The organism is Microbacterium shaanxiense, assembly GCF_054779995.1.
On sequence record NZ_BAAGXE010000003.1, the window covers coordinates 165,721 to 223,007 of the forward strand.

Genomic DNA, 57,287 nt, shown 5'->3' on the forward strand with positions numbered 1-57,287 from the left:
GCTCTCCGCGAGGTCGGGCAGCAACTGGTCGACGTCGTGGCCGGTGGCGACGACGACGAGACCGGCATCGATCGCGCCGCGCGTGGTCTGCACACGACCGGATGCCACGGTGGTCGTCGCGGTGCGGAAGCGGAACTCCACGCCCAGGGATGCGAGGTGACGGACGATCGCCCCGGCCGCTTCCCGCGGGTCGGTCTGCAGGTCGGTCGCCACGAAGGCGCCGCCGATCACGGCGTCACGGCGCAGCGGCGCTCGACGCAGCAGGTCATCGGTGTCCAGCATCCGGATGCCCGCGTCGTGTTCTCCGGCTGCTCGTTCCAACACAGCGAGCTCGTCCGCCTGACGTGCGGCGATCAGAGTGCCGGACTCCCGCAGCCAGAAGCCGGCGTCCGTCGCGAGGCGCAGCCAGATGTCGCGTGAGGCATCGGCGAACTCGCGGGCGAGCCCCGTCTGCGACCCGATGCAGATGTGCCCGAAGTTGCGGATCGTCGCGCCCACCGGAGCATCGGTGCGGTCGACGACGATGACGCGGAGCCCGCGGCGCGCGCCGGCGTACGCGGCGCCGAGCCCGACGATTCCGGACCCGACGACGACGAGGTCCGCCGTTTCGGAGGCCACAGGATGACTCGTCATGATGGCCTTTCCGAGTATGAGTATCGTCAACAACTGTGTCACCCGGCAGTGCTCGCACCCCGCCGTTCCCGGAAGTGTTTGCCTCGCGTTAACCGGCTCTTCGCCCGCATGAACGCGAGCGGAACGGGCCGGTGATCGGTCACGCGCGGCTCTGGCTATGATTCGGCTATGAGCATCGCGACCATCCAGCAGCAGCTGTCCACTCCGCCCGGTTTCGCCAAGGCCGTGAAGTCGACCAGCTCGACGCTGGTCGCCGGCCTGATCAGCCTCGCCGCCGCTGTCTTCTGCCTCGGCATGAACACCTTCCAGCTCGGCTCTGCCAGCGACTGGAACTGGCGGCTGATCGAGCGCTACTTCCTCACCGCCGATGTGATCGAGTTCACCGGCAGCCGCTCGGGCCGTGCAGAGATCTGGCGCTTCCTCTACGTGTACGCGCCGATCGTGCTCATCCCGCTCGGCATCATCCTGCTCATCGTGCACTTCAGCACACGCAGTCGGAACGGCCGGACACTGTTCGAAGATTTCCAGTCCCGTGGCTGGGTCGGACGCCAGCGCTACACCGGCATGAAGGCGCAGAACGGGCGCGCACAGGTAGAGGTCGTGTTCATCTCGCACCCGAGCATCCCCGACGAGACGTTCGACGCCACCGTGCAGCAGTACTCGGCCTGGGTGGCGTCGCTCGACAAGAAGTCCCTGAAGAAGACGATCGCCGCTGTCACGAAGGCCGGCGCGCTGACCGGCCTCAGCGCGGCGGTGCTCTCCCCTGAACTGCCCGCGGCGATCACGGTCGCCACGGTGCGGGGCTCGAGCGAGTTCGCTGCCGTCGTGCCCCCTGGCCCCGACGGCAAGGGCAAGTACCGCGTGCTCGAGATCAAGCACGAAGCCGCCTGATCCGGCACGGATTCGAGGGCACGCGGCCTCGCGTCTACGATCGAAGCATGCCCGTCACGTCGCACGCCCTCTCTCACGCCGAGGATCTCGCCGACTTCGTCGCCGCTTCCCCCTCGAGCTATCACGCCGCCGAGGAAGTGGCCGGGCGCCTCGAGTCGCTCGGGTTCGTCCGCCTGAGCGAGGAGGACGCGTGGCCCGCCCAGGCCGGGGGCCGCTTCGTCGTGGTGCGCGACGGCGCCGCGATCGCGTGGGCCGTGCCGGCGGATGCCGCACCCACGACGCCGGCACAGATCTTCGGGGCGCATACGGACTCCCCCGGATTCAAGCTCAAGCCGCAGCCGACCACCGGCTCGCGGGGATGGTTGCAGGCCGGCGTCGAGGTCTACGGCGGACCGCTGCTGAACTCCTGGCTCGACCGTGAGCTCCGCCTCGCCGGACGCCTCGCCCTCGCCGACGGCCGCGTCGTGCTCGCCGACACCGGACCGCTGCTGCGACTGCCGCAGCTCGCCGTGCATCTCGATCGCGGAGTCAACAACGGACTGGCCTTGGACAAGCAGAGCGAGACGCAGCCCGTCTGGGGCCTGGGCGATCCGAGCGAGGAAGACCTGCTGGGCGAACTGGCATCGTCGGCCGGAGTGAACGCCGCCGACGTCCGCGGTTTCGACGCCGTCGTGGCGGACTCCGCGCGCGGCGCGGTCTTCGGCAAGGACGACGCGTTCTTCGCGAGCGGACGCTTGGACGACCTGGCATCGGTGCACGCCGGCGTCGTCGCCCTCTCGGCACTCGCTGCTGATGGCGCATCCGGGCAACGCGGCATCGCCGTGCTCGCCGCGTTCGACCACGAAGAGCTCGGCTCAGAATCGCGCTCGGGCGCCGCCGGCCCCTTCCTGGAAGACGTCCTGGCGCGGGTGTACACCGGGCTCGGCGCCGACGACACCGATCAGCGCCGCGCGTTCGCGGCATCCTGGCACCTCTCCAGCGATGTCGGGCACTCGGTGCATCCGAACTACGCGCACAAGCACGATCCGGTGGTGCAGCCTCTGCTCGGGTCGGGGCCGATCCTGAAGATCAACGCCAACCAGCGCTACGCGACCGACGCCATCGGCACCGCCGCCTGGGCGCGCTGGTGCGAGAGCGCCGGCATCGCATCGCAGGAGTTCGTCTCCAACAACGCGGTGCCGTGCGGCTCGACGATCGGTCCGATCACGGCCACCCGCCTCGGCATCCGCACCGTCGACGTCGGCATCCCGATCCTCTCGATGCACTCCGCGCGCGAGCTCGCCGGCGTGTCGGATCTGCATGCGCTCGCGCAGGTCGCGAAGGCGTTCTTCGCCGCCTGACCCCGCACGTATCGGCGCAGTGCCAATATGGGGTCATGTCAGAGAAGATTGCAGCGGCGCCCGCGCTGATCGAGCGGGCCGGCATCGAGATCATCCCCGAGTCGGAGCGCACCGCGAAGCCGCGTGACCTGTTCTGGCCCTGGTTCGCCGCGAACGTGTCGGTGTTCGGCATGTCGTACGGATCGTTCGTGCTCGGCTTCGGCATCTCGTTCTGGCAGGCGACGATCGTCTCGATCATCGGCATCGTGGTGTCGTTCCTGCTCTGCGGCCTCATCGCGATCGCCGGAAAGCGCGGCTCCGCGCCGACCATGGTGCTCTCCCGTGCCGCGTTCGGCGTGCAGGGGCAGAAGGTGCCCGGAATCATCTCGTGGCTGACCTCGATCGGCTGGGAGACGTTCCTCGCGATCCTGGCCGTGCTCGCCACCGCGACCGTCATCACGCAGCTCGGCGGCGACGGCGAGAGCATCGCGCTGCGGATCATCGCGACCGTGATCGTCGCCGCGCTCATCGTCGTGGCATCCGTTCTCGGCTATCACACGATCATGAAGCTGCAGTCGGTTCTCACCTGGATCACCGGCATCGTGACGGTCCTCTACGTGATCCTCGCGTTCTCGCACATCGACTTCGGCGCCGTGCTGTCGCGCCCCGACGGCACCATCGGCCAGCTCATCGGTGCCCTCGTCATGGTGATGACCGGGTTCGGTCTCGGCTGGATCAACATCGCCGCGGACTGGTCGCGCTACCAGAAGCGCACCACCTCCGACGGTGCGATCGTGTTCTGGAACACCGTCGGCGGATCGGTCGCACCAGTGATCCTCGTGGTGTTCGGTCTGCTGCTCGGAGCGTCGGATGAGGACCTGCTGAACGCGATCGCCGCCGATCCGGTCGGAGCCCTCGCGACGATCCTGCCGATCTGGGTGCTCGTGCCCTTCCTGCTCACTGCGGTGCTCGCGCTCGTCTCGGGCGCCGTGCTCGGCATCTATTCGTCCGGGCTCACGCTGCTGAGCCTCGGCATCCGCATCCCCCGTCCTTCGGCGGCTGCGATCGACGGCATCATCCTCACGATCGGCACGATCTTCGTCGTGTTCTTCGCGACAGACTTCCTCGGTCCGTTCCAGAGCTTCCTCATCACCCTCGGCGTGCCGCTGGCGTCATGGGCAGGCATCCTCATCGCCGACATCCTTCGGCGGAAGAAGGACTACGACGACGAGGCGCTGTTCGATTCGAACGGCCGCTACGGCGCGTGGGACTGGACCTCGATCATCACCATGGTGGTCACCAGCGTGATCGGATGGGGTCTGGTGCTCAACAACTTCGCCGAAGCCGCACCGTGGAACAACTGGCAGGGCTACCTCCTGTTCCTCGTCGGCGGCGCTGACGGCGACTTCGCCTACGCCAACCTCGGCGTGTTCTTCGCCCTGGTGATCTCGTTCGTGGTCACCTACTTCGCGCGGGCGGGGAAGATCCGTCGGCAGGAGCAGGCGTGAGCCTCTCCGCAGACTCACCGAGCGGCACCTGGCTCGTCGTCATCGACCCGCAGAACATCTTCGCGTCGCCCGACTCCGCCTGGGGGTCGCCGTTCTTCGGCGAGACGATGCCGCGCATCCGTGCGCTGGCGGATGCTTTCGGCGAGCGCGTGCTCGTCACCAGATGGATGCCGACGGCCGACCGCTCGACGTCATGGGGCGAGTACTTCGCGGCGTGGCCGTTCGCCGACCAGCCGCCGACCGATCCGCTGTTCGACCTGGTTCCGGATGCAACCGGTCTCTCGAGCCGCCGCACCCTCGACCTGCCGACCTTCGGAAAATGGGGAGCGGACATCGAGCAGATCGTCGGGCGCGGTGCATCCGTCGTGATCGCCGGCGTCTCGACCGACTGCTGCGTGATCTCGACGGCGCTGGCCGCCGCTGACGCCGGCGCGCGCGTCACGGTCGTCGCCGATGCCTGCGCCGGTTCGACGGCCGAGAATCACGCCGCGGCGCTCGCGGTGATGGGCCTGTATCCGCCGCAGATCACGATGTCGACGACCGCCGAAGTGCTCGCCGCGCGCTGAGCCCTCCACTCGGCGGCTGCTCAGCGCGCGGACCGGACGGCCGCGACGATGTCGGCCGGCGAACCGTGCCAGGGCGCACCATGGCCGGGCAGCACCCAGGATGCCGTGACCTCGGCGAGCCGGTCGAGGGATGCGTCCGCCTGGGCGGGCTCGTCGGTGAACGGCGCGGGCTGCGGATGCTGCGCACCGGTGAGCACGTGCCGGGTGGTGAGCGCGTCGCCGACGAACACGGCATCCGCCATCGGGACGTGCACCGCGATGCTGCCGGGTGAGTGCCCCGGCAGCCCGATGATCACGGGCGCGCCAGGCAGGTCGAGCACGTCGGCGTCGGACACCTCCGACACCTCCTTCACGTAGATCGGCCGCAACGCGCTCTTGCGGATGCCGTAGGCGAAGAACCCCAGCATCGGTCCGAGTTTCGACGGACCCATCGGCGTCTTCGGCTTCTCCCCCGTCCGTGTGCGCTCGGCATCGGCCGCGTGCACGAAGACGGGAACGCCGTACTCGGCGCGCAACCGTTCGGCGAAGCCGATGTGGTCGCTGTCACCGTGCGTGAGGATGAGGCCTCTGATGTCGGAGAGCGGTCGGCCGAGACTCGCCATCTCATTCTGCAGATCACGCCAGTGACCAGGCATCCCCGCGTCGATCAGCGTGACGCCCTGCGGGGCGTCGATCAAGTACGAGGCAACGATGTCGTTGCCCAGGCGATGCAGGTGCGGTGCCAGCTTCATGATGTGTCCTACCGATCCGTGTGGATGATCTTGCGTTGGCTACACTACGTAGCTATCATGGCTAATGTCAATAGCCTCGGATGCACCACACAGTGACACACGACCGGAGAACCGCCATGCCGACGCCAGAACGCACTTCGACCGCGGCGATCATCGCTGCGGGACGCGAGATCCTCGAGTCCGCAGGCCTGTCCGGACTCACGATGCAGGCCATCGCGGAGCGCGTCGGCGTGCGGGCGCCCTCGCTGTACAAACGGGTGAGGGACAGGGAAGCACTGATCGCCGCCGTCACCGCATCCGTCATCGACGATCTTTCGATCGAACTCGAACGGGTCGAGCGCAGCGCACCCGGCGCGAACGGGACAAGGCCCGACGTGACACCCGAGCTGCTGACGGGGCTGGCCACGACCTACCGCGCCTTCGCACACGCGCATCCGGAGGGATTCCGGCTGATGTTCACCGCATCTGCTCCGCTGGTGTCGCTCGATCGCGCGGCCGGACCGGTGCTGCGCGCGAGCGCCGCGCTCGTCGGCGAAGACGACGCCCTCGATGCCGCCCGCCTCTTCACGGCATGGCTGACCGGATTCCTGCAGATGGAGCTCGCGGGCGCGTTCAGGCTCGGCGGCGACGTCGATCAGGCGTTCGACTACGGCCTGCGTCACCTGCTGGCAGGCGTCGACGGCTGAGCACCGCGGTTCGGCTCCGCTGTTCGGGTCGCAGTTTCTGCCACACTGAGCCGTGGAGGGGATCCCCATGACCACGACCGCGCCTGCGAACGACGCGCACGAAGACCGCACCCACGACGGCGACGACCGCCCGAAGAAGGCGCATCGCCGCTGGTTCAAGACCCGAGTCACCCTCGCCATCATCATTGCCGTCGCACTGGTGGTCGCGATCATCGGGGCGATCACCCCGTGGCCGTCCGCCATGGTGATCCGCGCCGTCTTCACGCAGGGCGGAGACGCCACCGCCGCCGAGATGGACAAGCACGTCCCCGACACGAAGCTCACCGAGACACTCGATGTCGCGTATGCCGATGAGGGCGTCGACACGACGATGGACGTCTTCACTCCGGCATCCGCCACCGGCCCGCTGCCCACGATCGTGTGGATCCACGGCGGAGCATGGATCTCGGGATCGAAGGAGAACGTCGACCCGTACATGCGCATCCTCGCCGCAGAGGGGTACACGACCATCGCCGTGAACTACACGCTCGGGCCGGAGGGCTTCTACCCGAAGGCCGTGCATCAGATCAACGACGCTCTCGGATACATCGACGAGCACGCCGCGGACCTGGGCGTCGACCCCACCCAGATCGTGCTCGCGGGCGACTCCGCCGGCGGCCAGCTGGCCAGCCAGATGGCGACGCTCATCACGAACCCCGAGTACGCCACGATCATGGACATCACCCCGAAGATGTCGGCCGACCAGGTCGTCGCCACCGTGCTGAACTGCGGCGTCTACGACCTCGCCGCCCTCGCCCAGCTCGACGGCATCGTCGGCTGGGGCTTCAAGTCGTCGATGTGGGCCTATGCCGGGACCAAGACCTGGGCCGAGGACTCTTCTGGCGCGACGATGTCGACCGTGAACTGGGTCACCGAAGACTTCCCCACCACCTACATCTCCGGCGGCAACGGCGATGGGCTCACCTGGCTGCAGTCGATTCCGATGGCCGACCGGCTGAACGAGCTCGGCGTCGACGTGACGACGCTGTTCTGGCCTGCGCCGCACGAGCCGCAGCTTCCGCACGAGTATCAGTTCCACCTCGACATGCCCGATGCGCAGACCGCCCTGCAGAAGACGATCGACTTCCTGGACGCGCACACCACGCAGCCGTGAGTCCGACCATGCCGATGCGCACCCGGCACTGACGCCTGACCGATCGTTCGGGATATCCTCGGGGATCATGGGCACAGACTCGATCGACTCCGCAGGCAACACCGATCCCCGCGGGAACGAGAGGCCCCTGGAGGACACGATCGTCACCGATCTGACGGGACGAATGACGTACGGGTCGTACCTCGGACTGGACGAGCTGCTGAACGCGCAGCATCCGGTCAGCACTCCGGAGCATCACGACGAACTGCTGTTCATCATCCAGCACCAGACCACCGAACTCTGGCTGAAGCAGCTGCTGCACGAGCTGAGCTCGGCGCGAACCCTGCTCGCGAGCGACGACCTGCGCGAGGCGCTGAAACGGGTCGCGCGGGTCAAGCGCATCCAGGACGTGATGACCCAGCAGTGGTCGGTGCTGGCGACGCTCACGCCGACCGAATACGCGCAGTTCCGCGGGGCACTGGGCAACTCGTCCGGCTTCCAGTCCGTGCAGTACCGGGCGGTGGAGTTCGCGCTGGGCAACAAGAACGAGCGGATGCTGCAGGTCTTCCGCGATCACCCGGCGAACCTCGCGATGCTGACGACCGAGTTCGAGCGACCGACGCTGTACGACGAGTTCCTGCGCTTCGCCGCCCGCCGGGGGCTGCCGATCCCGACCGAGATCCTCGAGCGCGACGTGCGCGAGCCGTACCGCCCGCACCCATCGCTCGTGCCGGCGATCCGCGAGATCTACGAGAACCCGCAGACCTACTGGGACCTCTACGAGGCGTGCGAAGACCTGGTCGACCTCGAGGACAACTTCCAGTTCTGGCGCTTCCGGCATCTGAAGACCGTCACGCGCACGATCGGGATGAAGCCCGGCACCGGCGGCTCGAGCGGCGTGGGGTTCCTGCAGCGCGCACTGGAGCTGACCTTCTTCCCCGAGCTCTACACGGTGCGCACCGAGATCGGGGCGTGATGCGGCGCGTCGACGGAGGATTCGTCGTCGGTGGTTTCACGGACCACCACGTGCACCTGCAGCTCGTCGACACATCTCAACTGGCGTCGTCCGTGCTGGGGCGCGTCGTCGATCTCGGCGGCAACCCGGCAGTGCTCGCACGCGTTCACAACTCCTCGATGTCAACGCGAACACCTGCCACCGAGGGCGATCCTGGCCATGACTCTGCATTCTTTGAGGAGTTGCGAACCGATCTCGGTGTCGAGGTCGCGTTCGCCGGAGCGTTCCTCACGCCGCCGGGCGGCTACCCGTCCACCCGCCCCTGGGCGCCGGAAGGCTCGGTGCGCGAGATCGCAGATGCGGATGCCGCGGCAGCCGCCATCACCGAGATGAAGGACGCCGGCGCCGTCTGCATCAAGATCGCCAGCAACAGCTTCGCCGGGTCGGTGTTCTCCGACCAGATGTTCGCACGCATCGTCGAACTCGCCTCCGACGCGGGCCTCCCGGTCATCGCGCACGCCGAAGGCCCCGGCGAGGCGCAACGCGCCGCCGCCCTCGGGGCGACCCTGCTCGCGCATGCGCCGTTCTCGGAGCGCCTGTCCGACGACGATATCGAGGCGCAGGCGGCATCCGTGCAATGGATCTCGACGCTGGCCATCCACTCGGGTCCGACCTACGCGACTGCGGTCGATAACGTACGCCGTTTTCACGCTGCGGGCGGCACGGTGCTCTACGGGACGGACCTCGGCAACGGCCCGGCCGCCGTCGGCCTGCACCCGCGGGAGATCCGCGCGCTCCGCGAGGCGGGTATCGACGGCGACGATCTGATCCGAGCACTCAGCCCGGTCGAGTCTCGGCAGCTGTTCGTTCCCGGCGGCGTGCTCGATCCTCTCCTCGCGCGCCCGCTCACCCCCGCCGATCTGGAGGCCTGACATGACCGATCTGCTCGCCGAAGCCCGAAGCCTCGACGCTCGCGACCCGCTCGCCACGCATCTGGATGCCTTCGTCGAGGCACGGGGCGTCAGCGCCTACCTCGACGGCAACTCTCTCGGCCGGCCGCTGCGATCGCTGCCCGAGCAACTGGCCGCATTCGTGCGCGAGGACTGGGGCACGCGCCTCATCCGCTCGTGGGACGAGCAGTGGATGGACCTGCCGACCGAGCTCGGCGACCGCATCGGCCGGATCACGATCGGTGCCGCGCCCGGCCAGACGGTCGTCGCCGACTCGACGACCGTGCTGCTCTACAAGCTCATGCGGGCCGCCGTGGCGGCTCTTCCACACCGTTCGGAGATCCTCATCGAGGAGGGGAACTTCCCCACCGACCGGTTCGTGGCGGAGGGCATCGCCGCCGAGCGCGGGATGACGGTGCGCTGGCTCACCGCAGACCCTGTCCACGGCGTGCAGGCCGAGGACGTCGCAGCAGCGGTGTCGGAGCAGACCGCGCTCGTCGTGCTCAGCCACGTCGACTACCGCTCGGGCGCACTGGCCGACATGAGGGCGATCACGGATGCCGCGCATGAGGCGGGCGCGCTGATGCTGTGGGACCTATGCCACTCGGCCGGAGTGATCCCTATCGAGCTCGATGCCTGCGACGTCGACCTCGCGGTCGGCTGCACGTACAAGTACCTCAACGGCGGGCCGGGCTCCCCCGCCTTCGCGTATGTGAACGCGCGACATCACGGCACGGTGCGCCAGCCCATCCAGGGCTGGATGGGCGCGGGCGACGTGTTCGCGATGGCGTCCGCCTATGCACCGTCGGACGGCATCCGGCAGTTCATCAGCGGTACGCCGCCGGTGCTCGGGATGCTGGCGATGCAGGGCATGCTCGACCTGATCGAAGCCGCGACGATCGACGCCGTTCGTGAGAAGTCGAAGACCCTCACCGACTTCGCCGTGCGGGCGTTCGATGAGCTTCTCGTGCCGCTCGGGGTGCGCCTGCTGAGCCCGCGCGACGCCGATGGGCGCGGCGGCCACGTGACGATCGGGCATCCGGACTTCGCCAGGGTGACCGCGACGCTGTGGGCCGACGGCGTGATCCCCGACTTCCGTTTTCCCGACGGCATCCGCCTCGGCCTGTCGCCGCTGAGCACCTCGCATGCGGAGGTGCTCAGCGGCGTGCGGGCCGTACGCGACGCGCTGGAACCCTGAACGCGCGAGCGGTCAGTCCGCGACGCCCCGCAGGAACGCCGTCACGTTCTCCTGCATCCGCAGGATGCGCAGGTCGCGCGCCGTCTCGCGGTCGTACCCCTCGTAGGCGAGCGGCGGAAGGCGTCGCACGTTGTGCGAGCAGCCGAACTCCGCGCAGACCAGAGTGCCGATCGTGTCGCCCTTGCGCCCGGCGGCCCCGGCCTTGCGGGCCGAGTACAGCTGCACGTCATTGCGCAGGGTGACGTCTTCGCACCACGAGCACTGCGCTCGCGAGAGCACGCGCTGCTCGGCGCGCTGCAGCAGCACACCGGTGAGGGTGTCGTCGACCTCGGCGATGACGTAGGCACGCCGCGGGAACTTCGGGTCGGACCAGCCGAGGTAGTCGATCTTGTCGAAGTCGACCTCGGCGAAGCCCTGAGGCAGCGACACGGAGGAGACCTCTTTGCGGGAGGCGTTGATGAAAGAGGCGCGGATGGCGCGCTCGTCGATGGGACGCATGGGAAGAACTGCTTTCTGATGTGAGGTGAGAAGGTCACAGCATCCGTCAGATGGATGCCGGGTATGACGAGTCACCGGCGACGGGGGTTCCGCCTCCGGCTCGCACTCAGCCTCTGCCGCCGGCGCTCGACGCGCCTGCAACCGCCTTCCGCGCCCTCAGGGCGCACATCGAGAACAGCACCCGGCGAGTTTACACCCGCTCGACGATCGAGGCGAGGGAGGCCGCGACCCGGATGACCGGCTCGAGGGATTCCTCCTCGCCGACCGTGATGCGGATGCCGTCCGCACCGTACGCACGGACGATCAGCCCCGCATCCGCGAATGCCGCCAGCGCCGCGGCAGTGCCGGCGCCGGTGGGCAGCCACACGAAGTTCGCCTGCGATCGCGGGATCGACCATCCGTCTTCACAGAGCATCCGCGCGAGCCGGTCGCGCCGCTCGGTGATCACGCGCACCCGCTCGAGCAGGGAGGGCTCGGCGTCGAGGCTGGCCAGGGCCGCCTCCTCGCCCTGGGCGGTCACCGAGAGCGGGATGCCGGCGATGCGTGCGGCCTCGAGCACTGCGGGATGCCCGACGGCGTAGCCCACCCGCAGGCCCGCCAGTCCGTACGCCTTGGAGAACGTGCGCAGCACGACCACGTTCTCGTGGCCCGCGGCGATGACGCGTCGTCCGTCGACGACGCCGTCATCCGTCACGAACTCGGCGTAGGCCTCGTCGAGCAGAACGAGCACACCGGTCGGCACCCGCGCGAGGAACGCGTCGAACGCCGCCTGGGTCACCGCTGTTCCCGAGGGGTTGTTGGGGCTGCACACGACGACGATCCGCGTGCGGTCGGTGATGGCGTCCGCCATGGCGTCGAGGTCGTGACCCTCGTCCGCATCCAGCGCCACCGTGACCGGGACGGCACCGGAGACGTCGGCCATCCACGGGTAGCCGTCGAAGGAGCGCCAGGCGAAGAGCAGCTCATCGCCCGGCTCGCACAGCGCCACGGCGAACTGCTGCAGCAGCGACGTGGAACCCGCAGCGACGTGCACAGCATCCCCCCCGACGCCGAAGCGCTCGGCGATCCGTGCGCGCAGCCGGGGCGCCGACGCATCAGGGTAGCGATTGAACGAGACGGCTCGGTGCGCGGCTTCCACGACTCCCGGCAACGGTCCGAACGGATTCTCGTTGCTGGAGAGCTTGAAGGCGTCCGGTCCTGCCTGGGCGCCCTGCTGATAGGCCGAGCGCGCGGAGATCCGTGCGCGCGCCGCCACTGGTGGCGCGGTCGACCACGAGCGCATCATGCGCGTTCCAGACGCCGCCATGCGAGTTCGGCCAGCACGGATGCCTGCAGACCGAGAACCGAGTCGTCGAACACCGCGCGCTCGGAGTGCAGCGGCCCGGAGTCCTCGTCCGGTGCGGCACCGAGGAAGACGAGGGTGCCAGGCACCTCTTCGAGCACGTACGCGAAGTCCTCCGAAGCCATCGACGGCGCCTCGAGGCGGGTGACGCGTTCTGCACCGACCAGGTCGTCGAGGGCGTCGATCACGAAGGCGGTCTCGGCGGGATCGTTGTAGGTCACCGGGTACGAGAAGATGAACTCGCTCTCCAGGGTGCAGCCGTTCGCGGCGGCGATGCCCTCGAGCATGCGCGGCAGCTGCTCACGCACCGTCTCCAGCGTCGCCTTCGAGAGAGTCCTGATGTTCGCCTCCAGTCGCACCTCGACCGCCAGCACGTTGCTCGCTGCCGAGTCGCTGCTCAGTCGGGTGATCGAGATCACCGCCTGGTCGGTGGCCGGCAGGCGGCGTGCGGCGAACGTCTGCACCGCGAGGATGAGCTGCGCGGCGACGGGGACGGGGTCGATGCCGTTCTGCGGGAAGGCGGCGTGCCCGCCGGTGCCGCGCAGCGTCATGCGCAGCGCGCTCGCACTGGCCATCATCGATCCCTGCCTGGTGACGAGCCGGCCGCGCTCGAGCGTGCATTCGACGTGGATCGCGTAGGCCGCGACAGGGCGTTCGCCCGCGGCATCCAGCACGCCCTCCTCGAGCATGATCCGCCCGCCGGCCTGCCCCTCTTCGCCCGGTTGGAACATGAAGACCACGGTGCCGGGGAGTTCGTCGCGGCGCGCGACGAGCAGGCGCACCGCTCCCAGAAGACCCGCCATGTGCAGGTCGTGCCCGCACGCGTGCATGCGGCCGGACGTCGAGGCGAAGTCCAGGCCGGTGGCCTCGTGCACCGGCAGACCGTCCATGTCGGCCCGCAGCAGCACGACGGGCCCAGGACGGCCGCCGCGGAGGACCGCGGTCACCGACGTGAGCGCGGTGCCGGTCGTGATCTCCAGCCCGAGGTCGGAGAGCTCGCGCAGGACGACCTCCTGCGTGCGCGGCAGGTCGAGCCCGAGCTCGACGACTCGATGAAGCTCCCGCCTGACCTCGATCAGGCTGTCCTGCAGCGCTCTCGCATCCGCCTCGAATCGCGTCATCGCAGTTGCATCCTCTCGCCGGCCACCGGAACCGCGTCCCGGTGGTCCGAGCGTATTCAGGGCGACGACGCCGCAGAATGTGCACCGATCATACGGACGACCGACATCGCTGGACGATTCGTCCAGCGCCCACGACTCACGCCGGGCTCACACGTCCTCGAGCTCCATCCGCTGACCGAGGATCGGCACCGCGGTCAGCAGCTCCTGGGTGTACGCCTCGGAAGGCGCGCTCAGCAGCGACTCGGTCTCGCCGCGCTCGACGATCCGACCGTCGCGCATCACGGCGATCTCGTCGCTGACGTAGCGCACGACCGCGAGGTTGTGCGAGATGAAGAGCATGGTCAGGCCCAACCGCTGCTGAAGCTCGCGCAGCAGATTCAGAACCGTCGACTGCACGGAGACATCCAGAGCGCTGGTGACCTCGTCGGCGATGAGGATCTCTGGATCGCCGGCGAGCGCCCTGGCGATCGTGATCCGCTGACGCTGTCCGCCAGAGAACGACTTCGGCAGCTCTCCCGCCCTGTCGGGGTCGAGATCGACCTGCCGCAGCAGCTCGGCGACGCGATCGCGGCGGGCCGGCCGGCTGAGCTCCCGGCCCGTCGCTCTCAGCCCTTCTGCGATGGACTCGCCGATCGGCATCCTCGGATCGAGAGCGGAGAACGGGTCCTGGAAGACCATCTGGATGCGGCGGCGAGCGGTCCTCGCCTCGCGCCGACGCCCGACCGAGCTCACGCCGTGCACGCGGATGTCGCCGGAGTGTATCGGCGCCAGCCCGACCGCGGCGTTGGCGATCGTTGACTTGCCAGACCCCGACTCCCCCACCAGCCCGAGGGTGCGGCCGGCCGGCACCTCGAGGGACACCCCCGACACGACCTCCCGCCGACCGTAGCGGACCTGCAGATCCTGGATCTCCAGTGCGTTCACGCCGTCACCTCCGCGTACTCGTTCGACTGGTCGCCGATGACGGGCAGCGGCCGCGTGCGATCCGAGTTCATGTCAGGCAGGCACGCGATCAACCCTCGCGTGTACGGATGGGTGGCCTGCTCCTTGATGCGCGCGGCATCCAGCTCCTCCACGATCTCGCCGTCCTTCATGACGACGACCCGATCGCAGAATCCCGACACGAGCGCGATGTCGTGCGAGATGAACACGATGCCGGCACCCGTCGCGCGCTGCGCACGGCGGAGCACACTGAGCACCTGACGCTGCACCGTGACATCCAGGGCGGTCGTCGGCTCGTCGGCGATGATCAGACGCGGGTGCCCCGTCAGAGCCATGCCGATCATCGCCCGCTGCCGCATGCCTCCGGAGAACTGGTGCGGGTAGTCGCCGAGTCGCTCGGACGGTTTCGGGATGCCGACCGCCTCGAGCCCGTCGACGGCACGAGCCCGCGCCTGCGCCCTGCTCATGCCCAGGTGCTGCTGAGGGACCTCGGTCAGCTGCCTTCCGATCGTGAGGGCGGGGTTGAGCGAGGTGAGCGGGTCCTGGAAGATGACGCCGAGCTCCACGCCGAGCCGCTTCCGGTCGGCTGCCGTGAGCTTCGCGGAGAGGTCGACGCCGTCGAACCGGCGCACCTCGGCCTCCACGATCGCGGGGGCGTCGAGGAGTCCTGCCAGAGCCATCGCGGTCAGCGACTTGCCTGAGCCCGACTCGCCGACGATCCCGACCACCTCGCCCGAGCGCACGTTGAGATCCACGCCGCGGACGCGCTCTACGGGACGGCCATCGCGATCGGGATAGGACACGTGCAGGTCCTTGACCTCGGCAAGAGGCGCGTCCTCGTCAGCCGGCGATCCCGGCACTGCGGCCGCGGATCGAGAGGCGACCCGTGCCATGGCGGCCACGCGGCTCGCCTTGGCGACGGCCCGCAGTCCCCCGCCCGGCTGCTCGGCGATGGCCTCGGCGACCATCGTGAACACGAGTCCGGAGAAGACGATCGCTATCCCGGGGCCGATCGCGGCCATCGGGTTGGTGTACAGGTGCCCGAGTCCTTCGTTGAGCAGTCGCCCCCAGTCGTACTCCGGCGCCTGCACACCGAGGCCCAGGAACGAGAGGCCCGCGAAGGCGAGCAGAGTGACGCTGGCGGATGCCGCGGACTGCACGAGCAGCGGGTTCGCGATGTTCGGTAGCACGTGCTTGAACAGGATGCCCACCGGCCCGACGCCGACGACCCGTGCCGCGCGCACGTAGTCCTGATCGGCGACGGAGGAGGCCATGTTGTACACCAGGCGCGTGATGCTCGGGATGCCGGCCAGCCCGATCGCCAGCATCGCTCCCGTCGCCGAGGCGTCCCAGATCACCGTGAAGAACAGCACCAGCAGCAGCCAGGGGAACGCCAGCAGCATGTCCATCACCCAGATCAGCGCCCGCCTGGCGTGCTTGGGCAGGATAGCGGCGGTGAGCCCGATGATGAGGCCGCCTCCGATGAGCATCGCCGTGGCGCCGAGCGTCAGCAGCAGGGACAGACGTGCCGCGACCATGACTCTGGCGAAGATGTCGCGTCCGATGTCATCGGTGCCGAACGGATGCTGCGCGCTCGCACCCGACCAGCGCTCGGCGATGTTGCGTTCGGTTGCCGCGGTCATCCACGCGTCGGGTCCGATGACCGCGATCACGAGCAGCACCGCGATGCCGATCATCGCGGCGATGCCCGGCGCACTGAGCCAGCGCGACCTGCGCCGCGTTCTCGTCGAGGCCGAACCGGTGGAACCGGCAGCCGGATTCCGGGGAATGATCGTCGCCATCTCCGCACTCACCCTTCTGCGATCGTGGTGCGCGGATCGATCGTGATGAGGATCAGATCGACGACGAGGTTCACGGCGAGGACCATGGCCGCGTAGACGAGCACCATGCCCTGCACCATCGGATAGTCCTTCGTCCCGACGGCGGAGACCAGTGTGCTGCCCGTTCCCGGGATCGCGAACACGGTCTCGATGATCACGGTGCCGGCGACGAGCCCGGACAGCAGGAGTCCTCCCACCGTCAGGGTCGCCGTGATGATGTTCGGCAGCGCATGGCGCAGCAGGATCAGTCGCTGCGGCAGGCGCTTGGCCCTGGCCGTGGCGATGTACGTCGAGTCGAGGACCTTGATCATCTCCACCTGCACGATCCGTGCGAGATACGCCATCGGACCGAGCGCGAGGCCGAGCACGGGGAGCACGGCGTTCTGCGCTGCACCCCATCCGGCGGGAGGGAACAGGCCCAGCCACATGCTGAACAGGGCGATCAGGCCGACCGAGAGCAGGAAGTCGGGCACCGCGATGAGGATGCCCAGCAGTCCGGAGACCCCGCTGTTGAGGGAACGACCGCGACCGGTGCGAGCCAGCAGCGCCGCCCCCATGCCGATCGGCAGCGCACCGATCACGGCGACGATGAATCCCAGGGCGGCGAGGCTCAGGGTCGTCGGGAAGCGCGATGCGATCGTGCCGGTGACCGAGAGACCCGACTGTATGGAGGTGCCGAGGTCGCCCTGCAGCAGCGCCGCGAGGTAGTCCATCAGCTGCTGCGGGATCGGCTTGTCCAGACCCAGCTCGGCCCTGGTGCTCTCGACCAGGCCGGCGGGGGCCGTGGGCCCCAGCGCCGCCCTGACCGGGTCGCCAGGCACGAAGTGGATGAGGAAGAAGGCGGCGAGGACCACGACCAGCAGACTGACGATCAACCGGCCGATCCGCCGGATGGCGAAGTCGGCGCGCGGCGAGCGCCGCTGCTGCATCTCTCGCAGTTGCAGCAGCCGGCCGGTGGCGGGTGCGCCCTGTCGGGGCTGTGTCGTGGTCATCGCCTGCCGCTCACTCGGTCATGCGGATCGTGACCGGCTGAAGGTAGTCGGTGATCTCGAACTCCGCACCGGACATGTAGGTCGGGCGGATCGTGCCGGTCAGCAGCAGCGTGTGGAACTTCTCCACCACCACCTTCTCCGCCTGCTCCCAGTATCCGCACGCCTCTTCGGCGTCGGATGCTGCGCGGGCCTGATCGGCGATCGCGTTGTACTCCTCGTCGTCGACGCCCATGAAGTTCAGGCCGCCCTCCTCGGGGAACGCGCCGCCGTAGAAGAGGTCCTGCGTGACGGGGCTTCCGACACCGATCTGGATCCAGCCCGTGTCGTAGTCGAAGGTCTCGTAGAGGTACTCCGACCAGCCTGCACCGTCCATCGCGATCAGTTCGGTCGTGATGCCCAGCTCTTCCCAGTCCTCGGCGACCAGCTCGGCAGCCGATGCGTGAGCGGTGGACGTGGCGTCGTAGATGAAGTTGATGGTCAGCGGTTCGCCGTCCTTGCTGCGCAGACCGTCCGAGCCCTCGGCCCATCCCGCCTCATCGAGGAGCTCGGCCGCGCGTTCCGGGTCGGACGCCGGGCGATCCCAGACCGGCTCCTCGTTGAAGCAGGTGAACGGGGAATCGGTGATCCATGAGGTGAGATCGACGGGACGCCCGCCGCTGACGACCTCGGCCGTGTCCTCGTGGTTGAAACCGAGGACCAGGGCCTCGCGGACCAGCGGGTCGTGCGTGGGACGATCAGGGCGTTCGTTGAAGAGCATCTGGCCGATGGGGTTGATGATCCCGGCGAATTCGTGACCGGCGCCTTCGATGCGGTCCTGATCCGGCCCCTCGACGGCAGCCGCGTTGAGCTCGCCGGAGAGCAGCAGGTTCGCACGGGTGGACGTGTCGGTCACGACGCTGACCTCGAGAGTGTCCGGCAGCCCCTCGGTCTCGGAGGTGACGTCGTCCGGCCCCCACGTGTAGTCGTCCCTGGCCTCGAAGACGTAGCGGTCCGCCTTCACGTCGGTGAGCTCGTAGAGGCCGGTGCCGTTCGAGCCCTCCTCGAGACTCGCCGGGTTCTCGAGCCCGGCTTCCGCGACCATCTTGATGCTGCCGATGATGCTCGCCATGAACGGGTCGGACGCTGTCGCCGCGACCTCGAGCGTCGAGCCGCTGCCGGTGGCCCGAAGGCCTTCGGGCAGGACGTCGGCGAGCACCGTGGTGTTCGCCGGGTCGGCGTGGAAGTTGATGTTCGCAGCGGCGACCTCAGCGGTGAACTCGGTGCCGTCGTGGAACGTGACGCCGTCCTTGAGCTCGAACGTCACGGACTTGCCGTCGTCGCCGAGCTCCCAGGACTCGGCGAGCCAGGGCGTCTCCTCGCCCTCCGCATCCGTGTAGATCAGGGTCTCGTACGCGTACGTGATGACCTGGATCTCCTGCGGCTGGGTGGCGCTCATCGGGATGATGCTGCCGACCTCGGGGAAGACCGCGTGCGTGAAGGTCCCGCCGGAGACGTAGTCTCCCTCCGGCGACCCTTGGCCGCCTGCGGAACCCGAGCATGACGCCAGTGTCATGGCGAGGACGACGAGTCCGGCTCCGGCCGGTACTGCGATACTGCGTTTCATTGCAATCTCCTCTTTCGGGTGATGTTCATCGGGTAGTGCTGGTGCAGGGCTGAGGTGTCAGCCGGAGACGGCTCCGGCTGTGAGTCGGGCGAGCGGGCCTGCGGCCTTCACGGACACGTTGACGGTCGGTTGCGCCGTGTAGGGCACGTGGGTCTCGAGGATCTCGACGATCGACACATCGAGCGGATCGGCTCCGGCCTGGATGGCCTTGGCGATCGCGGCCTCGGACGCCTGCTCGATCGCCGATTCGCGGTCCCCCATCGGCGCCATCTGATCCGCCCGCCCTCCGGCGAGCGAGATGGCCGCGCCCACGGCGTTCGCGACGCCGCCGTGATCAGGGCGCAGGATCTCACCGGCGCTGGGGAGCCGATCGGGAACGAGGAATCCGCCGCCGCCGACCACGACGAGAGGGATGTCGGCCCGCCCGAGCGAGAGCCGCTCGACGGCGGCATCCAGCCGGTCGGTGACCACCGCGAGCGCGTCTCTGAGGGCCGAGGCCGTCGCGGAGGGCAACGCCGGAAGCCGGCGTCCGGCCACGGGGCTGCCGGCGATCGCCGCGGCATCCGTCAGCGTCGGCGTCGAACCGCCGAACAGCAGACCCTCACGGTCGATCCGGTAGCCCACCGACTCCGGTCCGACCCGCCCGCTGACCACGTCGACCACCGTGCCGCCGCCGATGCCGACCGACAGCACGTCCGGCATCCGGAAGTTCGTGCGCACGCCGCCGATCTCACGGGGCAGCGTCGATTCGCGGGGGAATCCGCCGACGACGACGCCGAGATCGCTGGTCGTGCCGCCCACGTCGACGACGATCGCGTTGTCGTGCCCGGAGAGGTACGCCGCACCGCGGATGGAGTTCGCGGGCCCCGAGCCGATCGTCAGCACCGGGTACTGGGCGGCGTAGTCGAGCGACATGAGCGTGCCGTCGTTCTGGGCGAAGAACGTCTGCGCGTCCAGCCCCTCCTCGGCCACGACGGTGACGAGGGCGTCGGTGACGGCGAGCGCGACACTGTACAGCGCGGCGTTGAGAACCGTGGCGTTCTCCCGTTCGAGAAGTCCCGTCGGCCCGATGTCCTGGCTCAGGAACACACGGGTGTCCTGGCCGAGGTGGCCGCGCAGCAGCTCAGCGACCTCGAGCTCCTGCTCGGGAGAGGAGGGGCTGAAGATCCCCGCAACAGCGATCGCGTCGAAGGCGTCCAGGCCGTCGACGAATCGGCGGATGCCGTCGCGATCCAGCGGCGAGATCGGCGTGCCGTCGACCATGTGGCCGCCGCCGAGCATCGCGGAGCCGGCGAGCACGATCCCCGCGAGGTCCTGCGGCCAGCCGGTGAGCGGCGGGAACTCCGTCGCGGCCGGCGCGCCGAGCCGGATCATCGCGACCCTGTCCAGCCCTCGTCGTTGGACGATCGCGTTCGTGGCGTGCGTGGTCCCGAGCATCACGCGGGAGACACGGCTGCGGTCGGGACCGATCGAGGCCAGCACGTCGGCGATGCCCGCACGGATGCCGCCGGTGACGTCATCCGTCGTCGGCCGCTTCGTGTGGGCGATGACGGTGCCGAGGCCGTCGAGGATGACGGCGTCTGTGTTGGTTCCGCCGACATCGACGCCGAGTGCGAGGTCACGGGCGGTCATCGGGCTGCTCCTTCGAAAGGGATGTAGGGGAGGTCGTAGCCGAATGCTGCGGGACCGGCGAGTTCGAGGCCGCGCGGTGTGCGCCACACCGGATCGCACGGCCACGCGAGCACCGAGACCCGCTGACCGAAGCGGAGCATCTCGGTCGTGATCGCGTGCCCGGTCTCCGTGTCGATGATGGTGATGAGATCCGGCACGCTGACGAGCACCTCGCCGTCCTCCAGGACCAGCAGGTTCTCGTTCTGCAGCTCCAGTCGCTGCAGTCGGCCGCGGTCCTCTCCGATGCCGGAGATCGTGACCGATCCGCGGACGAAGCCGCCGACGGTGCGACGATCGAGATCCGTGATCTTCCCGCTCATCAGCACCCTGGCATCGAGCTCGGCGGCGATGGCCGACACGGGGTCGGACGCGTTCAGGAGCGCATGCCCCACCCTGATCGCGGCACTCACAGTGCCTTCGATCACAGCACCGCGCACGGTCTCCGCCGTCATCGGGTAGTGGGCTCCGATGCAGATCGATCCGCTCGCCACCGTGAGCGCCCTCGCGTGGCGCTCGAGCCAGTGCAGGTCGACGGTCTTCATGACCGTGATGTTGCCGACGACGTCGCTCTGCACCGCCCAGTCGCAGTGCACGCCCGCGGCGTTCATCGCCACCATCGCCGCATCGGGGAACGCGCGGCCCATGCCGTCGGCATCCAGCACCTGCAGCCCCAGCTGGGCCGCCCAGCCGATCGGACGGACGCCGTTGCTGCCGCCGATCTCGGCTGCCATGAGCGTTGTGACCGGACGACCGAGAAGGCGCTCCGCCTCCTCGAGGAGGGCGTGGATCTGCCCCTTGGACGACAGCATCTCGATGCCGACGGTCGGCGCCCCGATGCCGGACATGAGCATCACGACGTCGTCGGGTCCGAGCTCGTCCACGCTCACCAGACGGACGGGTCCGTGCGTGGTGAGCTCGCGTTCGACCATGGTCTGCGCGCCGTACACCTCGCCGCCTCCGCCGGTGCCGAAGATCGCGGTGCCGATGCCGAGGGCGGCGATGTCGTCCGCGGTGACCTCGGTGATGCGTTCCGCGACGTGCGAAGCGGGGGATGTCTGAGCCATGTCCCCACCGTACGGAGGGCGTTGCGGGTCGACAATGTCTTGAGCATCCAGTGATTCCTGTCAGACTGTGGCGATGGCACAGTACTCGATCGAAGACCTTCGAACGGACGCCGAGCGCCTGGGGCTCAGCCATCGAGCCGGCCCCGCCGACGACCGCGCGATCGAACGCGTGGACCTCATCGCCGTGGATGCGCTGGGGACCGTCGCGGCCGGGACGCTCGTCATCATCACCGGCGAGGAGCAGCCCCCTCCGTTCCGCATCGACGTCGCGCTGCGCCAGGCGAGCGCCAGGCGTCTCGCCGGTGTCGTCTTCGCCTCCGATCTCGTCCTGCCCGAGACGGCCGCCGTCCTCGCCGGCCGGGCGGGCGTCCCGGTCTTCGCGGCTCCGGGTATGAAGCCCGCCGACCTCGCCAAGGCGATCGACAGGGCGATCGCGGGCGGCGCATCCGAGGCGATGATGCGCGGAGCGCTGGCCGTGGAGCGGGCCACGGCGGTCGCGGCATCCGGCGACGCCACGATCGAGACGATCCTCGAGGCGGCATCGGCGGCCCTCGGCATCCGCGTCGAACTCGTCGAGGACGCTTCCGCCTCGTGGTCCGAGAGCGATGCCGTGTGCATCGGCGAGGTGCCGATCGGTCGGGTCGTCGCGTCGTCTCCGGATGCCGCGACAGGGGTCGCTGTGCCCGTGATCGCTGCGCTGCTGTCGCGCGCGGTGCAGCGCAGCACCCGTGACCGCTACGCCTCCACCCAGTCCCGCGCCGACCTGCTGATCGAACTGGTCCTGGCGGAATCGTCCCGTGTCGAGGGGTTCGTCGGGCAGGCGGCACGGCTGGGGCTGCCGCTGCAGCAGTCGCACGTCGCCGCCTGGCTGGCGCCGACCAGCGCAGCGGATCCGCACGCCCGCGCGCCGCGGACCGTGCAGCCGGCGCTCGAGCTCTTCGCACTGCAGCTCGTCGAATCGCGCGAGGAGATGTGGCACCTCGCCTTCCTGCAGGACGACCTCATGCTCGTGTGCACCGAGGAGCACGGCGCCCCCGATCATCAGCGGCGCGTACGCGAGGTGGCCATGCGCATCCAGGAGCAGGCGCATCTGCTCAGCGGGCCGGGGTGGGCGTACACGCTGGGCCTCGGCACGCCGCAACTCGGCGCGATCGGGGTGCGACAGTCGGCCGCGGAGGCCCGGATCGCCGCGGAATCGGCGATCGCGGCCGGACGCCTGGGCGGGGTGGAGCTCACGGACGTCACCGGACTGCGACGCGTGCTGCTGGACGTGTACGCGTCTCCGATCAGCAGGGATCTGCTGCACGACATCCTCCGCCCGCTCGACGCGCTCGGCCAGGAGCGCGCACTCACGGCCGTGCGCACGCTGCTGTCGTATCTCGCGCATGACAGCTCGCTCGTGCATGCAGGCCAGGAGCTCATGCTGCATCCGAACGGCGTCGGCTACCGGATGCGGCAGATCCGGGAGCGGCTCGACGTCGACCTGGACGATCCTGATGTGCGCTTCGCCGTCGAGCTGGCGTGCCGCGTGCGGCTGCTCGCCGCGGTGCCCCGGTGAACGGAGCGGGAACGCGTCACGGCACGCGCATGGGTCCGCCGACCAGTGCCAGCATCAGGACATGTGCCGTTCGCCCATGATCCGGCCCCATCGGAGTCGGTAGCGTGACCGGCATGGCAGAAGATGCGACCGCTTCGGCGACGTTCCAGCCGCTGCGCGGCATCCGCGTCATCGACTTCACCCGGCTGCTCGCCGGCCCCTACGCGACCATGACGCTCGCGGAGCTCGGCGCCGACGTGATCAAGATCGAGAAGCCGGATGCCGGGGACGACACCCGCGCATGGGGTCCGCCCTTCGTGGGCGAGGACAGCGCCTACTTCCACGCGATCAACCGCGGCAAGCGCAGCGTCGCGCTCGATCTCACCGTCGACGGGGATCGGGAGAAGGCGATCGCGCTGATCGCCGACGCCGATGTCGTCGTCGAGAGCTTCCGCCCCGGTGTGGCGGAGCGACTCGGCGTCGGGCCCGACGCGCTGACCGAGCGCTTCCCCGATCTGATCTATGCGTCGATCAGCGGCTTCTCCCCCGCAGGCCCCATGTGGGCGGAGCCGGGGACGGCGGTGACCGTCGAAGCCGAGTCCGGTCTCATGCAATTGACCGGATACGAGGACAGCGGGCCCGTGCGCTCCGGCGTCGCCATGGTCGACATCGCCACCGGCATGTCGATGATCAACGGCGTGCTCGCAGCGCTCCTGGAGCGCACCCGTACCGGCCGAGGGCGCCGTATCGAGGTCTCGCTGTTCGCGACGGCGCTGTCGTCGCTCGGCACCGTGATCGCGAGCGCCTCGGCGGGCGGACCGGCGCCTCGGCCTCTGGGCAGCGGGCACCCGTCGATCGTGCCGTACCGCGCCTTCGCCGCCGCCGACGGCCATGCCGTGCTCGGAGCGACCAACGATCCCATGTTCGCCCGCCTCGCCACTGCACTGGACATGGAGGACGAACTCGGCCGCGAGCAGTGGCGGCGCAATGAGGGGCGAGTGCGTGACCGCGACGCGCTCGAGGCCGTGCTCGCTGAGCGCCTGGCGCGTCTCACGGTCGACGAGATCGCCGAGCGTCTGCAACGGCACCGCGTGCTGATCGCCCGCGTGCGCCGTGCGGATGAGGCGGCCATCGGCGCCCAGGCCACCGCGATGGGCATGATGATCGAGGAGGACGGGGTGCTCATCGCCCGCTCCGCTCTCGGCACGAACAGCACCGCGACGCTCGGCCGCGCACCGCGGCTCGGCGAGCACAACGCGGAGCTCCTCGGCTGACTCCGCGAGGCTGGCTCCCGCGCGTGGTCCAGCATCCGCGTGATCCAGCATCCGCGCCCCCGTTTCTCGTCCGCGCCCCCTGTTATCCACGCATCCCAGAGGGGGCGTGGACGACGGGAGGGGGCGTCGACGACAGGAGGTCGGGGACGGGGAGCGCGTCCCGCTCACCTCAGCGTGCGAACACCCGCTCCCCACGGATCCACGTCTCCGCGACGCGCACGTCGGAGATCTCCTCGGCCGGCACGGTGAACACGTCGCGATCGAGCACGGCGAAGCTACCGTCGAACCCGGGCGTGATCTCCCCCACCTTCTCGAGCGGCGACAGCATCCGCGCCCTGCCGGTGTACAGCATCAGCGCCTGTGCGACCGTGATCGCCGCCGCCGCGCCGAAGTCGACGCCGTTGTAGGTGCGCCGGCGCACCGCGGCCTCCACCGAGAGCATGACGTCGTCCGCTCCGCTCCATGCCGTGGCCGGCCGATCCGACGACAGCGCGAGCGCCTCGACGCCGGCGTACAGCCGCGCGATGGGATAGGCATCAGGAACCTGCTCGGCGCGCAGCGCCTTCTCGTAGCCGTCGTACTCGGCGAAGAAGAACACCGTGTGCGTGGCGATGCCGAAGCTCATGCGGGCGTCGCGAAGCCTGCGAACGTAGTCGTCGCTCACGATCGTCGCGTGCTCGATGCGCACGGAGGGGATGCCGGTGAGCCAGGGCTCGTCGTCGGCGAACAGCTCGACGACACGGTCGAGCGCCTGATCGCCCATCGCGTGCACGGCCAGCTGCACGCCGTTGCGACGCGCCCAGTCCGCCGCCGCACGCACGTCTTCGTCTGCGACCAGGCGCAGGCCGTGATCGCACGAGTCAGGGTAGGGCTCATGCACCCATGCCGTGCGGTTCGAGTACGCCCCGTCGAGCACGACCTTGACACCGGCGATGCGGATCCGTCCGTCGCGGTCGTCGTCGCCGAGATCGGCGAGAGGCTGCTCCGGATCCCACCCCGGGTACAGGGCGACCCTGAGCCCGAGGCCGCGCTCGGCCGCGGCGCGGAACGTGGCGAGCGGGTCGGCGAGACGGCTGGAGAGCAGATCGCATACGGCGACGATGCCGCGCGATGCCAGCTCCTCGCCGAGCGCGATCAGCGCATCGATCTGCTCGTCCCGGCTCGGAGCGGGGATGAACGCCGCCACATGCCCCACGGCCGCGATCTCGGTGAGCACACCGTCGGGAGATCCGTCAGGATGGCGCTCGAACCGCGCCCCGACGGGGTCCGGTGTGTCCGCCGTGATGCCCGCGACCTCGAGGGCCTTCGAGTTGCACACCGCGGAGTGCGCGTCGCAGCGCCAGACCAGGACGGGTCGGTCGGTCGACACCCTGTCGAGGTCGGCGGCCGTCGGCATGCGCTGATCGGGGAACTTCGTGTCGTCGAAGCCGCGGCCCAGGATCCACGCGCCCTCAGCGGTCACGGTCTGCGCGTGCGCGCGCATGACGTCGACCAGTCCGTCGACTGAGGTCACCGCCGGCGGGAAGCACTCGGCCGCCGCGGCGGTGCCCGCCATCAGCGCAGGGTGGGTGTGACTGTCGATGAGGCCGGGGAGCACGGTGCGACCGCCGAGGTCGACGGCATCCTGCCCTTCGATCTCGGCGGCATCCCCTACCCACTCGAAGACGCCGTCCCTGATGCGGAAGGCCGAGGAGAAGTCGTCCTCCCCCGTTCCTGTGAACACCTTCGCGTTCGTGAAGAGCTGCTCCATCGTCATCCGTCCTTCAGATCGTGCGCCAAGTGAAACGTCCGCCCAGCAGCGTGGCAGCGACCGGCATGTCGCGCAGCTCGTCACGACCTGCCGCGTACGGGTCGAGATCGGTGATCACGAGATCGGCGGGCTGCCCGACCTCGAGCGTCGAGCGCGCGGATGCCGCGAGCGCGACGTCCATCGGTACCTGCTGCTCCGGGTGCCACGCTTCGCGCTCGCCCCTGCTGCGCGCGGTGGCCGCACTGATCGAGATCCATGGATCCAGGGGTGCGACAGGGGCGTCCGAGCCGAGCCGCAGCTCGGCTCCGGCGCGGTGCAGCGAGCCGAACGCGAACGCGCGGTCGGTGCGACCCGCCCAGTGATGATCGGCGACGTCGCGGTCGTCCATGGCGTGCTCCGGCTGCACGCTCGCGACGAGGCCCAGCTCGGCGAAGCGCGCGAAGTCGTCCTCACGCACCAGCTGGGCGTGCTCGATCACCCCCGGCATGCCGAGCGCGGCGAACGTGTCCAGCACCTCGCTGTTCGCCCGGTCGCCGATCGCGTGGACGGCGGCGTCGATCCCGGCATCGCGCGCACGCTCGAGCAGTGCCCGCAGCTCGGAGATCGGCACGCTCTCCATGCCGCATGCGAGCGGATGCGACGGGTCCATGCCCGGGTACGGATCCCAGCACCACGCGGTGCGCGTGTTGAGCGATCCGTCGACGACGACCTTGAGCCGGCCGAAGCGCACCAGGCCCTGAGCGTCGATCGGGTCGCCAGTGCGCCAGCCGTCCGTGATGACCTGTTCGAGCCGGTCGGGCCAGACGGCCGCCTCCACCCGCAGGCTGGTGATCCCGCCCTCCACGCGCGCGCGCCATCCGGTGACGTTGTCGGCGCTCTCGAACTCGACGACCCCGACGACGCCGCGGGATGCAGCGGCATCCGCCGCTTCGCGGTACACGGACAGCGGCAGGGCATCGGTCTGGTCGAGCGAGTGATGCAGCTCGATCCACGGTCCTTCCCGCAGCAGGCCGGTCTCGTCCAACTCGACGCCCAGCCGCGCCGCGGCGGCGCGGTTCATCCAGCCGCAGTGCAGGTCGCCGCTGACGAGGATGACCGGCACTTCCGGAATCGCCGCCTCGATCGCGGCGAGGGACGCGGGCTCGTCCCACAGCCCGTCGCGGAAGCCGTAGCCCATGAGCATGCCGTTCAGCAGCGGGTGGCCAGTGTCGAGCGCCCGGCGCGCCGTGGCGAGGACGTCTTCCGCACTGGTCGTGCCGGTGAGATCGACCCGGCTGCGCCGGATCACATGCTGGGTGAAGTGCACGTGCGAATCCCACATGCCCGGCCCGATCCAGCGTCCGGACACGTCGACGATCTCACCCTCGGCGGCGGCGCCCTCTCCGGAGAGCGTGCCCGCGGCGGCGATCTCCGCGATCAGACCGTCACGGACGACGATGTCGACGGGATCCCCGCCGAAGGCGCGTGCACCGAGGAGGGTGAGTGACATGGTTCTCCGATTCTGGGCGATCAGGCGGGTTCGATCAGGCGACGGGCACGGGAGCGGTGGTGAACCCGAACAGATCCTTCGGATCCTCCGGCGCGGCCACGAGATCGATCTCGTGAGCGAGCGATGTACCCGCGACACTCTCTCGCAGATACCGCAGCGCGGAGAAATCCTCGATCGCGAAGCCGACGGAGTCGAAGATGGTGACCTGCTCGGGTGAGGTGCGCCCGGCCGCCGTGCCGCCGAGCACCTTCCAGAACTCGGTCACGGGGAAGTCGGCGGCGACGTTCTGGATCTCACCCTCGATCCTGGTCTGCGGCGGGTACTCGACGAACACGGGCCCCCGCTCGAGGATGCGCGGGTCGAGCTCGGTCTTGCCGGGGCAGTCTCCCCCGATCGTGTTGATGTGCATGCCGGGCGCGACATCGGCGTCTGTCAGCACTTGCGCCACGGCCTTGTCGGCCGTGCAGGTGGTGACGATGTCAGCACCTGCCGCCGCCTCGGATGCCGAGGAGCACACCGTGATGTCGAAGCCTCGTGAGCCCAGATTGCGGACGAATTTGGCGGTCGCAGCGGGGTCGACGTCGAAGATGCGCAGTCGCTCGATGCCCAGCACCGCGCGGAACGCCATCGCCTGGAACTCGGCCTGGCTGCCCGCGCCGATCATCGCCATCACCTGCGAGTCCTCCCTGGCGAGGTGGCGGGCGACCATCGCCGAGGTCGCCGCAGTGCGCAGCGCCGTCAGAACGGTCATCTCGGCGAGGAACACCGGGTACCCGTTGTGCACGTCGGCGAGCACGCCGAACGCCGTGACCGTCTGGTAACCGCGCGCCGGGTTGAACGGGTGCCCGTTGACATACTTGAACGCGTAGAGGTCCGGGTCGCTGATCGGCATCAGCTCGATCACGCCGAACGGCGTGTGGCTGGCCACCCTGGCCGACTTGTCGAACGACTCCCATCGGCGGAAGTCCTCCTCGACGGCATCCGCCATGCCGGCCATGATCTCGGCCGCGCCGTGCTGAGCGATCCAGCGCACCATGTCGGCGACGCCGACGAACGCGGTCACGCCTGCACCTCCTGGTGAACGGCGGCCATGCGGGCCGCGAGGGCGGGGTTGCGGTACGGTCCCGGTTCGCCGAGCGCGTCGATCACGCGGCTGACGACCTCTGCGGGCTTGTCCTGGCTCATCTTGTCCTTCGCTTCGAAGCGGGTGACCCTCATGCGGAAACCGACGGTGCCGTGCACGATGCGTGCCGCGTAGTCGGCGTTCTCCAGAGTCCTGTTCATCAGATACGGCTCAGGCAGCGGATCCTCGAAATGCTCGACGAGACGCTCCAGCACGCGCAGGTTCTCCTCATCGGAGAGGACCTCCGGCGTGCCGTACAGGTGCGCGACCACGAAGTTCCAGGTCGGCACGGCAGGTGATGCGTCGTACCAGCTCGGCGAGACGTACCCCTGGGGACCGTAGATGATCACCATCGCCTCATGTCCGCCGAGCTCGTGCAGCCGCTCGTCTGGGCGGCCGACGTGGCTGAGCAGCACGATGCCGTCGGCCTCGTCGTCGAGCAGGATCGGGTAGTGCGAGGCGATGAGGCCCCTGCCCGGCACGAAGCTGACGATGCTCGCCCACGGGTTCTCACGGATGAGCTCGCGGATCGCCTCGACGTCGTCGAGCGCGTAGTCGGGGTTGGGCCTCATCGGTGATCTCCTCAGGCGGGGTGCGCGACGAGCGCGGCGATGTCGTGACGGTGCGGGGTGCCGAAGCGGTGCGACGAGATCGACACGGCCTGCTCGCGCAGGAACGGGAGCAGCTCGATCCTGCCTGCGGAGAGCACGGGCCCCGCGTACACGGCGACAGCGGGCGAGCCGCCCGTCGCCGCAGCGGTGGCCGCAGCATCCCCGCCGACGAGGCGGATGCGGCCGCCGCCGCTCGAGGCGAGACGTGCCGCGCGTGCGTCCCATGCGGAGGCGTCCTCGACGGCGACGACGATGCCGGCGCCCTCAGCCCATCGCGTGATCGAGGCGGGAAGCGCGGATGCCGTGCTGACGTTGACGCGCCCGCCGGCGCGGACGCCGGCGGCGATCACTCGCACGGCCTCGGCGTCGCTCGCCTGCTCCAGACGGATCGTGACGGGCACGACGTCGTAGCGCAGCGCGTTCTGCTCTGTGGTCAGGGCGGTCACGTCGCGCACGGCGCCGAACTCGTCCTGCCAGGCGGCGGCATCGGTCGAGAGGGCGCCCTGCAGCCAGGCCGCAGCCTTGTGGTCTCCGAGGGCGTCGAGCGACGCACGGGAGACGGCGTCCTTCGGCGCCTCGGCGGTGACCGGGGCGTCCTCCCAATCGGAGAGCCCGATCAGGTAGCTCGGTCCTCCGGCCTTGGTGCCAGCGCCCACCGCGGCCTTCTTCCACCCGCCGAACGGCTGCCGCTGCACGATGGCGCCCGTTGTGCCGCGATTGACGTAGAGGTTTCCGGCCTGCACGCTCGCGAGCCACTGCGCGATCTCATCGTCGTCGAGCGAGTGCAGCCCGCTGGTGAGCCCGTAGTCGATCGCGTTGACCATGGCGGTCGCCTCCTCGAGCGACCCGGCAGTCATGACGCCCAGCACGGGGCCGAAGTACTCGGTGAGGTGGAACGGGCTTCCTGACGCGACGCCCTCACGGATGCCAGGACGCCACAGTGCACCCTCGTCGTCGAGCTTCTCGGGTTCGACGATCCAGCTCTCGCCCGGCTCGAGCGTGGTGAGCGCGTGCAGGAGCTTGCCCTCGGCCGGTCCGATGAGCGGACCGATGCGCGTCGAGCCCTCCCACGGCCGGCCCACGCGGTACGAGCCGACCGCGTCGACGAGCTGGCGGCGGAACCGCTCGCTGCGCGCGACGGAGCCGACGAGGATCACGAGCGAGGCCGCGGAGCACTTCTGGCCCGCGTGCCCGAACGCGGAGTAGGCGACGTCCTTCGCGGCGAGGTCGAGATCGGCGCTCGGCGTGACGATGATGGCGTTCTTGCCGCTCGTCTCCGCGAGCAGCGGGAGATCGGGGCGGAAGCTGCGGAACAGTTCGGCCGTCTCGTATCCGCCGGTGAGGATCACGCGCTCGACCGCGGGGCTGCTGATGAGCTGCGTGCCGAGTTCGCGGCCGTCGAGCTGCACGTACTGCAGCACGTCCCGCGGCACGCCGGCCTCCCACAACGCCTCGATCATGACGGCGCCGGAGCGACGCGCCTGACGAGCGGGCTTGATGATCACGGGCGAACCGGCGGCGAGCGCGGACAGCGTGGAGCCGGCGGGGATGGCCACCGGGAAGTTCCACGGCGGCGTCACGACGGTGAGGCCGACCGGCTTGTGGACGGCGCCTTCGATGCTCTCGATGCGCTTCGCGCTCTCCGCGTAGTAGTGCGCGAAGTCGATAGCCTCCGAGACCTCTGGGTCGCCCTGCTCGAGCACCTTGCCGCACTCCGATCCCATGACCTCGAGCAGCTCTGCGCGACGCGCCTGAAGGATGTCGCCGGCGCGGTGCAGGATCTCCGCCCGGCCGGCGGCGCCGAGCGCGCGCCAGCTCTCACCGGCCGCGACTGCTGTGGAGATGACCTTCTCCAATGCATCGGCGTCCGCCAGCGTGTTCGCCCTGACCGTCTCGTCGCCGAGCGTGGACGACTGCATGCGTGAGCGGATGGCGTCGCCCCAGGCGCGGTTGGCTGCCAGGCTCGGATCGGTGTCGGGGGTGTTCGTGAACGAGTCGCGCGCGGCCGCCGGCTGCTCGGCTGTGCGGTCCTGCGTGCGGTTGGACGCGGGGACGTCGGTGGGCATCGACCGGATCGACGCCAGGAACCGATCGCGCTCACGTGCGAACAGTGCGGGCTCATCGTCGAGCTCGAACACGGCCGACATGAAGTTGTCTGTCGACGCGCCCTCTTCGAGCCGGCGGATCAGATACGCGATGGCGACGTCGAACTCCGCCGGGTGCACGACCGGCGTGTACAGCAGCAGCGAACCGACGGTGCGGCGCACGACCGATGCCTGGGCGGTGGCCATGCCCAGCAGCATCTCGAACTCGATGCCGCCGGTGACCTCGCGGCGCCCGGCCAGCAACCAGGCGAGCGCGATGTCGAACAGGTTGTGGCCGGCGATGCCGATGCGCACGTTCTTCACATGCTCAGGACGCAGCGCGTAGTCGAGCACGGCCTTGTACGACGCGTCAGACGCCTGCTTGCTGTCCCAGGTGGCGAGCGGCCAGTCGTGGGTCTCGGCATCCACCCGCTCCATGGGCAGGTTGGCACCCTTCACGACCCGCACCTTGATCGGAGCACCGCCATCGGCGACGCGCACCGCGGACCACTCCTGCAGCCGGATCATGGCTCCGAGCGCATCCGGCAGGTACGCCTGCAGCACGATGCCGGCCTCGAGACCGCGGAACTCCTCGCGGTCGAGGATCGAGGTGAAGACCGCGATCGTCAGGTCGAGGTCCTTGAACTCCTCCATGTCGAGGTTGATGAACTTCCCGCCTCTGGCAGCGGCGATCCGGAACAGCGGGATGAGCGCCTCCGCCGCATGCTCGACGGCCTCGTCGAACGCCCAGGGGCTGTGCGGTGCGACCGTGGACGACACCTTGATCGAGACGTAGTCGACGTCGTCGCGCTCAAGGAGGCGCCGGGTACCGGCCAGGCGCCGCGCCGCCTCCTCCTCGCCGAGGATCGCCTCGCCGAGGAGATTGATGTTCAGATGCACGCCGTCGTCGGAACGGATGCGGCGGATCGCCTTGCCGAGCTTGGCGTCGGTCGCGTCGACGATCAGGTGCCGCACCATGCCGCGCAGCACGCGGCGGCTGATCGGCACGACGATTCCGGGGAACGCGGGAGCGAGCGCCCCGCCGAGGCCGATCAGGCCCCGCAGCGCGGCGGGCAGGAACTTCGGGGTCAGCGGCACCAGGTCGTGCAGGTTGCGTGCGGCGACCTTCAGGTCTTCGGGACGGACGACGCCGTCGACGAAGCCGACCGTGAAGTCGAGGCCGTTCGGATCGCTGAGCACACCCGCGAGGCGCGCCGCCGACGTGTCTGTCGGCACCTCGCGGCTCTCCACGAGCCAGCGCTGCACCAGGGCGATCGCATCGTCGGCGAGTTCCGCGATCTCGGCGTGGCCGGTGGCGGCGTCAGTGGTCTGGGTCATCGTGCTTCCTCACTCGAGAGCGCGGCGGAGCCGCGCGACCTGCTCTCAGTGTGGAGCCCCGCTTCCATTCGTGAAAAGCGAGCATTTACGATGGGTATCATTCGGATTTGATGATGAATAGGAGCCGGGCGATGTTCGAACTGAGAAGACTGCGCCTCCTGCACGAACTCGCGCTGCGCGGCACGATCTCCGACGTCGCCCGCGCACTCTCGTACAGCCCGTCGACGGTGTCCCAGCAGCTCGCCCTGCTGGAGCGCGAAGCCGGAGTCGCACTGCTCGAACCGGATGGTCGCCGCGTGCGTCTGACGGCGCAGGGGCGGCTGCTGGCGGCGCACGCCGCACGGGCTCTCGAGCTCGACGAGTCGGCCCGCGCCGAGCTCTCGGTCTCGCAGGACGCCGCTGCCGTGGTGAGGATCGCCGTGATGCCGACCGCGGCGGAGGCTCTCGTGCCGGCCGCGCTCACCCTGCTGGCCGAGCGCGAGCCGCGGCTCCGGCTCGAGATGGTCGAGATGCCGCCGGAGGAGGGCCTGTTCGAGCTGCAGGCGCACGCCTTCGATCTCGTCGTCGCCGAGCAGTACCCCGGTTACACGAGAGAGCTCCATCCCGGGATCGAGCGCACCCTGCTCGGACGCGACCCGGTGCGCCTCGTCGTCCCGCCCGATTCCCCCGCGACCGCGCTGGCCGACCTGCGCGATGCGGCGTGGGCGATGGAGCCGCAGGGCGCCGCCGTGCGGCAGTGGGCCGTGCAGCAGTGCCGGGCGGCGGGGTTCGAACCGGACGTGCGGTTCGAGTCGACCGACCTCACCGCTCACGCCCGTCTGGCCGCCGCCGGGCACGCAGCCGCCATGCTGCCCGATCTGATCTGGACGGGCGATCGCTCCTCGGTGCGACTGCTCGAGCTGCCGGGGAGCCCTGTGCGCGAGATCTTCGCCGCGACGCGCTCGTCGTCGCGCGACGGTGCCGCAGTCGGCGCCGTGCTCGCGGCATTGGCCGACGCGCTGATCGCGCATCGGCCGCGCTGAGGCTCGGCACATCGACGACATCACACCCAGGCGACCTCGGCCACGGCGAGCACCGTGTCGTCGGCGTCCAGCGCGGTGACGGTCGTGACGGCGCCCCGGGTGCGTCCGGCCAGACGGAGCACGCGGTCGACCAGCACCGGCGCGATCGCGCGCACGTTCAGCGTGCGGGCGAGACGGTCGGGAGCATGCCGCCGCGCGGCATCCATCAGCAGGATGCGCGTGAGCGGACCGTGCACGAGAAGGTCCGCCAGTCCTTCCACCTCACGCGCCCACGCACGGTCGTAGTGGATGAGGTGCGTGTTGAACGTCAACGCGGAGAAGCGGAACAGCTGCCGGGCGTCGAGGGTGACCTCGTCGATCCAGTCGGCGGATGCCGCGGCGTCCGGATCCTTCTTCGCCGGCCGCACCGGCGCATCCGGATCGGCGTTGTCGAGGAAGACGTCGTGCCACACGCTGCGGATCGCGACCTCATCGCCGATCCGGTACTCGCGTTCGATGTCGACGAATGAGAGCCGGCCGCTCGATCCGGTCTTCTCCACAACACTGCCCAGGCTCGTGAACTGCGTCACGTCGTCACCGAACGCGATGGGCCGGACGAACTCGGTCGTCTCCCCCGCGTACATGCGGCGCGGCAGGTCGATCTCCGGCACCACCCCGTCACGCGCCGGGGTCCCGTCCGGGCGCAGATCGGCCAGGGCAGCGGTGAACGGGAAGTACACGCCCTCCCATGCGGGCGGCAGCGCGGCGCCGTCGTCGCGCGGCTCCTCCGCCGCGGCGAACGTGCCGCGGTACGCCTCCGCCTTCTCGGCGGCGATGCGCTCGGTGCGCACGACGCTCACGGCAGCACTCCCGCCGCCCGCAGCGCGGCGATGCGGTCCTCGTCGTACCCGGCGAGATCCGCCAGCACCTGATCGGCGTGCTCGGCGAGGCGGTTGGCGGTCCTCGCCGGCGTCGCCGGCGTCGCCGACAACTTGATGGGCTGCCCGAACATGCGCAGTCGCCCGAGGTCGCCGTAGTCCGCCTCGACGATCATGTCCCGTTCGGCGGTGCCCGGATCATCGACGACCTCGCCGATCGTCTTGATGGCCGTCAGCGGCACGACGTCGCCGGCCATGTCCTCCAGCTCGGCCTTCGAGTATCCGGCGAGCCAGTCGACCACGATCGGCTTGACCTTGCGCTCGTAGACCTCAGGGTCGAGGCGCTTGCGCATCGTGTCGATCTCGGGGTCGTCCTTGACCTCCGGGGTGCCGAACAGGTCGCATGCCGCGTTCCAGAGCTTGTCGGTGTAGGCGCCGAAGAACACCTGCCCGTCCGCGCAGTCGAACAGCTCGTAGGGCTTGACCCAGGAGTGCTGGTTGCCCGCGGGCTCAGCGACCTTGCCGTCGACCGTGTAGTCGACCACCGCGGTCTCGGTGAGCGCCATGATGCTGTCGACCTGGGCGACGTCGACGAGCTGCCCCTGCCCGGTCGCCTCTGCATGGCGGAGCGCAGCCAGCGTGCCGATCACGGCGAACAGCGTCGCGGACAGGTCGCCGATCGTCACGCCCACGCGCACCGGAGGCTGGCCAGGATAGCCGCTCATCGACCAGAGCCCGCCGGCCGCCTGCGCCGTGTTGTCGAAGGCGGGACGGCGACTGCGCGAGCCGGTCTGGCCGTAGCCGGAGATCGCCGTGTACACGAGCTTCGGATTGATCTCGTGCAGCACGTCGTAGCCGACGCCGAGCTTGTCCATGGTGCCGGGGCGGAAGTTCTCGACGAGGATGTCGGCCTTGCGCACCAGGTCCTTCAGGACCTCCTTGCCCTCGTCCTTCGCGAGGTCGAGGCCGACGCCGAGCTTGCCGCGGTTGTACTGCGCGTAATAGGCGCTGAACTCCTCGTCGCCGTCGGTCAGGTACGGCGGGAATCCGCGCGACACATCGGGGTCACGGGGGTTCTCGATCTTTATCACCGTGGCGCCCAGATCTGCGAGCATCTGCGCGGCGTACGGGCCCGCGAGCACGCGCGACAGGTCGAGCACTGTCACGCCCTTGAGTGAACCGGGAGCGGGGAGTGTGGTGTCGATCATGCGTTCGTCGCCTCCTGGGTGCGAGTGTCTTTGCCTGCTCCGGCTGCGGCGAGTGCGGCGGCGACGTTCGACGGCGCCTTGATGCCGCGCACGCGCGACAGCCAGAGCGTCGTCGCCGCGAGAGCCGTGAGGTCGAGCCCGGTGTCGATGCCGAGTCCGTGCAGCATCCATACGAGATCCTCTGTCGCGAGGTTACCGGTCGCACCCTTCGCGTACGGGCATCGGCCGAGTCCGCCCACCGAGGCGTCGAACTCGGCGACGCCGAGGCGGAGAGCGGCGAGCACGTTCGCCAGCGACTGGCCGTAGGTGTCGTGAAGGTGCAGCGCCAGGGCGGCGACGGGCACGCCGGCGGCGAGGGTCTGCTCGACGACGCGCGTCGTGAGACCGGGGGTGGCGACGCCGATCGTGTCGCCGAGTGCGACGGTGCGACAACCGGCCTCGTGGAGCGCCGCAGCGGTGCGGATGACGACGTCGGTGTCGACCTCGCCCTCCCACGGGTCGCCGAACGCCATCGAGACGTACCCTCGCACCGGGATGCCGTCGGCGGTCGCAGCAGCGACCACCTCGATCGCCCGGTCGATCGCACCGGTGCGCGTGTTGTTCAGGTTGGCCTTCGCGAACGATTCGGTGGCGCTGACGACGACCGCGACTTCGCGGATGCCGGAGTCGATCGCCCGCTGCAGGCCCTTCAGATTCGGCACGAGGGCGACGGCGCGCGCTCCCGCCGGGACGTCGACGGATGCCACGACCTCGGCCGCATCAGCGAGCTGGGGGATCCACGCCGGCGGTACGAAGCTCGTGATCTCGAGGTCGCGGGTGCCGGCCGCGTACAGCCGGCGGCACAGCTCGGCCTTGACGGCCGCGGGGATGATGTCGGCCTCGGCCTGCAACCCGTCGCGGGGCCCGACCTCGTACACGGTCACCCGCTGGGGCAGGCCCGGCTCCGGCTGCACGCGCGGCGACGGAAGGGCGCTCATCGCGCGGCTCGCAGTTCGGCCAGAACCTCGCGTGCGTACTCGACCCTGATGCGACGGTCGGCCACGATGCGCGCGGCGACGGCGCCGATCTCATCGACCTCTGCGCCGGCGCTCGCGGCGATCGTGCGCGCGTGCAGGGTCATGTGCCCGCGCTGGATGCCTTCGGCGGCGAGCGCGCGGCACGCCGCGAGGTTCTGTGCGAGGCCGACCGCGGCGATGATGCTCGCCAGCTCTCTGGCCGTCTCGACGCCGAGCATCCTCACCGCGGCCTGCGCGGTCGGGTGCGCGCGGGTCGCGCCACCGACGAGCCCGACCGCGAGCGGCACTTCGAGAGTGCCGACGAGGTTGCCGTCGGCATCCTTCTCGAACTGCGACAGCGCCGAGTACTGCCCGCTGCGCGCCGCGTGCGAGTGGCATCCTGACTCGACGGCCCTGGTGTCGTTGCCGGTGGCGAGCACGACGGCGGTGATGCCGTTCATGATGCCCTTGTTGTGCGTGGCCGCACGGTAGGGGTCGGCCTCGGCGAAGGCGCTCGCGGCGACGATGTCGTCGACCACCTGCGCGCCGCCGAGGAGTTCGGCGTCGAACACCGCGCGTGCGCGGGTGACGCGCAGCTCCGCCTTGTTCGTGAGGATGCGCAGCAGAGTGCGGCTGCCGGCGATCTCCGCGATGCGCGGCGCGATGGCCTCGGCCATGGTGTTGACGGCGTTGGCTCCCATCGCGTCGCGGACGTCGACGTGCAGGTGCAGGATGACCTGGATGCCGACACGGGTGGGCAGCACGCGCACGGAGATGTCGAAGGCTCCCCCGCCGAGCGAGACCAGCATCGGATCCTGCTCGTTGGCGAGCGCGAGCAGCTCGTCCTTCGCCTCGAGGAGGGCGAAGCGCGACCCGTGCGGATCGACGGAGTCGAGCACCTGGATCTGCGCGATCATGACGTCGCCCATGTACGAGGTGGTGAAGCCGCCGTGGCCGCGTGCGATGCGGGCCGCATTCGAGGCGGCCGCGACCACACTGGGCTCCTCCGTGGCCATCGGGATGAGCCGATCCCGGCCGTCGATCGTGAAGTTCGTCGCGACGCCGACCGGGATCGAGAGCAGTCCGACGACGTTCTCGATCATGTGATCGGCCTGGGCGACGCTCAGGCCGCCGTCCTGGCGGAGCGCATCGAGATCGGACTGATCGATGCCCGCACCCTCGGCCACGAGCGCGAGACGCTCAGCGGGGGCATGATCGCGCAGTCCTGAGATGCGGCTGTTGATCGGCACGTGGTTCTCCTCGGTGAGTCTCTGCGGGCCTGCAGATTCGCCGGTCGCATCGAAGTCAGACTACGAACGCCGCCACCGGGGTTGTATGTGCACGTCGCCCACCACTGACGGAGATCTCTGTAGGGTCGACCCACTCACTTTCCCCTCGGTGCTCAGGGCATCGTCCGGGTCATCTCGTCATCGACTCGGCGAGTTCTACGATCGTCCGCACCGGCACCCCGGTTCCGCCGACGACGGTGTGACCGTGCGGCGAGTCCGAGTTGTACGCGGGACCCGCGATGTCCAGGTGCGCCCATTCGACGCCGTCGTCCACGAACTCGCGAAGGAATGCCGCCGCGGCCAGCATGCCGCCCGCCGGCGCCCCGGCGTTCTTGAGATCCGCGGTGTGCGAGTCGAAGTACCCGATCATCTCTTCGGGGATCGGCATCGCCCACATCGGCTCCCCGGCAACGTCCGCGGCAGCGGTCACCCGATCCCGAGCGGACGGGGTGCCCATGACGCCGGACGTCCGGCGCCCGAGGGCCGAGACCTGCGCGCCAGTGAGAGTGGCGAGGTCCACGAGGAGATCCGGGGCGTCCTCCTGCGCGGCGACGAGCGCATCAGCGAGCACGAGACGCCCCTCGGCGTCCGTGTTCGTCACCTCGACGGTCTTGCCGCCGTAGATGCGGAGCACATCCGCCGGGCGGACTGCAGAGCCCGATGGCATGTTCTCGGCGAGGGCGAGCCAGGCCGTGACGCGCACCGGCAACTCCAGGCGGGCGATCGCGAACAGGGACTGCACGGCGGCGGCGGCGCCCGCCATGTCCGACTTCATGTTCTCCATCTTCGCTGCGGGCTTGAGCGAGATGCCTCCGGAGTCGAAGGTGATGCCCTTGCCGACCAGCGAGAGCAGAGGCGCCGACGCATCGGGCGCGTACGAGACCTTGACGAGGCGCGGGCCACGGGCCGAGCCGCGCCCGACGCCGATCAAGCCGCCGAAGCCGCGCTCCTCCAGTTCGGTGTCGTCCATGACCTCGACGGTGACCGTGCCCTTCAGATCATCTGCGTCTGCCTGACTGACGACGGCATCCGCGAAGGACTCGGGGAACAGATCGGACGGCGGGCTGTTCACGAGGTCGCGCCCGGCGGCGACGGCCGCCGCGATGACGGCGCCCCTGCTCAGACGCGATCGCGCGGACTCATCGGCGGCGACCGCGAGTGTCTTCGGAATCGTCGTGCCCGATGCACCCGTCCGATAGGCGGTGTACCGGTACGCGCCGAGCAGGGCTCCGGTCGCGACCGCCTCTGCTTCTTCGGCGTCGCTGACGGGAAAGGCGAGCGCCACGGACTCGACCCCGTTGAGGGAGCGCAGCGCCGACCCGGCGGCGCGACGCAGCAGGGCGCGGAAGTCGGCGCCTGGATCCACCGCCGCGGTGTCACCGAGCCCGACGAGGAGCACGGAGGTCGCCGAGATCCCCGGCGGGGCGGGGATGCGGGATGCGGCCTCCCTCTTCGCCCCGTGCCCGACGGCCACCGCCGCCGCCTGCAGCGAGTGCCTGGCACTCTCCGCGAGCAACGGCGCGCACACCTCGATCGAGCCCGCGCGGCTCTCGAGAGCGACGACGAGGACGTCGACGACGAGTTCTGCGGGGTCTGCGGATTCGAGCAGGACCTCAGGCAGCGCGGTGGTCATGAGGCGTCGGACGCGTCGAAGTACGGCGCATGCGCCACCAGCCCGAGCACGGCGCCGTACTGCACGCCGACCACATCTCGGACAGGGATGCCCTGCGCCTTCTCGTCCATGAGCCGCTGCCCCAGCCAGCCGCTCCACTCCCGCTCGAGCTTCCGCTCTGCGTGCCGCACCTGCACCCCGGCGGATCCTGCAGTCACCTCGGCTCTCAGCGCACGGCGCAGAGCGCCCCCGAACCGCAACCGGTACATCCACACGACCGACATCGGCCGCTCCGCCACCGAGGCGATGCGCTGGTTCTCCTCCATCGCCGACCGCGCGATCATCAGCTCGCCGGCCCTCGTCATGCCAGGGACGAACACTCTGGCGCTGCGCAGGAACGGCGAGTCCAGCGTCAGGTGCGGCTCGACCTCGGCGAGGAGTGCGCTCAGCCGCGTTCCGGTCGCCTGCAGCGCCTCTCCTGCCTCACACAGCAGCGCCGCATAGCTCGACGTCGACGGGCTCGTGTCATCGGCACCGAACGTGCGCCAGATGGGGAGTTCGGCGATCAACGAGATCGTGCCGTGCTTTCGGGCGTAGCTCGTGGACGACTGCCCGGCGGCGCCACTGGGAACCGGATCGAGCCCGTTCGCCTCGCGCCACTCGTACACGTCCTGAGACGTCCCGGACTCGAAGATCGCGGGGGCCAGCTCCGTGAAGTGCGCGGCCTCAGGTTCTCCCCTGTGCAGCGGGATGCCGAACTCGGCGGGCAGCCGATGCAGCAGGGGCACGAGTTCACTGATCGGCTCGGAGACGTAGAAGTACGCCCCACCGCTCTCGGAATTGTGAAGCGGCACGTAGAAGTCGGGGCGGATCTCGTCGATCACGCGCTGCAGCGCCTGGGTCTCGGGGAGCATGGCGTCGAAGTACTTCGACTTGTAGTTGATCGGGAAGGTCCATTCCACCTGCTCGTCGCCGGGCGGACGGTAGAAGTGACGGAAGTAGGTCTCGCTGTCGGAGGGGTTGTCGAACCAGCCCTCGTTGAGTCGCATGCCGTCGGGGTCCACGCACGGGATGAAGTGCCAGACGGTGTCCAGTCGCTCCCGCAGGGAGTCGTCATCGAGCAGATCGCGCAGCAGGAGGAGGATCGTGTGAGAGCCGATCGGCTCGTTCGGGTGCACGCCGCCGACCACGAGGCAGTGCTTCGCCACGGCATCAGCGGGGTCGGCGTCCTGCGCGCTGTGCACGCCGACCGTGTACATCGTGAGGGGTTCACCCAGACGTGAGGTGCCGATCCGCTCGGCCGACACCAGTTCGGGGAACTCCCGCGCGATCTCCTCGACCTGCTCGAGCAGCTCGTCGACGCCGGGATAGCCGGCGAGGTCCGGAAGGGCTGCCGCCCTCTCCACGATCTCGTCGTCCGTCACGACCTGCAGACTCTTGATTCTGGTCATACCCTTACTCGTTCTTCCCTTCGCTTGCGCTGCTGATCCGGATCCGGCACCGGAGCGGCATCCAGGAGGCGTCTGGTGTACTCCTCCTGCGGATGCAGGAGGATCTGGCGGCGCACGCCCTGCTCGACGACGCGGGCATTGCTCATGACCACGATCCGGTCGGCGAGGCTGTCGACCACCGCCAGGTCGTGACTGATGAACAGGCACGCGAACTGCAGTTCCTTCTGCAGCGTCCGGAACAGTTCGAGCACGGTCGCCTGCACGGAGACATCCAGCGCCGACGTCGGCTCATCAGCGATCAGCAGCACGGGGTCGAGGGCGAGCGCACGGGCGATCGCGACCCGCTGGCGCTGGCCGCCGGACAGCTCGTGGGCGTACCTCGTCGCCCACGAGCGGGAGAGGCCGACGGCATCCAGCAACTCGTCGACCCGCTTCTTGAGTGCGACTCCCCGCAGACCCTCATGGATGCGGAGCGACTCGCCGATCGACTCACCCATGGTCCACCGCGGATCCAGCGCTCCCATCGGGTTCTGGAAGACGATGCCGATCCGCTTCTTCAACTCGATCCTCTGCCTGCGGCTCGCGTTCACCGCGTCGACGCCGTCCACGACGATCGTCCCGCTCTTGACCGGCGCGAGCCCGGTGATGGCCTTCCCGATCGTCGACTTCCCCGATCCCGATTCGCCGACGAGCGCGACCACCTCACCGCGAGCGACGGCGAGGCTCGCGCCGGACACCGCCGTCACGGACTGGAATCGCTGCCGGTACTCGACGGTCAGATCATCGAGCGCGAGGACGGGGTCGGTTCCGGCGGTCGATGCGCGGTCGGCCACGTCGAGGCGGGGCACGGACTGCAGCAGCTTCCGGGTGTACGCCGCCTCGGGAGCGCTGAAGAGCCGTTCGACCTTCTGGGTCTCCTCGATCTGGCCGTTCCTCATCACCACGACGCGATCGGCCACATCCGCCACGACGCCCATGTCGTGCGTGATGATGAGCACCGCCGTACCCGCCTTCCGGCGCACGCGCGTCAGCAGATCCAGGATCTCCCTCTGCACCGTCACGTCGAGGGCGGTGGTCGGTTCGTCGGCGATGAGTATCTCCGGGTCGCAGGCGAGGGCCATCGCGATCACGACCCGTTGCGCCTGTCCGCCCGAGAGCTGATGCGGATACGAGCGCACGCGCTTGTGCGGCTCGCGCAGTTCGACTGCGGTGAGCAGTTCGATCGCCCTCCGCTTGCGCTCCTGCGCGCTCAGCTCGGGGAAGTGGCGCCGGAGGACCTCCCTGATCTGGAACCCGATCGTGAACACCGGGTCCAGCGCGCCGAACGGATCCTGGAAGATCATCGCGATGCGCCTGCCCCTGACGCCCTCCTGTTCCTTCCCGTCCGCAGTCAGCAGTTCGTCACCGGTGAGCCGGATGCTGCCGGTGACGTGCGCGTTGCCCGGCAGCAGACCCAGAATGCTCATCGCGGTGACGGACTTGCCCGAACCGGACTCGCCGACGACGGCGACGATCTCGCTCTCGAAGATGTCGAACGTCACGCCGTTGACCGCCCGGACGGTGTCCCCCCTCCGGGAGTGGAAATCGACCGTCAGGTCGTCGACAGCCAGCAGAGGTGCATCGCTCAAGGGTTCTCCTCCGGGTCCGCGCGCCTGATCGCGGCCTTCATCTCCTCGGGGAGCTCCTGCGGCGGCGGCGCATCCTCCTCCTGATCGCGGTACATGTGCCACTGCTTCAGCACGTTGCGATGGTGCTGGTCGACCCACGCCATGTACCGGTTGCCGTTGCGAAGGCGTCGAGCCGGTGCCGGCTCCGACCCGGCCGGGGTGGAACGGGCCGCTCGCAGCACCTCCTCCATGCGCTGAAGGCCGAGCTTCTCGCGGCTGAGGAACGCTCCCCACACGTCGTCCTCCGCACGGAAGTGGATGACGCGGCTGTTCGGCTTCGAGACCTTGGTGATGTAGCCGGAACCGAGCAGCGCGCGCGTCGCGGTCGAGATCGTCCCCGGACTCGTGTCCAGCAGCCGGCCGAGGTCGACGGAGGACAGGTAGGGCTCATCCGTGATGATGAGCAGCGCGAGGACGCGTCCGGTCATCCGCTTGCCCCGCATCAACTCCCACGCATCGGTGAACCGGTCGATGAAGGTGCGGATCTCGTCGCTCAGTTCGTTCATATCCATGGGGCAGCACTCCTCATGCGTTCGTCCACGTGGACCGCGGATCGTGTTCGGATGCGGACGCCGTCCGCATCCTCAAAGGCTAGATCCTCGTACCGGACGAAGACATCGACGCTCATGAGCGCCCCCGGGGATCGAGCGCGTCGCGCAGGGCGTCGCCGAGCATGATGAGGCTGATCACGGTGATCGTGAGGAAGATGCTCGGGAACACGACCGTGTTCGGGGCGAGCTGGAAGTACGACTGCGCCGTCGAGAGCTGCACGCCCCAGGAGATCGTCGGCGGCACGAGGCCGACGCCGAGGAAGGTCAGCGTGGCCTCAGCACCGATGACGCCGCCCACCATGGTCGCCGCGATCGCCAGCGTCGGCGCCAACGAGTTGGGCAGCACATGACTGAGCACCACTCGGATCTGCGAGAAGCCCATGGCGTGCGCCGCCTGCACGAACTCGCGCTCGCGCACTTCTTTCACGGAGCTGCGGATGAGCCGGGCGAAGGTCGGCCAGGAGAAGAACGCCAGCACGGCCGAGAGCAGCAGCGGCGACCGGTCAGGCGCGGTGTTGAGCACGATGATGGCACCGAGCAGGAACGGGAATCCCAGCACGATGTCCGCGCTGCGCGCGATCAGGGCGTCGACCCACTTGCCGAGGTAGCCGGCCAGCGTGCCCAGCGCGATGGCGATGACCAGGCACATCACGGTCGTCGCCAGGCCGATGAACAGCGACGTGCGCGTGCCGAACAGGACGTTGGCCAGCACGTCGCACCCCTGCACGTCCGTGCCGAAGGGATGTCCCGGCCCGGGCGGGCGGTTCGAATCCAGCAGGTCGCACGCGCGAGGGTCGCTCTCGCCGAAGAAGCCGGAGATCACCCCTGGGATCGCCGCGATGACCGCGAGGATGGCCAGCAGCACGATGCTCACCCAGAACTGGATGCGCCCGCGCAGTGTGGCCCACAGGCCCTGGGTGGTCGCCCTGTCGAGGTTGCCGTCGATGGCGACCGTGGCCGGCTCAGTCATTTCGGATCCTCGGGTCGAGAACGGAGGTGACGACATCGACGATGACGTTGGTGATCAGGAAGATGAACACCAGCGTGGTGGCGACGCCCACCACCAGCGTTCCCTGCTGATCCTGGATGGCCTTGTACAGCAGCTGCCCCACGCCGTTGAGATTGAAGATGGCCTCGATCACCACGGTCCCTCCCAGTAGTCCCCCGAGCTGGATCGCCAGCACGTTCACGACGGGTGCCGCGGCGTTGCGCATCACATGCACTCCGACGATGTTGCGCCTGGACATGCCCTTCGCCTTGAGCGTGCGCACGAAATCCGACTGCATGGTGTCGACGACGCTTCCGCGCATGAGCCTGGACACCCCCGCCAATCCGTAGATCGCGATGATGAGCGCGGGAAGGATGTACGCACGCGGCCACCCGTCCGCTACTCCGGCGATGGGCGTCCAGCCGAGATTGATCCCGAAGATGTACTGCGCAGTGATGCCCATCACGAAGATCGGCACGGACTCCGCGATGATCGTCCCCAGCAGCACCGTCCTGTCGACGACCGAACCCTGCCGCAGTCCGGCCGCCAGCCCCAGCACGATGCTGATGACCACGGTCAGCGTCCATGCCGTCAGCGCGAGCGTGATGGTCGTGGGCCAGCGGCTGGCCATCTGCTCGCTCACGGACTGACCTGTGAAGGTCGTTCCGAGGTCGCCGTGAGCGAGCCCGCCGAGATAGTTGAGGTACTGCTGCCACAGCGGCAGATCCAATCCGTACTGCGTTCTCAACTGCTGCTGCACCGACTCGGGCAGCGGGCGCTCCCCTCCCAGCGCGGCGATCGGGTCTCCGGGGAGCACGAACACCGCGCAGTAGATGACGAACGTGACACCGAAGAAGACGATGACGAGTTCGAGGAGCCGGCGTGAGATGAATCGGATCATGGTGCAGCGTGCCGCTCAGTCCTGTGCGAGGACCACTTGGGTGAGGATCGGCTCTCCCACGGCGGACGCCTTCAACCCCACGATCCGGTCGGAGGTGACGTAGTTGTACGACTCCTCGAACAGCGGGATGATCGGGAACTGCTCGGCGATCAGCTCCTGCGCTTTCGCGTAGGCGGTTCCGTCCTCGCTGCCTGCGGCGTCGGCGTCGTTCAGGGCCGCATCCACCGCGGGAATCGGCTCACCTCCGCAGTTGGTGCAGTTGGGTGCCGCGGAGAACATCGCGCGCAGCGTGGACTGCTGGCTGGGGTACAGCGCGCCCCAGCGGGAGAAGAACGGACCGTCGAGAACCTTGTTGTTGCGGTCCTGTCCGAACTCCGCCCATCCGACCGAGGGCTTGGCGATGGCGTCGATGCCCAGGTTCTGGCGCAGCGAGTTCGCCATGGCGTTGTAGAGGTCGTCATGGCCTGCCCCACCGGGGAAGTGCAGCGTGAGCTGTCCTTCGAACCCGCCCGCCTCCTCGAGCAGCGCTGCTGCGGCCTCCGGGTCGTACTCGCAGTACTCCCCGCAGATGCCGTCCGGGTTGCCCGGCATGATCGACGGGGTCCACGCCGTGGCTGGTGCGTTCAGATCGCCGAAGAGCGCGCCGTTGATCGCCTCCCGGTCGATGGCCATCGAGATCGCCTGACGGACGCGGATGTCGTCGAACCGTGCGTCCCAGTACGGGATGCCCAGGTAGCTGATGCCCGGTGCCGCGAAGCTGAAGATGTTGTCCTCGTCGAAGTCGTCGGTCACCTGACGCATGCGCGTGGCCGGCAGCCAGGTGATGTCGACGTTCCCAGCGAGCGCGTCTGTGTACGCCGTGAGCCGATCCGCGTAGGGAACCCACGTGATCTTGTCGACCGTCGGCTCCTCGCCGGCGTAGTCCTCGTAGCGCTCGGCGACGATCGGCTCGCCTTCCGTCCATGCGGCCGTGAGGGCGAGCGGGCCGTTGCCGATCGGCTGCTTGCCGTACGCCTCCAGATCGTCGAACGCGCTCTGGGGCATCGGGTAGAAGGCGGTCTGCGCCTGGGAGAGTTCGATCGGGAACTGGCTGTCGGCGCGTTCGAGGGCGACGGTGAACGTGAGATCGTCGACGACCTCCAGCCCGGAGAGCTCGTCGGTCGTCGGTTCGCCCTCGGCGGGGTTGAGGTCGCCGTACCCCTCGATCACGGACAGCTGGCCGGAATTCTCGAACGCGTTCGGGCCGTAGGCGACGGTGTTCCAGGTGTCCACATAGTCCTGCGCCGTCACCGGCGTGCCGTCGTGGAACGTCCAGCCGTCGCGGAGGGTGATGGTCCAGTTGGTCTGGTCCTCGCTCTCGACGGACTCGGCCGCCATGTAGGTGAGCTCGCCCTCGCCATCCAGGAACGTGAGCGGACTGAAGACCGACAGGGTGAGGCCGAACGCGTTGCTCTGACGGCCAGGGGTGAGGTTCGGGACCGGGTCGGTGGATCCGACCACGAGTTCGGCCGGTGCGCCCCCGGCGTCCTCCGGACCTGGGCTGCTGCATCCCGTCAGGACGAGAGTGACCAGCACCGATGCAGCAAGTGCGCCTTTCAACAGACCTCGCATGAAGTCCTCCTAGAGCGTGTGGGTGGGAGTGCGGTTGAGCTATGGTTGCTTAACTTTTAATAAATTCTAAAAACTGTAATGCGTTCGTAACGAAGTCCGTTCAGGATCGATGACTGGAGGAGCAGCAGATGACGGTGTACGAATCCGAGCTCACATGGCTGAGCACCCGGGAGCTCGCGGCACGGATCGCGTCAGGCCAGGTCTCGGCGCGGGAGGCGCTGTCGGACCACCTGGCGCGCATCGATTCCGTCAATCCCGCGCTGAACGCGATCGTGACGCGGGATGACGAGCGCGCCTTCGAACGGGCTGAGCGCGCCGACGAGGCGTACGCGCGCGGCGAACCTCTCGGCCTGCTGCACGGAGTGCCGTTGACGCACAAGGAGTCCACCGACACCGCAGGACTGCGGACGACCCGCGGTTCACCGCTTCTCGTGGACAACGTGCCGGCCGAGGATGCGCTGATCATCGCGCGCCTGCATGCCGCAGGGGTCATCACGAGCGGCAAGTCGAACGTCCCCGAGTTCACCGCCGGTTCGCACACGTTCAATCCGGTGTTCGGGACGACCGTCAATCCCTACGACACCACGAAGTCCGCCGCCGGATCGTCGGGCGGTGCCGCCGCCGCGATCGCGGCAGGCATCCAGGCCTCCGGAGACGGATCCGACATGGGCGGATCACTGCGTACGCCCGGCTCGTTCAACAACATCGTCGGGATGCGGCCGTCCAACGGTCGTATCCCGCACGCGTTGCCCTCCGACCCCTGGAAATGGCTTGCGCAACCGGGGTTCATGGCGCGTACGGTCAGCGATGTCGCACTCCTCATGGCCGCGGCATCCGGTCCCGTCGCCGGTGCGCCGCAGGCCATTCACGAGCCGGGATCAGTGTTCGAGCGAGCGGAGTTCTCGGCGCCCCACGGCCACGAGCCCGGCGCGGCGCTCGCCTCGCTGCGGATCGGCTTCTCAGTGGATCTGAACGGAATGTTTCCCGTCGAGTCCGCGGTCGCCGAGGTCGTCGGCACCGCCGCGGACGTGTTCGCCGGGGCCGGCGCAGAGATCGACGACGTGCTGCCTGATATGCGCGACGCGGACGAGGTCTTCCGCGTGGTCCGCGCTCTCGATTTCGTGAGCGACTATCGCGATGTGGTCCGCGACCATCGCGAGCAGGTCAAGGACACCGTCGTCTGGAACACGGAGCTGGGGCTGGCTCTCACGGTGGACGAGATCGTCTCCGCCGAGCAGGCGCGCGTGCGTCTGCAGTCCGCGATCGAGTCCTACTTCGCCCATCACGATCTGCTTGTGCTGACGTCGAGTCAGGTGGCGCCGTTCGATGCGCGCATCGAGTATCCGGGCGAGATCGACGGCACGCCCACGCGCGACTACCTCGACTGGATGCGGGCCGCGACGATCATCTCCGCGACCGGTTGCCCCGCCGTCTCCGTGCCCGGCGGCTTCACACCGGATGGGCTGCCCGTCGGCATCCAACTCGTCGCGGCACCGGGCAAGGACGTCGAGCTGCTGCTCGCCGCTCAGGGCTTCGAGGAACTCACCGGTCACCACGGGCGCCGTCCTGCGATCGGCGCGTGAGAGGCGAGCGGGCGGACGGGCGGGCAGACTGTAGGTGAAGTGCTCATCGAATCGCCCCCGATATGTACCACTCGCCCATTCTCCGTACGGGCGTGCACACCTAGAGTCACAGGACCCGACGATGTGAGCCCCCGAGGAGACCCGATGCCCTACACCGATTCCACCGGAGTCCGGCTCTACTACGAGGTGTTCGGTTCTGAGACCGACCCGCTGCTGGTGCTGGTCTCGGGTGGCGGTGCGCAGCTGCTGAGCTGGGACGAGGAGTTCATCGCCCACCTCACTGCGGGCGGGCTGCGGGTGGTGCGCTTCGACAACCGCGACACCGGCTTCTCCGAGCGCTTCGGCGGCGAGGACGAGATCGACGGCGGCTACGACCTCGCCGACATGGGCGACGACATCGTGCGCATCCTCGATCACCTCGGAGTCGATTCGGCGCACATCGCCGGCCACTCGATGGGCGGGATGATGGCGCAGATGGTGGCGATCCAGCATCCGGAGCGCGTGGGCAGCCTCGGCCTGCTCTCCACGATCCCCGGACGGAGCCCTCGTTACGTCCTGCACGGCGAACGGCCGGAACTGCTCGAGCCGCCGGTACGCGTGACGCGCGAGCAGGCCGTGGCCTTCGCCGAGCACGCCGTCGCGTCCGCACCTCCCACACGCTATGACCCGCAGGCGGCCTGGCACGTGGCGAAGGCCGGGGAGGCGTACGACCGCGGCTATGCACCGGAGGGCTTCTCCCGGCAATGGGCGGCGCTGCGCCGCGCCCCGGAGCGCCTCGACGACCTCCGGGCGGTCACCGTGCCGACCCTGGTGTTCCACGGACGCGATGACGATGTGCTGAGCTGGCTCTCGGCGGTCGACATGGCCGAGGCGATCACGGGCTCCGAACTGCAGGTGCAGCCCGACATGGGCCACCTCATCCCCCACGAGCTGTGGCCGGATCTCGCCTCGGCCCTGCTGCGCACAGCCCATCGCGCTGAGGAGCGACGCACTCGGGAACGGCGCTGATCCGCATGCCCGCATTGCTCCCAAGACCTGGGATGCTCGACACTGAAGTGGTGCGCCGGGCGGCGTCGCCCGGCGAGGAAGGAGTCCGGATGAGTGAGGATTCCGCAGCGATCGCGGTGCTGCTCGATGCCGCGTACGACCCCGACCTGGTCGGCCCCACCGCTGTCAGCGATGCTCTGCGCGCGATCGGCGCATCCGACGACGACGCCTCGGATCTGGCGGCGCGCGTCGGCCGGTCTCAGCGTGAGCTGTCGAGGTTGCGCCGCAGGGAGCACGAGCTGTCGGCGCTCTTCTCCAGCGCGCGCGAGCTCGCGGAGCTCCGCGACAGCGACGCCGTACTCGCCCGGCTCGTGCAGCGCGCGCACGAGATGATGGGCGTCGACCTCGCGTATCTGTCCGAGTTCGACCCGGAGACGCGCGAGCTGCGGGTCAGGGAGACGAGCGGATCCGTGAGCGCCTCGTTCCAGTCCCTGCGGGTCCCGCCCGGACGGGGACTCGCGAGCGTCGTGGTCGAATCGCGCACAGCGCAGTGGGTGTCCGACTACTCGGCATACGCCGCGGAACGGCACGATTCCGGCATCGACGACGCCGTGTCCTCGGAGGGACTCGTCGCGCTGCTCGGAGTGCCCATGCTCACGAGCGACGACGTGCTCGGCGTCCTCTTCGTCGCGAACCGCGCCGCCACGCACTTCAGCCAGGAGGAAGTCGCTCTGTTGTCCGCCGTCGCGGACCACGCCTCGATCATCCTGCAGACCACGCAGACGCTGCGCAGCCTGCAGGAGTCGGAGGACGCCAGCCGCAGGACGCTCGCGAGCCTCACGGCCCACCTCGTCGAGCGCGACCGCGCGAACACCGTGCACCAGGAGCTCGTCCAGGCGGTGCTCGCGGGCGGCGGCTTCGCACCCGTCGCCGAGACCCTGGCGTCGGCTCTCGGAAGGGCCGTCGCGATCCTCGATGCGCAGGAGCACGTGATCGCCGCCGCGGGTCTTCCGCTCGCTCCGAGGATGCTGGCCCCCGACGACGCGACGCGTGAGGCGATAGCGGAGAGTCGTCGCTCGGGGCACTGCGTCGCCGTCGCAGGCCCTGGTGTCCGGGCGGTCGCCGCCCTCACCGCCGGAACCCGGCATTTCGGGGCGCTGCTGCTCGGCGACGGAGACTTCGAACTCGGCGCGGTCGATTTCCGCACCGTGGAGCGCGCTGCTCAGGTCGGCGCTCTGCTCGAGCTTCAGCAGGAGGCGGCCTCCGGCGCCGACCACCGGGTGCGCAGCGAGCTGATCGCCGACCTCCTCGACGATGTGCCTGAGCGCCGTCCGGATGTCGAGCGCCGCGCCAGACGACTGGGAGTGGATCTGCGCGCGCTGGATTCGCTGCTGCTGCTTTCGGTTCCCGGGGATCAGCAGACCGCCGCCGCGCGGGCTCTCGGGCGTCAGCTCGATGACCGCGCTCTCGTCGGCGAGTACCGCGGTTTCGTCGTGGCCGCGCATTCCTCCGCGCGCGATGACGCGTTCGACCCTGAGCGGCTGAGAGCTCAGGTGGCCTCGGCGATCGAGCATCCCGTCGCCGCGGTCGTGCCCCGCAGGTCACCCGACGCCCTCACCGCCGCGTTCGAGACGGCGATGCGCACGGCACGGCTGCTGACCGCGTTGGAGGTCACCGGGATCACGGCCGACGTGGACGACTTCCTCCCCTACTCGGCGATTCTCGACACCGACTCGCAGGCGCTCAGCGCGTTCCTTCGTGACACGATCGGGGCCGTGCGCGACTACGACGCGGAGCGAGGCGCCGATCTGCTCGGCACGCTGCGCGCGTTCATGCGCAACAACGCCAGCCCGACGCGCACGGCCAGGGCGCTGAACTTCCACACGAACACGATCCTCCAGCGGCTCGACCGCCTCGATCACGTTCTCGGCGCATCGTGGCGCGAGGACGAGCGGATGTTCCGCCTCGGCATCGCCGTGCGCCTTGACGAGCTGCGGGAGCGGCTGCAGTCACGGCGGGGATAGCCCGGTTCAGCGGTCGGCGTCCGCGTCGAACGCCTCCTGGCCGGTCTGCGTGAACGGATGCGGGCCGCGCGGGCCGAAGACGAGGATGAGCTCGGCGGGAGCATCCGATTCGTTTCGCACACCGTGACGCACACCCTGCGCGGCATAGAACGCATCGCCGGCGCGCAGGACGCGCCGTCGCTCATCGGAGCTGATCACGACCTCCCCGGCTGTGACCACGTACATCTCGTCGGAGCTGCCCGGCGAGCAACTGTCGCCGGCCCCCTCGAGGTGGAAGTGCTGCCCCTCCTCCGCGCCGGGCTCGAGGCGGTAGCGCATCACGGAGACGGGCAGGCTCGTGGTCTCCTTGAAGTACCACTCGATGCCGATGCGTCCCGTACCGCGGTACAGCTCCCATTCGTGGGCGTTGTCGCCCCGCCTCTGCACGCGCACGGGATCGCTCAGGTCCGGTACAGCACCGGCATAGAGGCGAGCAGGTCCTGCGTGTACGGGTGCTGCGGAGCGGTCATCACCTGCGCGCCGGTCCCCTCCTCTACGACCCGGCCGCCATGCATGACCGCGACGCGATGGGCGATGTGGTGCACGACCGCGAGGTTGTGGGTGATGAACAGGTAGGTGACCCCGGTCTGCTCCTGCAGGCGCACGAGCAGGTTCAGCACCTGGGCCTGCACCGAGACGTCGAGTGCGGAGGTGGGCTCGTCGAGCACGATGAACTCGGGTTCGGCAGCCATGGCGCGCGCGATCGCGATGCGCTGCCGTTGACCGCCGGAGAACTCGTGCGGATACCGGTTCACGGCATCCGTCGGGATGCCGACCTGATCCAGCGCCTCGTACACCCGCATCCGCCGCTCATCCCCGGCCATTCCGCCCGCCACGAGCGGTTCGGCGACGGAGCGTCCGATCGAGAAACGAGGATCGAGAGAGTCGTTCGGATCCTGGAAGACCATCTGGATCCGCCGACGATGGCGACGCAGCGCACGACCGCGCAGTCCGGTGACGTCGTCGCCGTCGAACTCGATGCTGCCGGCCGTCGGCCGCCGCATGAGCAGGATGGCGCGGGCGAGCGTGCTCTTGCCCGAGCCTGATTCACCGACCAGACCGAGGGTCTCACCGCGGCGCACCTCAAGGCTCACGTCGTCCAGAGCGGTCATGGCGTGCTCACCATGGCCGAAGCGCTGGGTGAGGTTCCTCACCCGCAGCACGTCGTCTGTCACGATGCCTCCTCCAGTACGGCCGGAACGTCATCGAAGTCGTTGTCGGCGGGGATGACCGCCAGCGGCGAGCGCACCGGCACGGACGGACGCGGGATGCTCTCGAGCAGCGCCCTGGTGTACGGATGCTGCGGATCGTCGAGGATCCGCTGCGCGGATCCGTACTCCACGATGCGCCCCCGGTACATCACCGCGATGCGTTCGCAGAGCTGGCCGATCACGCCGAGGTCGTGGCTGATGAACAGCACGCCCATCCCCGTCTCATCGCGCAGTGAGCGGATGAGATCGAGGATCTGCGCCTGCACCGTGACGTCGAGCGCCGTGGTCGGCTCATCGGCCACCAGGAGGGTCGGATCGGCGGCGACGGCGATCGCGATGACCACGCGCTGGCGCTGTCCGCCGGAGAGCTGATGCGGGTAGTAGCTCATACGGCGTTCGGCGTCGGGCATCTGCACGAGCCGGAGGATGTCGAGCGCCTTCGTGCGAGCCGTGCTCTTGTCGGCGACGCCGTGGATCAGCAGCACCTCGGCGATCTGCGCGCCGATGCGCATGCACGGATTGAGCGCGGACATGGGCTCCTGGAACACCATCGAGGCGCGCACGCCGCGCACCTGACCCCAGTCCCCCTCGGTCGCATCGCTCATCTCCGAACCCGCGACCGACATGGTATCGGCGGTGACCGTCGCGGAGTCGGGCAGCAGCCCCATCATCGCCAGGGCAACGCTGGACTTGCCGCTGCCCGACTCGCCGATGACCCCGACGATCTCGCCCTTGCGCACGCGCAGTGAGACGTCGGTCACCGACGGCGGAGCGCTGCCGTAGGCGATGGTCAGACCCTCCACGCGGAGGGCGTCGGTGTCGGTGCTCATTGCACCAACCAGGCGGTGTCGAGGCCGGAGCGCGAGTAGAACGCGTCGTTCTCGTAGCCCTGCAGCTTCGTACTGTCCCAGACCTCGAAGTACACCGGGACCGCGGCGGGCACGATCTCGAGCACCTGCTCGGCCGCTTCCGTCGCGAGCTGGTCGACGAGGTCCGCGTACTCCTCGGGAGTCGCCGCGGCCTTCGCCTCGATCAGCAGCTCGCGCGCCTTCTCCGCATCCGGGTTGCCGTCCCAGTGGTTGTACACGCCCCCTGGCAGAAGCACCGGCTCCAGGTAGAACACCGCGGACGCGCGAGGGCTGCCGGGAATCGCGACGAGATCCGTCCAGGTCTCGCCCGACGTGAAGATCGGGGCGATCTCCGACAGCGGGGTCGACTCGAGATTCAAGGTGATGCCGGCTTCTTCGAGTTGCTGCTGCATCATCTCGTAGACCGGGTGGTGCGCGGCGGCGACGTCGCCCATGTAGCTCAGGGTTATCTCGGGGTTCGGCTGGCCGGCCTCCTCGAGGAGCTTCTTGGCCTCATCGACATCACGCGTGTAGTACGGCAGATCCGCGGCGTCCGGAGCACCGGGGTCGCCTGCAGGCGGCACGAACGAGACCCCGGCGTTGCCGAGCATCGCGGTGTCGACGAGTGCCTGGCGATCGAGCGCCAGCGCGAACGCGCGGCGCACGTTGATGTCGGCGAGCGGACCGGCCTCCGGGTTGATGTAGATCGCGAGGTTCTGACGGAAGGCGGCCTCTCCGAGCGTGAATCCGGCGGTCTCAGCCTGCTGGGCGAGGCTGCCGTCGATGAACGACGCCGCCTGCACGCTGCCCTGCTGGACCGCGGCGAGCAGCGTGTTCTCATCCGGGTAGAACTCGAACACGATGGAGTCGAGGTAGGGCTCCTCGCCCCAGTACTCCTCGTTCTTCTCCATCGTGATCGACACGCCCTGCTTCCACTCCGTCACCTGGTAGGCGCCGGTGCCGAGGCTGAGGGTCTGGCGCTCCTCCTCCGTGGCTCCGCCGTACGCCTCCTCGCCGACGATGAGGAACGTCTGGCGAGCAGAGACCGCATCGAGGAAGGTGCCGTCCGGCTGGCTGAAGTGGAACGTCACCTCGTGGTCGCCGGTCGCCTCCACGCTCTCCATGCTGCTGAGATAGGTGGCGTTGCGGCTGCCGTCCTTGAGGGCCTCGAAGGAGTAGACCACGTCACCCGCGTCGAACGGGGTGCCGTCGGCGAAGGTCACGTCGTCACGGAGCTGGAAGACCCAGGTCAGCTCGTCGACCTGCTCCCACTCCGTGGCGAGTGCCGGCTGGATCGTGCCGTCGTCGTCGCGCGTGAGAAGGGTGTCGTAGGCGATCGAGTCGATGACCTCGGCCGCGATGGCGGAGGCGACCATCGGATCGATGCCCCCGGCCGACGGTTCAGCTGGCACGCCCCAGGTGAGGGTGCCGCCGGCGACGGGGTCGCCCGCGGGTTCTGCTGGGCCGGCGGCGTCGCCGGTTCCGGAGGTGCAGCCGGTGAGCACCAGGACGGCCACGGCGGCGGTCGCCACTCCCGTCAGGAATCTCTTGTTCATTGCTGACTCTCTTCTGTGTCGGTGTTTCGGGTGGGTGCTGTCTCTTCGGTGCGGACAGACGTCTTGCGCGATGAGCGGCGCTTCTTCACGCCGGTGAGGGAGAAGGCGGGTTCGCGGCGCGGGGCGAGCCAGTCCTGCAGTCCGTCGGCCAGCAGGTTCCAGGCCGCCGAGAGCAGGATGATCACGAGGGAGGGCAGGATGATCAGCAGCGGCTGGATCTGCATGAATCTCGTGAACTCGCTGATCATGCGACCGGCGGACGGCTCCGGCGCCTGCACGCCCTGACCGAGATAGCTCAGCGCCGCCTCGATGAGCACGATCTGCGAGGCCACCGAGGCGAACTGCACGAACAGCGGTGTGAGCACGTTGGGCAGCAGGTGCTCCACGATGACGCGAGAGCCGCGGACGCCGCTGAGCTTCGCCGCCAGGACGAAGTCCCGCTCTCGCATGGCGATGACCGGTGCTCGCATGACGCGGGCGAACCCAGGAGCGAAGACGAGACCCAGCGCGAAGATCAGCGGGAGCGGACCGTTGCCGATGACCACGCCGACGACGAGGGCGACGAGGATCGCCGGCAGCGCGAGCATGGCGTCCACGATGCGCATGATGACGGCATCCACCCATCCGCCGACGTATCCCGCTATGAGCCCGAACGTCGTGCCGACGACAGCGCCGAGCAGCGCGCCGGCGCCGGAGATGAACAGGCTGGTTCGCGCGGCGAGTGCGAGACGCGTGAAGGTGTCCCTGGCGAGATTGTCGGTGCCGAGGAGGTTCGATCCACTCGGTCCCGACAGCGGTGTTCCCGCTGCGACGAACGGATCGTGCGGCGGCCAGAAGCTCATCCACCCTGCGAGGACGAGGATCACCGTGAGGATGCCGGCACCGCTCCAGAACGAGGGGCCGAGCTTCACCCGGCGACGGCGGGTGCCTGCGGCTTTGACCATGGCGAGTTCACGGGTGACAGTCATCGTGCGTGCACCCTCACTCGCGGGTCGATCAGTGGATAGATCAGATCGACGATGAAGTTGATGAGCACGTAGACGGCTCCGATCAGGAGGACAGTGGCCTGGATTATGGGGTAATCGGACGAGCGGATGCCGGTGAGCAGCAGCGAACCGACACCGGGGATCGCGAACACCGCCTCGATCACGACCGTGCCGCCGACGAGCGCCGCCAGCTCGATACCGACCACCGTCGTCACCGGGATCAGCGCGTTGCGCAGGGCATGACGCCCGACGAGCCGGCCAGGGGAGGCACCCTTCGCGCGAGCGGTACGCACGAAGTCCTGGCCCAGAGTGTCCAGCAGCGTCCCTCGCGTGTATCGGGCGATGATCGCGGCGAGCACCAGGCCGATGAGCAGTGATGGAAGGATCAGCACGCCGATCGCACGCAGCGGATCGTTCGCCGCTCCGGCGAAGCCGACCAGCGGCAGTTTCAGCGTCAGCGAGTTGATGAGGATCAGCACGGTGCCGAGGACGAACGGCGGGGTTGCCAGGAGCACGAACGATGCCCCCCGGACGATGTTGTCACTCGGCTTGCGCCAGCGGGTCGCGGCGAGGATGCCCGCGGGGATTCCCATGACCACCCCGAACACCGTCGCCATGACGGCGAGCATGAGACTGATGGGCAGGCGGGCCGCGAGCAGGCTCGACACGGACCCGGGAACGGTGATGGCGGCACCGAAGTCGCCGCGCAGCACGCCGAACAGCCAGACGAAGTACTGCGTGATCCACGGGCGATCCAGACCGAGCTTGGTGCGGAGGGCGTCCAGGGCCGCCGGATCGGGGTTCGCCGGATCCGCGAAGGCGGCCAGCGGGTCGCCGGGGATGATGCGCACCATCGAGAAGACGAGCACCGACAGCACGAACAGCACGAACAGCGACGAGAGTATTCGCGTGAGGATGTAGCGCGCCATTCAGCAGCTCTTCTCTGTCTCCGGTGACATAGCCGTCACCGTACTGCCGCATCCGAGGGACGATAACGGTGCGTCGGCCCACGGAGCCGGGCGCATCATGGGCGAAACCTCCATGGGCGGTTC

General features: G+C 69.0%; 49 protein-coding genes (2 of these 49 only partly in view). 15 read left to right on the top strand and 34 right to left on the bottom strand.

Features of this window, described 5'->3' with window-relative positions; translation table 11 throughout:
• Positions 1-618, bottom strand: the 5' portion of a protein-coding gene (locus ACYVG2_RS10395; RefSeq protein ID WP_460780898.1) for a TIGR03364 family FAD-dependent oxidoreductase. 528 nt of this gene lie to the left of the window's left edge; only the first 618 of its 1,146 coding nucleotides appear in the window; its start codon is at positions 616-618; the stop codon falls past the left edge of the window.
• A 183-nt stretch (positions 619-801) separates the two neighbouring features.
• Here ACYVG2_RS10395 and ACYVG2_RS10400 point away from each other — a divergent pair, with 183 nt between their 5' ends.
• Genes ACYVG2_RS10400 through ACYVG2_RS10415 form a run of 4 tightly spaced genes read left to right on the top strand, consistent with a single transcriptional unit; the run spans position 802 to position 4,917 of the window.
• Positions 802-1,524 (top strand): hypothetical protein, encoded by a 723-nt coding sequence (locus ACYVG2_RS10400; RefSeq protein WP_460780899.1) that lies wholly within the window; start codon positions 802-804, stop codon positions 1,522-1,524.
• A gap of 47 nt (positions 1,525-1,571) precedes the next feature.
• Positions 1,572-2,864, top strand: a complete 1,293-nt coding sequence (locus ACYVG2_RS10405) for a M18 family aminopeptidase (RefSeq protein ID WP_460780900.1) — start codon at positions 1,572-1,574, stop codon at positions 2,862-2,864.
• Between the two features lie 35 nt (positions 2,865-2,899).
• Positions 2,900-4,351: a purine-cytosine permease family protein gene (locus tag ACYVG2_RS10410; protein ID WP_460780901.1), complete on the top strand. Its 1,452-nt coding sequence runs from the start codon at positions 2,900-2,902 to the stop codon at positions 4,349-4,351.
• Positions 4,348-4,917 carry a cysteine hydrolase family protein gene (locus tag ACYVG2_RS10415; protein ID WP_460780902.1) on the top strand — a complete coding sequence of 190 codons (570 nt, stop codon included), beginning with the start codon at positions 4,348-4,350 and terminating at the stop codon, positions 4,915-4,917. Before ACYVG2_RS10410 ends, ACYVG2_RS10415 begins: the two co-directional genes overlap by 4 nt.
• 20 nt (positions 4,918-4,937) lie before the next feature.
• On the opposite strand, the gene ACYVG2_RS10420 is transcribed toward ACYVG2_RS10415, so the two are convergent.
• Positions 4,938-5,648: an MBL fold metallo-hydrolase gene (locus ACYVG2_RS10420; protein WP_460780903.1), complete on the bottom strand. Its 711-nt coding sequence runs from the start codon at positions 5,646-5,648 to the stop codon at positions 4,938-4,940.
• A gap of 116 nt (positions 5,649-5,764) precedes the next feature.
• Here ACYVG2_RS10420 and ACYVG2_RS10425 point away from each other — a divergent pair, with 116 nt between their 5' ends.
• The 5 genes from ACYVG2_RS10425 (at position 5,765) to ACYVG2_RS10445 (ending at position 10,569) form a co-directional block, all read left to right on the top strand.
• A complete protein-coding gene (locus ACYVG2_RS10425; protein WP_460780904.1) occupies positions 5,765-6,334 on the top strand; it encodes a TetR/AcrR family transcriptional regulator in 570 nt (189 codons plus the stop codon).
• A gap of 67 nt (positions 6,335-6,401) precedes the next feature.
• Positions 6,402-7,487, top strand: a complete 1,086-nt coding sequence (locus ACYVG2_RS10430) for an alpha/beta hydrolase (protein ID WP_460780905.1) — start codon at positions 6,402-6,404, stop codon at positions 7,485-7,487.
• Between the two features lie 67 nt (positions 7,488-7,554).
• Positions 7,555-8,442: a tryptophan 2,3-dioxygenase gene (locus ACYVG2_RS10435; RefSeq protein WP_460780906.1), complete on the top strand. Its 888-nt coding sequence runs from the start codon at positions 7,555-7,557 to the stop codon at positions 8,440-8,442.
• Positions 8,442-9,353, top strand: coding sequence for a hydrolase (locus tag ACYVG2_RS10440; RefSeq protein ID WP_460780907.1), 912 nt, complete (start codon positions 8,442-8,444; stop codon positions 9,351-9,353). Before ACYVG2_RS10435 ends, ACYVG2_RS10440 begins: the two co-directional genes overlap by 1 nt.
• A 1-nt stretch (position 9,354) precedes the next feature.
• The gene (locus ACYVG2_RS10445) at positions 9,355-10,569 is read left to right on the top strand and encodes a kynureninase (protein WP_460780908.1); all 1,215 of its coding nucleotides are present in this window, start codon (positions 9,355-9,357) and stop codon (positions 10,567-10,569) included.
• A gap of 12 nt (positions 10,570-10,581) precedes the next feature.
• On the opposite strand, the gene ACYVG2_RS10450 is transcribed toward ACYVG2_RS10445, so the two are convergent.
• The 9 genes from ACYVG2_RS10450 to ACYVG2_RS10490 form a co-directional block, all read right to left on the bottom strand.
• The gene (locus ACYVG2_RS10450) at positions 10,582-11,067 is read right to left on the bottom strand and encodes an FBP domain-containing protein (protein ID WP_460780909.1); all 486 of its coding nucleotides are present in this window, start codon (positions 11,065-11,067) and stop codon (positions 10,582-10,584) included.
• A 190-nt stretch (positions 11,068-11,257) separates the two neighbouring features.
• Positions 11,258-12,352 (bottom strand): histidinol-phosphate transaminase, encoded by a 1,095-nt coding sequence (locus ACYVG2_RS10455; protein WP_460780910.1) that lies wholly within the window; start codon positions 12,350-12,352, stop codon positions 11,258-11,260.
• Entirely contained in the window at positions 12,349-13,530 is a 1,182-nt protein-coding gene (locus ACYVG2_RS10460; protein WP_460780911.1) for a M20 metallopeptidase family protein, read from the bottom strand. The genes ACYVG2_RS10455 and ACYVG2_RS10460 overlap by 4 nt, the downstream gene beginning before the upstream one ends.
• 147 nt (positions 13,531-13,677) lie before the next feature.
• Entirely contained in the window at positions 13,678-14,454 is a 777-nt protein-coding gene (locus tag ACYVG2_RS10465) for an ABC transporter ATP-binding protein (RefSeq protein WP_460780912.1), read from the bottom strand.
• The gene (locus ACYVG2_RS10470) at positions 14,451-16,274 is read right to left on the bottom strand and encodes a dipeptide/oligopeptide/nickel ABC transporter permease/ATP-binding protein (RefSeq protein WP_460780913.1); all 1,824 of its coding nucleotides are present in this window, start codon (positions 16,272-16,274) and stop codon (positions 14,451-14,453) included. The genes ACYVG2_RS10465 and ACYVG2_RS10470 overlap by 4 nt, the downstream gene beginning before the upstream one ends.
• Positions 16,275-16,282: 8 nt before the next feature.
• On the bottom strand, positions 16,283-17,305 hold the full coding sequence (locus ACYVG2_RS10475; protein WP_448967322.1) for an ABC transporter permease: 1,023 nt from the start codon (positions 17,303-17,305) through the stop codon (positions 16,283-16,285).
• 10 nt (positions 17,306-17,315) lie between these two features.
• The gene (locus ACYVG2_RS10480; RefSeq protein WP_460780914.1) at positions 17,316-18,908 is read right to left on the bottom strand and encodes an ABC transporter substrate-binding protein; all 1,593 of its coding nucleotides are present in this window, start codon (positions 18,906-18,908) and stop codon (positions 17,316-17,318) included.
• A 57-nt stretch (positions 18,909-18,965) separates the two neighbouring features.
• Positions 18,966-20,540: a hydantoinase/oxoprolinase N-terminal domain-containing protein gene (locus ACYVG2_RS10485; RefSeq protein ID WP_460780915.1), complete on the bottom strand. Its 1,575-nt coding sequence runs from the start codon at positions 20,538-20,540 to the stop codon at positions 18,966-18,968.
• Positions 20,537-21,643, bottom strand: a complete 1,107-nt coding sequence (locus ACYVG2_RS10490) for a DUF917 domain-containing protein (protein ID WP_448967325.1) — start codon at positions 21,641-21,643, stop codon at positions 20,537-20,539. The genes ACYVG2_RS10485 and ACYVG2_RS10490 overlap by 4 nt, the downstream gene beginning before the upstream one ends.
• A gap of 73 nt (positions 21,644-21,716) precedes the next feature.
• Between ACYVG2_RS10490 and ACYVG2_RS10495 the strand changes: the two genes are divergently transcribed.
• Together ACYVG2_RS10495 and ACYVG2_RS10500 are read left to right on the top strand one after the other, a co-directional pair.
• Positions 21,717-23,201 carry a PucR family transcriptional regulator gene (locus ACYVG2_RS10495; RefSeq protein WP_448967326.1) on the top strand — a complete coding sequence of 495 codons (1,485 nt, stop codon included), beginning with the start codon at positions 21,717-21,719 and terminating at the stop codon, positions 23,199-23,201.
• Between the two features lie 113 nt (positions 23,202-23,314).
• The gene (locus ACYVG2_RS10500; protein WP_460780916.1) at positions 23,315-24,454 is read left to right on the top strand and encodes a CaiB/BaiF CoA transferase family protein; all 1,140 of its coding nucleotides are present in this window, start codon (positions 23,315-23,317) and stop codon (positions 24,452-24,454) included.
• 169 nt (positions 24,455-24,623) lie between these two features.
• Here the strand turns inward: ACYVG2_RS10500 and ACYVG2_RS10505 are convergent, their stop codons facing one another.
• From ACYVG2_RS10505 to ACYVG2_RS10525, 5 genes are read right to left on the bottom strand one after another with little or no spacing between them, the layout of a single operon-like run.
• A complete protein-coding gene (locus ACYVG2_RS10505) occupies positions 24,624-26,210 on the bottom strand; it encodes an amidohydrolase (RefSeq protein ID WP_460780917.1) in 1,587 nt (528 codons plus the stop codon).
• Positions 26,211-26,217: 7 nt separating this feature from the next.
• Entirely contained in the window at positions 26,218-27,693 is a 1,476-nt protein-coding gene (locus ACYVG2_RS10510) for an amidohydrolase (protein WP_460780918.1), read from the bottom strand.
• A gap of 34 nt (positions 27,694-27,727) precedes the next feature.
• A complete protein-coding gene (locus ACYVG2_RS10515) occupies positions 27,728-28,756 on the bottom strand; it encodes an ornithine cyclodeaminase (protein WP_460780919.1) in 1,029 nt (342 codons plus the stop codon).
• Positions 28,753-29,388: an FMN-binding negative transcriptional regulator gene (locus tag ACYVG2_RS10520; protein ID WP_460780920.1), complete on the bottom strand. Its 636-nt coding sequence runs from the start codon at positions 29,386-29,388 to the stop codon at positions 28,753-28,755. The genes ACYVG2_RS10515 and ACYVG2_RS10520 overlap by 4 nt, the downstream gene beginning before the upstream one ends.
• Before the next feature lie 11 nt (positions 29,389-29,399).
• Complete coding sequence (locus tag ACYVG2_RS10525; RefSeq protein WP_460780921.1) at positions 29,400-32,849, bottom strand: bifunctional proline dehydrogenase/L-glutamate gamma-semialdehyde dehydrogenase; 3,450 nt, start codon at positions 32,847-32,849, stop codon at positions 29,400-29,402.
• 131 nt (positions 32,850-32,980) lie between these two features.
• Here ACYVG2_RS10525 and ACYVG2_RS10530 point away from each other — a divergent pair, with 131 nt between their 5' ends.
• On the top strand, positions 32,981-33,871 hold the full coding sequence (locus ACYVG2_RS10530; RefSeq protein ID WP_460780922.1) for a LysR family transcriptional regulator: 891 nt from the start codon (positions 32,981-32,983) through the stop codon (positions 33,869-33,871).
• Between the two features lie 20 nt (positions 33,872-33,891).
• Here the strand turns inward: ACYVG2_RS10530 and ACYVG2_RS10535 are convergent, their stop codons facing one another.
• From ACYVG2_RS10535 to ACYVG2_RS10585, 11 genes are all read right to left on the bottom strand, one after another.
• Positions 33,892-34,710 (bottom strand): FAS1-like dehydratase domain-containing protein, encoded by an 819-nt coding sequence (locus ACYVG2_RS10535; RefSeq protein ID WP_460780923.1) that lies wholly within the window; start codon positions 34,708-34,710, stop codon positions 33,892-33,894.
• Complete coding sequence (locus ACYVG2_RS10540; protein ID WP_460780924.1) at positions 34,707-35,936, bottom strand: CaiB/BaiF CoA transferase family protein; 1,230 nt, start codon at positions 35,934-35,936, stop codon at positions 34,707-34,709. Before ACYVG2_RS10540 ends, ACYVG2_RS10535 begins: the two co-directional genes overlap by 4 nt.
• Positions 35,933-36,913: a hydroxymethylglutaryl-CoA lyase gene (locus tag ACYVG2_RS10545; protein ID WP_460780925.1), complete on the bottom strand. Its 981-nt coding sequence runs from the start codon at positions 36,911-36,913 to the stop codon at positions 35,933-35,935. Before ACYVG2_RS10545 ends, ACYVG2_RS10540 begins: the two co-directional genes overlap by 4 nt.
• On the bottom strand, positions 36,910-38,181 hold the full coding sequence (locus ACYVG2_RS10550) for a hydroxymethylglutaryl-CoA reductase, degradative (RefSeq protein WP_460780926.1): 1,272 nt from the start codon (positions 38,179-38,181) through the stop codon (positions 36,910-36,912). Before ACYVG2_RS10550 ends, ACYVG2_RS10545 begins: the two co-directional genes overlap by 4 nt.
• A gap of 169 nt (positions 38,182-38,350) precedes the next feature.
• Positions 38,351-39,853 carry a leucyl aminopeptidase gene (locus ACYVG2_RS10555; protein WP_460780927.1) on the bottom strand — a complete coding sequence of 501 codons (1,503 nt, stop codon included), beginning with the start codon at positions 39,851-39,853 and terminating at the stop codon, positions 38,351-38,353.
• Entirely contained in the window at positions 39,850-41,283 is a 1,434-nt protein-coding gene (locus ACYVG2_RS10560) for a M14 family zinc carboxypeptidase (protein WP_460780928.1), read from the bottom strand. The genes ACYVG2_RS10555 and ACYVG2_RS10560 overlap by 4 nt, the downstream gene beginning before the upstream one ends.
• Entirely contained in the window at positions 41,280-42,911 is a 1,632-nt protein-coding gene (locus ACYVG2_RS10565; protein ID WP_460780929.1) for a dipeptide ABC transporter ATP-binding protein, read from the bottom strand. The genes ACYVG2_RS10560 and ACYVG2_RS10565 overlap by 4 nt, the downstream gene beginning before the upstream one ends.
• Positions 42,908-43,462, bottom strand: a complete 555-nt coding sequence (locus ACYVG2_RS10570) for a GbsR/MarR family transcriptional regulator (RefSeq protein WP_448967341.1) — start codon at positions 43,460-43,462, stop codon at positions 42,908-42,910. The genes ACYVG2_RS10565 and ACYVG2_RS10570 overlap by 4 nt, the downstream gene beginning before the upstream one ends.
• Positions 43,463-43,574: 112 nt before the next feature.
• On the bottom strand, positions 43,575-44,471 hold the full coding sequence (locus ACYVG2_RS10575; RefSeq protein WP_448967342.1) for an ABC transporter permease: 897 nt from the start codon (positions 44,469-44,471) through the stop codon (positions 43,575-43,577).
• A complete protein-coding gene (locus ACYVG2_RS10580; protein WP_448967343.1) occupies positions 44,464-45,390 on the bottom strand; it encodes an ABC transporter permease in 927 nt (308 codons plus the stop codon). Before ACYVG2_RS10580 ends, ACYVG2_RS10575 begins: the two co-directional genes overlap by 8 nt.
• Positions 45,391-45,405: 15 nt before the next feature.
• Positions 45,406-47,001: a peptide ABC transporter substrate-binding protein gene (locus tag ACYVG2_RS10585; protein WP_460780930.1), complete on the bottom strand. Its 1,596-nt coding sequence runs from the start codon at positions 46,999-47,001 to the stop codon at positions 45,406-45,408.
• 128 nt (positions 47,002-47,129) lie between these two features.
• On the opposite strand from ACYVG2_RS10585, the gene ACYVG2_RS10590 reads away from it, so the two are divergent.
• The 3 genes from ACYVG2_RS10590 to ACYVG2_RS10600 all read left to right on the top strand — a co-directional run bounded on the left by ACYVG2_RS10590 (position 47,130) and on the right by ACYVG2_RS10600 (position 51,595).
• On the top strand, positions 47,130-48,584 hold the full coding sequence (locus tag ACYVG2_RS10590) for an amidase (protein WP_460780931.1): 1,455 nt from the start codon (positions 47,130-47,132) through the stop codon (positions 48,582-48,584).
• 144 nt (positions 48,585-48,728) lie between these two features.
• Positions 48,729-49,592 (top strand): alpha/beta fold hydrolase, encoded by an 864-nt coding sequence (locus tag ACYVG2_RS10595; RefSeq protein WP_460780932.1) that lies wholly within the window; start codon positions 48,729-48,731, stop codon positions 49,590-49,592.
• A gap of 89 nt (positions 49,593-49,681) precedes the next feature.
• The gene (locus ACYVG2_RS10600; protein WP_460780933.1) at positions 49,682-51,595 is read left to right on the top strand and encodes a helix-turn-helix domain-containing protein; all 1,914 of its coding nucleotides are present in this window, start codon (positions 49,682-49,684) and stop codon (positions 51,593-51,595) included.
• Between the two features lie 6 nt (positions 51,596-51,601).
• On the opposite strand, the gene ACYVG2_RS10605 is transcribed toward ACYVG2_RS10600, so the two are convergent.
• The 7 genes from ACYVG2_RS10605 to solA form a co-directional block, all read right to left on the bottom strand.
• A complete protein-coding gene (locus ACYVG2_RS10605) occupies positions 51,602-52,027 on the bottom strand; it encodes a cupin domain-containing protein (RefSeq protein WP_460780934.1) in 426 nt (141 codons plus the stop codon).
• Positions 52,028-52,035: 8 nt separating this feature from the next.
• Entirely contained in the window at positions 52,036-52,809 is a 774-nt protein-coding gene (locus ACYVG2_RS10610; RefSeq protein ID WP_460780935.1) for an ATP-binding cassette domain-containing protein, read from the bottom strand.
• Positions 52,806-53,675 (bottom strand): ABC transporter ATP-binding protein, encoded by an 870-nt coding sequence (locus ACYVG2_RS10615; protein WP_460780936.1) that lies wholly within the window; start codon positions 53,673-53,675, stop codon positions 52,806-52,808. Before ACYVG2_RS10615 ends, ACYVG2_RS10610 begins: the two co-directional genes overlap by 4 nt.
• A complete protein-coding gene (locus ACYVG2_RS10620) occupies positions 53,672-55,249 on the bottom strand; it encodes an ABC transporter substrate-binding protein (RefSeq protein WP_460780937.1) in 1,578 nt (525 codons plus the stop codon). The genes ACYVG2_RS10615 and ACYVG2_RS10620 overlap by 4 nt, the downstream gene beginning before the upstream one ends.
• Positions 55,246-56,217 carry an ABC transporter permease gene (locus tag ACYVG2_RS10625; protein ID WP_460780938.1) on the bottom strand — a complete coding sequence of 324 codons (972 nt, stop codon included), beginning with the start codon at positions 56,215-56,217 and terminating at the stop codon, positions 55,246-55,248. Before ACYVG2_RS10625 ends, ACYVG2_RS10620 begins: the two co-directional genes overlap by 4 nt.
• The gene (locus ACYVG2_RS10630; RefSeq protein WP_460780939.1) at positions 56,214-57,164 is read right to left on the bottom strand and encodes an ABC transporter permease; all 951 of its coding nucleotides are present in this window, start codon (positions 57,162-57,164) and stop codon (positions 56,214-56,216) included. The genes ACYVG2_RS10625 and ACYVG2_RS10630 overlap by 4 nt, the downstream gene beginning before the upstream one ends.
• Positions 57,165-57,285: 121 nt before the next feature.
• Positions 57,286-57,287, bottom strand: partial view of an N-methyl-L-tryptophan oxidase gene (gene solA / locus ACYVG2_RS10635; protein WP_460780940.1) — a 2-nt sliver only. 1,123 nt of this gene lie beyond the right edge of the window; just 2 of its 1,125 coding nucleotides fall inside the window; its start codon lies beyond the right edge, outside the window; its stop codon straddles the right edge of the window (only 2 of its three bases are visible, at positions 57,286-57,287).

Coding starts and splice junctions, on each gene's coding strand:
- ACYVG2_RS10570 (WP_448967341.1), bottom strand. CDS start 43,462: ATGGATATGAACGAACTGAGCGACGAGATCCGCACCTTCATCGACCGG.
- ACYVG2_RS10555 (WP_460780927.1), bottom strand. CDS start 39,853: ATGACCACCGCGCTGCCTGAGGTCCTGCTCGAATCCGCAGACCCCGCA.
- ACYVG2_RS10585 (WP_460780930.1), bottom strand. CDS start 47,001: ATGCGAGGTCTGTTGAAAGGCGCACTTGCTGCATCGGTGCTGGTCACT.
- ACYVG2_RS10595 (WP_460780932.1), top strand. CDS start 48,729: ATGCCCTACACCGATTCCACCGGAGTCCGGCTCTACTACGAGGTGTTC.
- ACYVG2_RS10470 (WP_460780913.1), bottom strand. CDS start 16,274: ATGGCGACGATCATTCCCCGGAATCCGGCTGCCGGTTCCACCGGTTCG.
- ACYVG2_RS10625 (WP_460780938.1), bottom strand. CDS start 56,217: ATGACTGTCACCCGTGAACTCGCCATGGTCAAAGCCGCAGGCACCCGC.
- ACYVG2_RS10445 (WP_460780908.1), top strand. CDS start 9,355: ATGACCGATCTGCTCGCCGAAGCCCGAAGCCTCGACGCTCGCGACCCG.
- ACYVG2_RS10590 (WP_460780931.1), top strand. CDS start 47,130: ATGACGGTGTACGAATCCGAGCTCACATGGCTGAGCACCCGGGAGCTC.
- ACYVG2_RS10455 (WP_460780910.1), bottom strand. CDS start 12,352: ATGATGCGCTCGTGGTCGACCGCGCCACCAGTGGCGGCGCGCGCACGG.
- ACYVG2_RS10500 (WP_460780916.1), top strand. CDS start 23,315: ATGGCAGAAGATGCGACCGCTTCGGCGACGTTCCAGCCGCTGCGCGGC.
- ACYVG2_RS10525 (WP_460780921.1), bottom strand. CDS start 32,849: ATGACCCAGACCACTGACGCCGCCACCGGCCACGCCGAGATCGCGGAA.
- ACYVG2_RS10620 (WP_460780937.1), bottom strand. CDS start 55,249: ATGAACAAGAGATTCCTGACGGGAGTGGCGACCGCCGCCGTGGCCGTC.
- ACYVG2_RS10580 (WP_448967343.1), bottom strand. CDS start 45,390: ATGATCCGATTCATCTCACGCCGGCTCCTCGAACTCGTCATCGTCTTC.
- ACYVG2_RS10540 (WP_460780924.1), bottom strand. CDS start 35,936: ATGATCGACACCACACTCCCCGCTCCCGGTTCACTCAAGGGCGTGACA.
- ACYVG2_RS10450 (WP_460780909.1), bottom strand. CDS start 11,067: ATGCGTCCCATCGACGAGCGCGCCATCCGCGCCTCTTTCATCAACGCC.
- ACYVG2_RS10495 (WP_448967326.1), top strand. CDS start 21,717: ATGGCACAGTACTCGATCGAAGACCTTCGAACGGACGCCGAGCGCCTG.
- ACYVG2_RS10505 (WP_460780917.1), bottom strand. CDS start 26,210: ATGACGATGGAGCAGCTCTTCACGAACGCGAAGGTGTTCACAGGAACG.
- ACYVG2_RS10475 (WP_448967322.1), bottom strand. CDS start 17,305: ATGACCACGACACAGCCCCGACAGGGCGCACCCGCCACCGGCCGGCTG.
- ACYVG2_RS10520 (WP_460780920.1), bottom strand. CDS start 29,388: ATGAGGCCCAACCCCGACTACGCGCTCGACGACGTCGAGGCGATCCGC.
- ACYVG2_RS10425 (WP_460780904.1), top strand. CDS start 5,765: ATGCCGACGCCAGAACGCACTTCGACCGCGGCGATCATCGCTGCGGGA.
- ACYVG2_RS10435 (WP_460780906.1), top strand. CDS start 7,555: ATGGGCACAGACTCGATCGACTCCGCAGGCAACACCGATCCCCGCGGG.
- ACYVG2_RS10420 (WP_460780903.1), bottom strand. CDS start 5,648: ATGAAGCTGGCACCGCACCTGCATCGCCTGGGCAACGACATCGTTGCC.
- ACYVG2_RS10430 (WP_460780905.1), top strand. CDS start 6,402: ATGACCACGACCGCGCCTGCGAACGACGCGCACGAAGACCGCACCCAC.
- ACYVG2_RS10560 (WP_460780928.1), bottom strand. CDS start 41,283: ATGACCAGAATCAAGAGTCTGCAGGTCGTGACGGACGACGAGATCGTG.
- ACYVG2_RS10400 (WP_460780899.1), top strand. CDS start 802: ATGAGCATCGCGACCATCCAGCAGCAGCTGTCCACTCCGCCCGGTTTC.
- ACYVG2_RS10405 (WP_460780900.1), top strand. CDS start 1,572: ATGCCCGTCACGTCGCACGCCCTCTCTCACGCCGAGGATCTCGCCGAC.
- ACYVG2_RS10440 (WP_460780907.1), top strand. CDS start 8,442: ATGCGGCGCGTCGACGGAGGATTCGTCGTCGGTGGTTTCACGGACCAC.
- ACYVG2_RS10575 (WP_448967342.1), bottom strand. CDS start 44,471: ATGACTGAGCCGGCCACGGTCGCCATCGACGGCAACCTCGACAGGGCG.
- ACYVG2_RS10615 (WP_460780936.1), bottom strand. CDS start 53,675: ATGAGCACCGACACCGACGCCCTCCGCGTGGAGGGTCTGACCATCGCC.
- ACYVG2_RS10545 (WP_460780925.1), bottom strand. CDS start 36,913: ATGAGCGCCCTTCCGTCGCCGCGCGTGCAGCCGGAGCCGGGCCTGCCC.
- ACYVG2_RS10480 (WP_460780914.1), bottom strand. CDS start 18,908: ATGAAACGCAGTATCGCAGTACCGGCCGGAGCCGGACTCGTCGTCCTC.
- ACYVG2_RS10510 (WP_460780918.1), bottom strand. CDS start 27,693: ATGTCACTCACCCTCCTCGGTGCACGCGCCTTCGGCGGGGATCCCGTC.
- ACYVG2_RS10600 (WP_460780933.1), top strand. CDS start 49,682: ATGAGTGAGGATTCCGCAGCGATCGCGGTGCTGCTCGATGCCGCGTAC.
- ACYVG2_RS10460 (WP_460780911.1), bottom strand. CDS start 13,530: ATGACGCGATTCGAGGCGGATGCGAGAGCGCTGCAGGACAGCCTGATC.
- ACYVG2_RS10410 (WP_460780901.1), top strand. CDS start 2,900: ATGTCAGAGAAGATTGCAGCGGCGCCCGCGCTGATCGAGCGGGCCGGC.
- ACYVG2_RS10490 (WP_448967325.1), bottom strand. CDS start 21,643: ATGGCTCAGACATCCCCCGCTTCGCACGTCGCGGAACGCATCACCGAG.
- ACYVG2_RS10485 (WP_460780915.1), bottom strand. CDS start 20,540: ATGACCGCCCGTGACCTCGCACTCGGCGTCGATGTCGGCGGAACCAAC.
- ACYVG2_RS10630 (WP_460780939.1), bottom strand. CDS start 57,164: ATGGCGCGCTACATCCTCACGCGAATACTCTCGTCGCTGTTCGTGCTG.
- ACYVG2_RS10530 (WP_460780922.1), top strand. CDS start 32,981: ATGTTCGAACTGAGAAGACTGCGCCTCCTGCACGAACTCGCGCTGCGC.